Genomic DNA, 57,671 nt, shown 5'->3' with positions numbered 1-57,671 from the left:
GGGCGTTTCGTGGTACCGGCCCTGTTCGCGGCGCTGTTCGCCGCCCCGCTGTGGTTCATGGTGGTCGGCTCGCTGCGCCCCACCGGCCTGCCCCCGCCCCGTACGCTCGAGGTCCTCCCGCCGGAGCCGACGCTCGCCGCGTACGCCCGGCTGCCCGAGCTGATCCCGCTCTTCCGCTACCTGGCGAACTCCGCGCTGGTGGTGGCGCTGGCCGTGCCGCTGACCGTGGCCGTCGCCTCGCTCACCGGCTTCGGGCTGCGGCTGCTCACCCCGACCGCCCGCCGGCGGGTGGTGCTCGGCCTGCTCGCGGTGCTGCTGGTGCCGGTCACCGCGGTGTGGGCCACCCGCTTCGAGCTGTTCCGGCTGGCCGGCGTGGTCGACACGTACCTGCCGCTGCTGGCCCCGGCGGCGCTGGCCGGCAGCCCGTTCCTGGTGCTGCTCTACGCCTGGAGCTTCGGCGGGGTGCCGGACAGCCAACTGTGGGCGGCCCGGCTGGAGGGGGCGGGCTGGCTGACGGTGTGGCGGCGGGTGGCGCTGCCCCAGGTCCGCCCGGCCACCCTGGCGGTGGCGGTGCTCGCCTTCACCTTCCACTGGGCCAACTTCATCGACCCGCTGCTGTACCTGCATAGCGGCGACCGCTACACCTACCCGCTCGGCCTGCAGTTCCTGCGCCTGCTCAACCCCACCGACTGGCCGCTGCTGATGGCCGGCAGCGTGGTGGCCACGCTGCCGTGCGTGCTGGTGTTCCTGCTGGCGCAGCGGGTGCTGTTGAACGACGATCCACTGGCCGCACTGAGATCTGGAGGACGCAGGTGACGAACACCGGGGCACGACGGTGGCTGGGCCTGGTCATGGCCGCCCTGCTGGTCGGCTACGCCGCCGCCGGCTGCGGCGGCGACGACCGCGCCGGGGACGCGTCGGGCATCACGGTGGTGCTCTTCGGCGACGCCGAGGAGATCGCCGGCTACCGCACCATGGTCACCGCCTTCGAGCAGGCCACCCCCGACGTCGACGTCAACCTCTCCCCGGTGGCCGGCCAGGACGAGCTGATGGCCCGGCTGACCACCGCGTTCGCCGGCGGCAAGCCGCCGGACGTGTTCCTGCTCAACTACCGCCGCTACGGCCAGTTCGCCGCCCAGGGGGCGATCGAGCCGGCGCAGTCCTACCTGGAGCGCAGCACCGTGCTCAAGGAGAGCGACTTCAGCCCGCGGGCGCTGGACGCCTTCCGGTACGACGGCAAGGCGCTGACCTGCCTGCCGCAGAACCTCTCCTCGCTGGTCGTCTACTACAACGCCGACCTGTTCGCCGCCGCCGGCGTACCACTGCCGAAGGCCGGCTGGACCTGGGACGACTTCCTCGCCACCGCCCGCGCGCTGACCCGGGACGGCCGCTACGGGCTGGGCGTGGAACCGTCCGTGCCCCGGCTCGCGCCGTTCGTCTGGTCCAACCGCGGTGAGCTCGTCGACGACCCGGCCCGCCCGACCGCGCTGACGCTGCGCGCCGACCCGGCCACCCGGGCGGCCGTCGACTGGTTCCTCGACCTGCAACTGAAGCACCGGGTGGTGCCCCCGGACGCCGAGGAGCAGAGCGAGTCCAGCGAGGCCCGGTTCCTGCGCGGCACGCTCGGCATGTACCTCAACAGCCGGGTGGCCGTGCCGACGCTGCGCACCATCGAGGGCTTCACCTGGGACGTGGCGCCGCTGCCGGTCGCCCCGGGCGGGGTACCCGCGTCGATCCTGCACAGCGACGCGTACTGCATGAGCGCCGGGCTGCCCGAGCACGGCGACGCCTGGCGGTTCATCGAGTTCGCGATGGGCCCGCAGGGGCAGCGGATCCTCGCCGAGTCCGGCCGCACCGTCCCGTCCCGGCTCGACGTGGCCAACTCCCCCGTCTTCCTCGACCCGGCCGCGCCGCCGAAGTCGGCGCGGGTCTACCTCGACGCCGAGCCGCACCTGCGGGCCACCCCGCGCACCGCCACCTGGTCGCGGGTGGAGAAGGAGACCGGCACCCTGCTGGAGGAGCTGTTCTACGGCCGGATCGACCGGGAGGAGGGGCTGCGCCGGCTGGAGGAGCAGAGCCGGCAACTGTTCGCCCTGCCGGTCGGAGGGGGCTGATGGGCGGCCGCGGCGCGATCCGGCTGGAGGAACTGACCAGGTCGTACGGGCGGACCAAGGCCCTCGACGGCATCGACCTGGAGGTACGCGCCGGTGAGCTGCTCACCCTGGTCGGGCCGTCCGGCTCGGGGAAGTCGACGGTGCTGCGGCTGATCGCCGGCCTGGACCGGCCGGACGGCGGCCGGGTGCTGGTCGACGGCGAGGACGTCGCGCGGGTGCCGCCGCACCGGCGGGCCGTGGCGATGGTCTTCCAGGACTACGCGCTCTACCCGCACCTGACAGTGCTCGGCAACCTGACCTTCGGGCTGCGGGTGCGCCGGGTCCCCCGCGCCGAGGCCGACCGGCGGGCCCGGGCGGCGGCCGACCGGCTGGGCATCGCCGACCTGCTCGACCGCCACCCGGACGAGATGTCCGGCGGGCAGCGGCAGCGGGTCGCGCTGGCCCGCGCCCTGCTCCGCGAGCCCAGCGTCTACCTGCTCGACGAGCCGCTGGCCAGCCTGGACGCGCCGCTGCGCTTCGCCACCCGGGCCGACCTGCTGGCCCTGCACCGGGACCTGGGCACCACCACCGTCCACGTCACCCACGACCAGGCCGAGGCGATGACCCTCGGCGACCGGGTGGCGGTGCTGGACCGCGGCCGGGTCCGCCAGGTCGGGCCGCCGCAGCAGGTCTACGACGAACCGGCGGACACCTTCGTCGCCGCCTTCCTGGGCAGCCCGCCGATGAACCTGGTGCCCGGCGGCGGGCTGCTCGGCGGCGCCGCCGGGCTGACCCTCGGCGTACGGCCGGAGGACCTGGCGCTCGACCCGGACGGGCCGGTCGAGGCCACCGTCGACGCGGTGGAGGCGCTGGGCAGCGAGGCGGTGCTGCTCACCCGGTGCGCCGACGGCACCCGGTTGACCGTCCGCACCGGACCGCGCCCCGGCGTACGCGCGGGCGACCGGGTCCGGCTGCGTCCCGACCCGGACCGGATCCACCGGTTCGACGCCGAGACGGGCCGGCGCCGGTGACCGGCGGCCGGACCCGCCGGCCGCTGACCGGCTGGGCGTTCCTCGCCCCGTACGCGGTGGCGGTCGCGCTGCTGGTCGCGCTGCCCGCCCTGCTCAACGTCGGGTACGCGTTCACCGACCACACCGGGCTCACCCGGGATCCGCGGTTCGTGGGCCTGGCCAACGTCCGTCGGCTGCTCGACGACCCGTTCCTGCTGGACAGCCTGCGGGCCTCGCTGCTGCACGTGGCGATGGCGGTGCCGGTGCGGCTGGTCGCCGCGGTGGGGCTGGCGCTGCTGCTCGCCGCGCCCCGCCCGGGCGGGCGCTGGTTCCGGGTCGCGGTCTACCTGCCGACCGTGGTGCCGGACGTGGCGCTGGCGGTGCTCTTCCTCTGGGTGCTCAACCCGCTGTACGGCCCGCTGAACCAACTGCTGGGCCTGTTCGGCCATCCCGGCTTCACCTGGCTCGCCGAGCCGGGCACCGCCCGGCTGGCGGTGGTGCTGATGCTGGCCTTCCCGATCGGCGAGGGCTTCGTCGTCGTGCTGGCCGCCCGCCGGCTGCTCGACGGCCGGCTCTACGAGGCGGCGGCGCTGGAGGGCTGCGGGCCGGTCGGGCAGCTGCGCCGGCTCACGCTGCCGATGCTGGCCCCGGTGCTGGTGCTGCTCGCGGTCCGGGACACCATCCTCACCCTCCAGGTGAACTTCGTCCCCGCGTACGTGCTGACCGACGGCCGGCCCGCCAACGCCACGCTCTACCTGCCGGTCTACATCTTCGACCAGGCCTTCGAGTTCTCCGGCTTCGCCTACGGAGCGCTCATCTCGATGGTGCTGATGGCGGTCACCGGCGTCATCATCACCGCCCTGCTGCTGATGGTCCGGCGCTGGCGGGTGCTGCGGTGAGGTGGCATCCTGCTGCGGTGAGACTCCGGGCCCTCGCGGTCGCCGCCACGGTTCCGCTGCTCGTCGCCTGCGGCGGGACGGACGCCCCGCAGGCGACCGGGCGGGGCCCCGGGATGCTGGCGAACCTGCCCAGCTGCGACCGGGTGCCGCTGGACACCGAGCCGGAGGTCGACGCACGGGTCACCGGCCTGGTGCTGCCCGACGACGCACGGGTCACCTCGGTGGTGGAGCAGGGGGCCCTGACCACGGTGGAGGCCACCGTCCGGATGACCCCGCTGGACGTACGCGCCCACTACGAGGGCCGCGCCGACATCGAACTCCTGCGCGTCGAGGACGAGGTCTTCGAGACCGAGGTGCTGACCCGGGCGCAGCAGCGGCGGATGTACCTGCGGGCCGCCGCGCTCTGCGCCGACGGCACCACGCTGACCGCGGTGGTGGGGCCGGACTCGGAGGAGGCGGGGCTGCCGGAGTTCCAGAGCGGGTAGGTAGCCTCGGCTGCCATGAGTTGGCTGCCCGACGACTTCGTCCATCCCCTCCGCGTACCCGTGCCCGACACCGCGCTTCACCTGCGGCCGATTCGGGAGGCGGACGCCGCGCTCGACTACCCGGCCGTGATGGGCTCCCGGGAGCGCCTGTGGGAGATCTTCGGTCCGGCCTGGGGTTGGCCCGCGGAGACGATGACCTACGACGAGAACCGCATCGACCTGTTGCGGCACGAGAAGGAGATCGCCGCGCACCAGTCGTTCAACTATGCGCTGCTGGACGAGGAGGAGCCGGCCATCCTCGGCTGCGTCTACATCGACCCGCCGGAGCGCACCGGCTCCGACGGCGAAATCTCCTGGTGGGTGGTCGACGACCTGGTCGGCGGCGAGGTGGAGCACGCGCTCGACACCCTGGTACCGCGGTGGATCGCTGCCGACTGGCCGTTCCGGCAGCCCCGTTACCTGGGCCGCGACATCACCTGGCAGGACTGGCTCGCGCTGCCGCCCGCCTCCTGACGAGCGCCGTGGCACGGCCACGGGCATGGCGGCCCGGCTCGACAGGTGTCCTAAGCCGACGGCTGGAATCCCAACAGTTGCCTGGTGACGTGGCTCACCGCGCCCTCTAGCGTGCGACAGACGACTGATACCGGTCGTACCCGCACGTGGACAGGGAGATGCCGTATGAGTCCCAGCCTCGTCCGAGGTAGACGCGTCCTGCCGGTGGCGGCGGTCCTCGCCCTGCTGACCGCGGCCGCCTTGACCACCTCCGCACCGTCGGCGAGCGGCGAGCGGTCGCTGGCCACCAGCACCCCCACCGGCCCGATGGAGCTGCCCGCCGAGTGGATGACCGCGCAGCGGCTCAGCGACGGCAGCACCGACCTGTCCGCCGCCAAGTACGCCCGGGCCCGGGGCGAGGCGAACCAGCTCGCCGCACACACCCGCAACGTCTACCGGCACCTCGCCGAGCAGGAGTGGAACTTCTTCGGCCCGAGCAACATCGGCGGCCGGGTGGTGGACATCGCCGTCGACCCGCAGGTGCCCGACCAGGTCTTCATCGCCGCCGCGTCCGGCGGCGTCTGGCGCTCCGGCGACGCGGGGGCGACCTTCGAGCCCGCCTGGCCGGACACCTGGCAGCAGAGCATGGGCGCGGTCGCGATGACCACCGACGGGGTGCTCTTCGCCGGGACCGGCGAGGCCCAGCCGGGTGGCGGCTCGATCACCTTCGGCGGCGACGGGATCTACCGCTCCCGGGACCGCGGCAGGACCTGGCAGCACGTCGGCCTGGCGGACAGCCACGCCATCGCCCGGTTCGCCATCGACCCGAGTGACCAGGACCGGATCTTCGCCGCGGCCGCCGGCAACCTCTTCGTCCCCGGCGGCGAGCGGGGCGTCTACCTCTCCGACGACGGCGGCGACAGCTGGCGGCAGGTGCTCGCCCCGCCGAACCCGACCACCGGCGCCACCGAGGTGCTGATCGACCCGAGCAACCCGTCCCGGGTGTACGCGGCGATGTGGGACCACCTGCGCGAGCCACACCAGCGCACCTACGGCGGCCCCGGCTCCAGCCTGTGGCGCTCCGACGACGGCGGCCAGACCTGGCAGCGGCTGACCAACGGCCTGCCCACCGACGCCGACCAGGGCCGCTGGGGCCTCGCCCTGGCGCCGAGCAACCCCGACCGGCTGTACGCGTACGTCGGCACCGCGCTGGGCCCGTTCCGCGCCTTCTACCGCTCCGACGACGGCGGTGACTCCTGGACGCAGACCCCGGTCAACGCCAACCAGGCGTCCCAGTCCACCTTCAGCTGGTGGTTCGGCAAGCTGTGGGTCGACCCCGCCAACGCCGAGCACGTCTTCCTCGCCGGGGTGAACCTGCGCCGCTCCACCGACGGCGGGCAGAGCTTCGGCAACGTCGGCGGTGTGCACGCCGACCAGCACGTGATGCGCTGGGACCCGAAGGTCCCGGGCCGGGCCTACCTGGGCAACGACGGCGGCTTCTACCGCTCGGAGAGCAACGGGGTCAGCAACTGGGTCAAGTCGACCTACGAGCCGTACACCCAGTTCTACACGGTGGACGTGGCGCAGACCGACCCGGCGCTCAAGGTCGGCGGCGCCCAGGACAACGGCTGCAACCGCGGCTACAACGGCCCGGGCGGCCCGTGGAACGCCATCGGCTGCGGCGACGGCCTCCAGGTGATCATCCACCCGGAGAACCCGAACATCGTCTTCGGCTGCAGCCAGTACGGCTCCTGCTACCGCTCGGCGACCGCCGGCGGCAGCCCGCGCCAGTCGATCGGCGCGGGTCAGACCACCTCCGACCGGCGCAACTGGCTCACCCCGCTGCAGTTCGACCCGAGCGACCCGGACGTCATGTACTACGCCGGAAACGTCGTCAACCGGTCCACCGACAACGGCCGCACCTGGACGGCGATCAGCCCCGACCTCACCGGCGGCGGCCCGAACGACCCGAACGGCTACCCGTGGGGCACCATCACCACGATCGCGGCGGCGCCCACCGACGGCAACAAGCTGTACGTCGGCACCGACGACGGCAAGCTGTGGTGGACCGACAACCTCGGGCAGAGCTGGAACGAGGTCGACCCGGGTCAGCTGCCCGGCACCTGGGTGACCCGGGTGGCGGTGCACCCGACGGACGCGAACATCGCCTACGCCACGTTCTCGGCGTTCCGCTCCGGCAGCGACCGCCCGCACGTGATGGTGACCCGCGACGGCGGCCGTACCTGGACCGACATCGGCCGGGGGCTACCCGACGCGCCGGTCAACTCGGTGGTGCCGACCTCCGACGGGCTGCTGCTGGTCGGCACGGACGTCGGGGTGTTCGTCTCGACGTGGAACGGCGGCGGGTGGGCCGCGCTCGGCGCGGACCTGCCGGAGGCGGCCGTGATGTACCTGCGCTACCACGAGCCGACCCGGCAGCTGACCGCGGCGACGTTCGGCCGGGGCATCTACGACCTCACCGTGCCGCGCTGCCCCGCGGCGTCGACCAAGCTGCCGCTGCGGGACCCGGGCGTCGGCGTGGTCGGCGCGCTGGCCTCGTGCCGGGCGGGTTGATCCGCTAGCCGCGAGCGGGGGTGTGGACAGCGTCGTCCACACCCCCGCTCGCGGCTGCGCGCCGGTTGCCGTGCGCCGCCGGGCTACCGGGTGGCAGCGGGCGGGCGGTGCGGCCCCCACCGGCCACGCACGATGGTGACCAGCACGCCCAGCGCCACCAGTTGGAGGGCGGCGGTCACGGCGACCAGCAGCGGCACCGACGTCTCGTACAGCCCGCCGGCCAGCGCGCCACCGGCCGCGGCGGCGACCCCGACGACGGCGCCGAACACCCCGTACGCGGTGGCCCGCCGGCCCGGCCCGACCAGGTCCGCCACTGTCGCCTTGAGCGTCGACTCCTGCACGCCCAGCACCGCGCCCCAGAGCACCACGCCCGCCACCGCCATCCCGACGGTGGCCGAGAAGGCCAGCGCGGGCACGAGCGCGGCCACCACCGGCAGGACCACCAGCACGACCGCGCCGTACCGGTCGTACGCCCAGCCGGTGGCCACCGCGGCCAACGCGTCGACGACCATCGCCGCGGCGTACAACACGGGCACCGCCGAGGCGGGGAGCAGTCCCGCCGCGACGAGGTGGAAGGAGAGCACGCCGAACGTGGCGAACCCGGTCATGGTGAGCCCCGCGAACCCGGCGTACGCCCAGAACCGGCCCGGCAGCCGGGCGACCTCGGTGGCGCCCGGCACCCGCCGCGACGTCCGCTCCCCCGGCCCGGCAGGCGTGGCGGGCTCGTAGCGGACCGGCCGGGGGACCTGGACCCGCAACCACCCCACCAGCGCCAGGGCGAGTGCCCCGGGCACCGCGAGGACGAGCAGCGCGGGGCGGTAGTCGTCCCCGGTGGCCGCCAGCACACTGGCCACCGCGAGCGGCCCCACCAGCGCGCCGGCCTGGTCCAGCGCCTCGTGCACGGCGAACCCGCGACCGCGCCCGGTCACCGCCGCGGCGTGCGACAGCAGGGTGTCCTTCGCGGGCTGCCGGACGGCCTTGCCGACCCGCTCGGCGACGATCAGCGCGCACGCCACCCAGAGCACCGAGGTCAACCCGAGCAGCGGCACGCTGACGACGGTGAGCCCGTACCCGGCGATGGCCCACGCCCAGAACCGCCCGGTCCGGTCCGCCAGCGGCCCGGACACCAGCCGGAGCACCAGCGCGGCCGCCTCGCCGACGCCGGTGACCACGCCCACCACGAGGGCGCTGGCGCCCAGGTGGGCGAGGAACGGCCCGGTGATGGAGCGGGCGCCCTCGTAGACGACGTCGGCCAGCATCGCCACCACGCCGAACCAGATCACGAATCGCCACGCCGACAGCCGCCCGGCCGGGCCGGCCGGCCCGGCCGGCCCGGCGCCGGCCGGGCGTCCCGGACCCTGTGCCATGCCTCTGAGTCTCCGACCTGCCGACCGCCGCCACGGCGCCTTCGCCCGGCGCCGGCCGCCGGGTCGCACAAATCGGTGTTAACGGACGACGGCCCCGGTTCTTGACTACCGTAGGTGCCGAGCCGATCAGCGGAGAGCTGCCCAGCCGTGTGGCCGGACGGCCCAGGCGTGCTGGGCCGGCGCGGACACCCGAGGGCTGGAGGCGGTACCTATGACCATGGAAGCGGAGCGCGTACTGCGCGAGGAGGAGGTCGGCCAGCTGGCCGAGCTCGCCGCCCAGCTGCGGGTGGACGCGATCAGGTGCAGCACGAAGGCCGGGTCCGGGCACCCGACGTCGAGCCTGTCCGCCGCGGACCTGCTCGCCGTGCTGATCTCCCGGCACCTGCGCTACGACTGGGCGGATCCGGGCAACCGCGGCAACGACCACCTGATCTTTTCCAAGGGTCACGCCTCGCCGCTGCTGTACGCGGTCTTCAAGGCCGTCGGCGCGATCACCGACCAGGAACTGGTCGACACCTACCGGCAGTTCGGCTCACGGCTGGAGGGCCACCCCACGCCGGCGCTGCCCTGGGTCGACGTCGCCACCGGTTCGCTCGGCCAGGGGCTGCCGGTCGGGGTCGGCATCGCGCTGGCCGGCCAGCACCTCGACCGGCTGCCGGTGCACGTCTGGGTGCTCTGCGGGGACAGCGAGACGGCCGAGGGCTCGATCTGGGAGGCGCTGGACAAGGCCGGCCACTACGGGCTGCGCAACCTGACCGCGATCGTCGACGTGAACCGGTTCGGGCAGCGCGGTGAGACCGAGCTGGAATGGGACCTGGACACCTACCGGCGCCGGGTCGAGGCGTTCGGCTGCCGGGCGATCGTCATCGACGGCCACGACCTGGTCGCCATCGACGACGCGCTGGGCCGGGCCCGGCAGGCGACCGGCCCCACCGTGGTGCTCGCCCGCACGCTCAAGGGCAAGGGGGTGGCCGACATCGAGGACCAGCCGGGTTGGCACGGCAAGCCGATCAAGCCGGAGCAGGCCGAGCAGGCGGTCGAGGCCCTCGGCGGGGTACGCCAGATCCGGGTCACCGGGCCGCGACCCGAACCGGTCACCCCCGCCCCCGCCCCCGACCGCCGGCCGCCCGAGCTGCCGCGGTACGACAAGGGGGCGAAGGTCGCCACCCGCAACGCCTACGGGGACGCGCTGCGCGCGCTGGGCTCCCGGGCGGACGTGGTCGCCCTGGACGGCGAGGTCAGCGACTCCACCCGGTCCGACCGATTCGCCGAGGCCCACCCCGACCGGTTCTTCGAGATGTTCATCTCCGAACAGCAGATGGTCGCGGCGGCGGTCGGGCTCCAGGTGCGCGGCTACCGGCCCTTCGCCTCGACCTTCGCGGCGTTCCTCTCCCGCGCGTACGACTTCATCCGGATGGCCGCCATCTCCCGCGCCGACATCGCGCTGTGCGGCTCGCACGCCGGGGTGGAGATCGGGGCGGACGGCCCCTCGCAGATGGGGCTGGAGGACCTGGCCGCCATGCGCGCCATCCACGGCTCGACAGTGCTCTACCCGAGCGACGCCGTGTCCTGCGCCGCACTCGTCGCGCAGATGGTCAACTGCACGGGGATCACCTACCTGCGCACCACCCGGGGCGGGCACCCGGTGCTCTACGACAACGACGAGACCTTCCCGATCGGCGGCAGCAAGCTGCTGCGCGGCGGCGGGCACGACCACGTCGCACTGATCGGCGCCGGGGTGACCGCGCACAACTGCCTCGCCGCCGCGGACCAGCTGGCCGGCGAGGGGATCGAGGCCCGGGTCATCGACCTGTACTCGGTCAAGCCGCTGGACTCCGAGCGGCTGCTCGACGCCGCCCGGGACACCGGCGGCCGGCTGGTGGTCGTCGAGGACCACTACCCGGAGGGTGGCCTCGGCTCGGCCGTGCTGGAGGCGCTGGCCGACCTCGCCGTACCGGCGCAGGTGTGCCGGCTGGCGGTCCGCGGAATGCCCACCTCCGGGACCCCCACCGAGCTGATGGACCAGGCCGGTATCGGCGTGAGCGCCATCGTCACCGCCACCCGCGCCCTGCTCGCCCGGACCAGCTGACCCTCCCCCACCGGACCGACGGCCGGTGGATTCCTGGTCGGCCGGCGGGCAGCGGTAGCGTGACGGGGGACACGATCACCACCCGCCGCCGACGCGGTGTCGGCGGCAGGTGATGTGGTGACGCTGGCGACATGGACGGCGGACCGGGGGGAATGAGTCATGCAGACCCGCACTGATCTCATCGAGGATCTGATGGGGCGGTTCCCGCACGTGCCGCGGGAAGCGGTGATCAAGGAAGACCTGCTGCGCGGGGGCATGGCGTTCGACGACTCGGCGCTGACCGACAACGAGGGCGGCGAGGTCAAGCCGAAGTCGTACTTCATCTTCTCCTTCGATCACCGGACCCTGCCCGAGCTGGGCACCGCGGCGCTGCGCCGGCCGCCGGAGGAGATCGTGCTCAGCGGCGGCCCGTACGGGCTGCGCCGCACGGTCGTCTCGGTGCGGGTCAACCCCGACTCGCCGTACCGGGTCAAGGACAGCGGTGACGGGGTGCTGCGGCTGTTCCTGGACGACCGCCCGATCGCCGACGTCGGCCTGCCGCCGATGCCGGAGTACTACCGCCACACGCTGGCCAACGGCAAGTCGGTGATGGAGGTGGCCCCGACCATCCAGTGGGGCTACCTGATCTACCTGACCGTGTTCCGGGTCTGCCAGTACTTCGGCGCCAAGGAGGAGTGCCAGTACTGCGACATCAACCACAACTGGCGCCAGCACAAGGCGGCCAAACGCCCGTACACCGGGGTGAAGCCGGTCGACGAGGTGCTGGAGGCGATGGAGATCATCGACCGGTACGACACGCTCGGCGCCTCGCGGGCGTACACGCTGACCGGCGGTAGCGTCACCTCCACCGTCGAGGGGCTCGGCGAGGCCGACTTCTACGGCCGGTACGCCAAGGCGATCGAGGAGCGGTTCCCCGGCCGGTGGATCGGCAAGGTGGTCGCCCAGGCGCTGCCGAAGGCGGACGTGCAGCGCTTCCACGACTACGGCATCCGCATCTACCACCCCAACTACGAGGTCTGGGACAAGCGGCTGTTCGAGCTGTACTGCCCCGGCAAGGAGCGGTACGTCGGCCGCGAGGAGTGGCACCGCCGGATCCTCGACTCGGCCGAGGTCTTCGGCCCCCGCAACGTGATCCCCAACTTCGTCGCGGGCGTCGAGATGGCCGCGCCGTTCGGCTTCACCAGCGTCGACGAGGCGATCGCCTCGACCGCCGAGGGGCTGGAGTTCTTCATGTCCCGCGGCATCACGCCGCGGTTCACCACCTGGTGCCCGGAGCCAACCACCCCGCTGGGCCGCACCAACCCGCAGGGCGCCCCGCTGGAGTACCACATCCGGCTGCTGGAGGTGTACCGGGCGACGATGGAGGCGCACGGCCTGTCCAGCCCGCCCGGGTACGGCCCGGCCGGCCCCGGCAACGCGGTCTTCTCGGTCAGTTCGTTCATGGACAGCCTGCCCGCCGAGCCCGACCAGGCCGCCCAGCCGGCGTAGGCCGGCCGGCCGGTCCCCGCCCAGCCGGGTAGCTTCGCGGCGACCCGGGCGGCCGGCGGGGTCCGGCGCCGCCGCGACCCGGGCGGGTGACGGTGACCGCCGCCCGCCCGGGCCAGGATGTTCAGCGGGTGAGCTTGTACAGCTCGCCGCCCCGGGCGTAGTACATGACGCCGGTGGCGTCCATGGTCCACACGTCGGTGATGCCGGTGACCAGCTTCTCCACCGCCAGCGTCGTCGGGTCCACACAGGCGACGGTGGTCGAGAAGTTGCCGCAGACCGCGCCGTCCGGCGCGACCGCCAGGTGGTCGCTGCGCCAGACGTGGTCGACGTTCCAGTCGAAGGGCTCCACCTCGACGGTGTTGACCACCGTCCGGCTCGCCGGGTCGAACTCGAAGAGCGTGCCGACGGTCGACCCCCAGACCCGGCCGTCCGGCGCGACGATCAGTCGGGTGATCGCCTTGGCGCCCGAGATCGCCGGGCCCTCCCAGACCTTCGTCGCGGTCGCCGGATCCCAGAGGAAGAGCTTCGCCTCGGTCTGGGTCGGCGCGATGCCCAGGCCGCCCCAGATCCCGGTGCCGCCGAGCACCAGGTTCCCGACCGTGGCCAGCGCGGTCACGCTCTGCTGCGGTACGACGTCGCGGTGCACCTCCTTGGCCCCGGTGACCGGGTCGACCAGGGCGAGCGCCCCGCCGAGCTGGCCGTACTCGGGGATGGTGCCGAACGCGATCCGGTCGCCGACGCCGGTGATGGCGAACGGCCGGTCCTGGTGGTCGGTGCGCAGCGTGGCGAACTGGCGCGGGTTGGTGCCGCGCAGGATCGGCTTGGTCGGGTCCAGCTCGAACAGGTTCGCCCCGGGGTAGACGCCGGCGTAGATCTTGCCTTGGTAGGAGAGCAGGCCCTCGGCCTGGCCCAGCGCGCTGGCGTTCTCGGCGAAGGCGCCGGTGGCCGGGTCGTAGGAGGTGATCCCACCGCTGGGGTAGGCGCTGGACCAGATCCTGCCGTCCGGGCCGGCTTCGAGCGTCTGCAACTGGGCGGGCAGGCCCGGGACCGGCACGGTCACCACCTTCTTCGCCCCGGTCATCGGGTTGAAGTAGTACATCTTGCCGCTGAGGTCGATGGTGACGAGGGTGCGGCCGCGCCACTCGGGTCCACCGAGGTGGGTCCAGCCGAACCCGCGGGACGTGCCGTACCCGGTGAAGGCGGTCGGGGTGAGCGTCCGGGTCTTCAGGTTGTACGCCATCAGCCGGGCCGAGGTCGAGGCGAAGTAGACGTTGCCGTCGTCGTCCGGGGTGGAGAAGTCCAGCCCGCGGCCGTTGCCCAGCTCGGCGATCCACTCGCCGGTGGTCAGGTCGTGCACGAGCACCCGGTTGCTGTTGGTCACCCGGGCGAAGAGCGTCTTCTGGTGGACGTCGAGGTCGTAGACGAACTGCTCGGCGCGGTACTGCTCGGGCAGCGGGATCTCCCGCCGGGCCCCGGACTCGACGTCGATCTCGACCACCCGGGCGACCGTGCCCAGACCGGTGTAGATCTTGCCGTTGGCCACGCTGATGCTGCGCACGTACTGCTCACCGGGCCAGACCTGGCCGTAGTCGCGCACCGCTCCGGTGCGGTGGTCGACGGAGTAGACCTTGCCGGTGGGGAAGGTGCCGACGAAGACCCGCTTCCCGTCGTTCGCCAGACGCCAGGTCGCCGTCTCCCCCGGCGCCGGCGACCCCAGGTCCTCCACGTGGTCGGCGCCGGGGCGGTAGCGGAACAGCTTGCTGTCGGCCCCGATGTACGCGGTGCCGTCCGGGGTGACGGTGCCGCCCCACGAGCCGCCCGCGCCGGGCAGCGGCAGGGTCCGGACCACCGTCGCGGTGCGGGTGTCGATGACGTTGAGCGCGCCGGTGGTGCCACGCGCCACGGCGTACGCGTAGTCGCCGGCCGGGGTGGAGCCGAAGGTGGCACCGTAGATGGCCAGGTTGTGGTGCGGTACGCCGACCAGGGTCTCGGTCGCCGCGTCGGCGAGCGCGGGGGTGGCGGGTACGGCTGTGGCGGCGACCAGGGTCGCCAGGATCGCGATCGGCGCCAGGCGGCGCCGTCCAGTGAACGGCATAGGCATCCCTTCTCCGATTACGGTCGCCACCGTAAATCTGGATACATCGAAGGTCAACCGTGTAGGGCGAGCCGAAACCTCGCCTGGCTCCCCGGCAGGGGTTGCCCCACTGGGCCGGGGAGGTTACGGCTGCAGCCCTTATCGGCTAGCGATTCCTCGCGGAGCCGGCGGCAGCGGCGATGGCGGATGGTCAGCGGGTGGGCTGCCGACCCTGGTCCCGGCCAGGTGCCCGGCGCTTCTCCGGGTCGGCCGGGGTGCGGCGCAGGCGGAGCAGAGCGGCGCCGGCGGACAGGGCGAGCAGCACCAGAGCGACCGCCGCGACCGTCCCCGGGCCGAGCTCGGCCAGCCAACCGCTGATCGTGGTCTGGATCGCGCCGGCCGCGTCGATGACCGGGTCGTCCACACCGCCGGCGCCGGCGAAGAGTCGGATCTCGTACCAGCCGTACCAGGCCACGTAGCAGCCGGTGAGCACGAGGAGCAGGCCTGCGAGGCGGCCGAGCAGCGGTGCGGCGCGGCGGGTGCGGCGTACCAGGGACTCCCGGGCCAGCGCGACGGCCAGCGCGGCGATCCCGACCGCGAGTCCCATGCCCAGCGCGTACGCCAGGAACAGGCCGACGCCGGAGAGGGCGGACCCGGCGCGGAAGCCGGCGACCACGACGGCCAGGAACGGGCCGATGGTGCAGCCGAGCGAGGCGATGGCGTAGGCCGCGCCGAACAGCGCCATCGAGGTGAACCGCCGTCGGACCGCCGGCCCGGTGGCCAGTCGGGGCGCGAAGGTGGGCAACTGCCGGCCGGCCAGCAGCCAGCCCCCGGCGGCCACCAGGGCGAGCCCGATCAGTATCGACACCCACGGCAGCCGCCGGGCCACGGCGTCCGCCGCCGGCGCGGCGAGCAGTCCGAACGTGCCGAACACCGCGACGAAACCGACGGTCATCGCGCCGGTGAGCGCGAGCGCCCGGCCGATCGGGGCGAACGGTGCCCGGGCCGCCGCCGGACCGTCGCCCAGGACCAGCACCGACAGGTACGCGGGCAGGAGCGCGAACCCGCACGGATTCACCGCGGCCAGCAGGCCGGCACCCAGCGCGAGACCGTACGGGGCGTCCGGCATGCTCAGCTCAGCCCGCTGACCCGGTTGCGCAGTTCCGGCTGCGACAGTGGACCCGAGTACACGACGGTGCCGGCGGAGTCCAGCAGCACATAGTGTTCCTGACTGGTGACCTTGAACCGGCGCCACACCTGGCCGTCGTCGTCGGAAAGATTGGGAAAGCCGTCGATGCCGGTGTCCCGGGCGAACCGCCGCATCGCCTCGTCGCCACTACCCAGCCCGGCGACACCGATCAGGTTGACCCGCGCCGCATTGTCCCGCTGCACGGCGGCCACCTCACCGGCCACCCCTCGGCACCGGCTGCACCACGCGGCCCAGAACCACAGCACCGCCGGCTTGCCGGCGAGGCTACTGCCCGCGAACGTCCCACCGTCGATCGTCCGCGCGCTGAACGAGATCGTCTCCGGAAGCGCACCCGCGGTCGCGCCGGGGCTCGGCGCCGCCGCGGTCGACGGTGCCGCGTCGACCGACGTGGCGGTCGCGCCGCTCGGGGCGACGGGCCGCTCCTCGGCACCGCCGCAGGCTGTGAGAGCGAGGACGGCGGCGGTGAGCAGCGTCGCGATCGGGACAGTGGCGGCACGGGCACCGGGCATGATCGGATGGTAGTCGGCCCATCCGCTCCACCGTCCTTACCGACCGGTTACGGAACGGAGCCGGACGCGCGGCCGGGCCGGGCGCGGAGCAGGTCGCCTCCGCACCCGGCCCGGAGTTCGCTACAGCTCCCTGACCCGGACGTTGCGGATCTCGATCAGGTCGTTCGTGCCGTGGTTCTGCAACCCGACGAACCCGCTGAGGAACTGGCGCAGGTCGGTCGGCGGGTCGCCCTGGCGGGACGACGCCTTGCCCGGCGTGTTGTCGAACTCGTTGATCACGACCCCGTTGCGGGTGATCGTGTAGTGCTGCCCGACCACCCGGATCTCGTAGTCGTTCCACTGGCCCTTCGGCGTCACCCCGGCCTGGTCCAGCCCGACCGGGTCGAAGTTGTAGATCGACCCGGTCTTCTGCGGCTCACCGGTGGGCCCGTCGTAGATCTGGATCTCGTGACCGCAGTAGATCGCCACCCACGCCTGGGAACTGCGGGCCGAGCCGACCGTGCCGCAACTGTCGGCCGGTCGTTCCTCCAGCGGCGTGCGCGGGTCCGGGAACCGGACGAACGCGCCGCTGTTGGCGTACGTGGTGCCGGTGGACACGTCCCGGAACTGCAACCGCAGCGAGAAGTCGGCGAACTCCTGCTTGGCGTACCAGAGCATGCCGAGCCCGCCGGAGCTGCGGATCGAGCCGTCCGGCTGGAGCGTGAACGATCCGCCGGGCGCCTGCCGCCAGTCGGCCAACGACTGCGCGCTGCCGTCGAAGATCGGCTGGTAGCCGGGGACCTTGCCGATCGGCGACTGCGCCGCGGCCCGGTTCAGCGTGGCCGCCTCGCGGTTGTCGAGGACGCCGGCCTTGCGCAGGTCGCCCACCACAGCGGCGACGTGGCTGACGAACTGGCCGTGGTTGGCCCAGTTGCGCTCGTCGTCGATCAGGTCGTTGACCGTGCAGTCGCCGCCCACCCCGTGGTTGGCCACCCCGGTGTCGGTGTCGAGCATCCGCACCGTGGTGCGGGTGTCCGGCGCCGCGCACCCGACCACCACCTGGACCTTGCCGGTGGCCACCTCGCCGTCGGCGTAGGTCACCTTGACCGTCGCCTGGTAGGTGCCGTAGTCGGCGTACGTGTGGGTGGGGTTGGCCTCGCGGGACGGCGCGCTGCCGTCACCGAAGTTCCATTCCCAGGCCACGCCGCCGGCCTTGGCGCTGGAGAAGGCGATGGTCTTCGGGTTGCTCTGCGCGACCGCCCGCGCGGTCGCGTGGTTCGGGTTCGGCGTCGCCGGCCCGCCCTGGTAGGCGACCCGGATCAGCTTCTGGTTGGCGTGCAGGCTGAAGAAGCCGCCGGCGTAGTCGAGCAGGTACAGCGCGCCGTCCGGACCGAACTTCGCGTCCATCCAGGACTGGAGCTGGGTGCCGCCGCTGCCCGAGCGGATGATGCTGCGCAGGTCCTCGGCGAACGCCGGCGGTCCGTGGCTGTCGACCTTGCTCTTGTCGACGGTCACCGCGACCCGGTTGTTGGCGTTGGACTGGTCACCGATGAACCACTTGTCGTCCCAGTACTCCGGCCACGCCACGCCGCTGTCGACGTCGACGTTCTCCCGCTGGTACGTCGGGCCGTCCATGATGGCCTGCCCGCCGCCCTTGAGGTACGGCTGGGTGAAGGTCTCGTCGCCGACCTGGTACGTCGGCAGCCCGCTGCCGTCGGTGCGCTTCGGGAAGACCGGGCCGCCACCCTGGGGCGAGTACCAGATCATGTTGTCCCGGGCCGGCGGGATGTTCACCAGACCGGTGTTGCGCGGCGAGGTGTTCTTCAGGTTGTCGCAGTCGTACCAGCCGGTGAGCACGGTGGCGTCGGTGTTGCTGCGGTCCCGGTAGGGCTGCCGGTTGCCCATGCAGTACGGCCAGCCCTGGTTGCCGGCGGAGGTGATGATGGTGGCCGTCTCGTACTTCGCCGGGCCCAGCTCCGGGCTCGGGGCGCCGGCGTCCGGGCCGACCCAGGCGGCGGTCAGCCAGTCGTTGACCGGGTCCCAGGCGATCCGGGCGATGTTCCGCACGCCCATCACGTAGATCTCCGGGCGGGTCTTGCCGCCGCCCTCCTCGTTGCCGGTGAACAGGTTGCCCGGCGGGATGGTGTATGTGCCGTCGGGCTCCGGGTGGATCCGGAGGATCTTGCCGTTCAGGTCGTTGGTGTTGCCGGAGGTACGGCGGGCGTCCTGGAACGACACGCCCTGGTACTCCTGCGTCCAGTTGTTGCCGGAGTAGCCGTTCGAGCCACCGGAGGAGTTGCTGTCACCGGTGCCGATGTAGAGGTTGCCGGACTCGTCGAAGGTCATGCCGCCACCGGCGTGGCAGCAGCTGTGGATCTGCGTGTCCCAGTGCAGCAGGTCCTTGCGGGTGCTCTGGTCGATGGCCTGCTTGGCGGCGTCGTAGGTGAACCGGGACACCGTCCGCTGACCGATCCGCTTGACCCGGTCGATCGACTCGTGCGGCATCCAGTAGACGTACACCCAGCCGTTCTGCGCGAACTTCGGGTCCAGCGTGATGCCGACCAGACCCTCCTCGTTCTTGACCAGTTCGCTGCCGCTGCCCCGGTTGCCCATCACAGCCAGCGTGGTGAGCAGCTTGACCTGCTTGGTCTTCGGGTCCCACTGGTGGATGGTGCCGCAGCCGAGGCCGACCTTCGGGTCGTCCCAGCTGACCACCGGCCCGGACGGGCAGGCCGCCTTGCCGATGTAGAACAGCGTGCCGTCCGGCGCGATGGTCAGGCCGTGCGGCTCGCCGATCTGGTCGAGCTGGCCCGGCTGGTTGGTGGCGGTCAGCCGCTCGATCCGGTAGTTCGACGCGATGGTCGCCTGGCAGTCGCCGCGGACCAGGCCGGCGGTCCACCGGATGGCGCCGAGCAGGTGGCTGCGGAACTGCTTGTCGGTGGTGTAGCTGGCCTCGGTGCGGCCCATGCCGGTGTAGAAGGACCGGCCGCCGTCGTAGTCCTGGCACCAGGAGATCGGGTGGAAGGCGCCGTTGCCGCTCAGGCCCGGGTTGTAGGTGCCCTCCTCGACCTGGGCGACGGTGTGCACCCGGCCGACCGGGCTCGGGTCCCAGTTGATCCACTGGTCGGACCGCTTCATGGTCAGCGGCAGGCCCTCGTTGGCCGGGTGCTGCCGGTCGGTGAGGTCGACCACGGCCTCCTGCACCGTGCTGTCCGGCGGCGGGCCGGCGTCCGGGCCGATCAGCCACAGCTCGGCCAGTTGCACCAGCGGCTCGCCACTGTTCGCGGTGACGTTGAGCCGGTAGTGCTGGTAGGCCTTGTCGTTGGTGAAGCTGAACTGCCGGGTCTGGAACCGCTGCGGGAAGGTCTCGTTGCTGCGGGTGTCCAGGTCGGTCCAGGAGTTGCCGTCCTCGGAGCCCTGCAGGGTCCAGTTCTTCGGGTCCCGGCCGGGGAAGTCGTTGGCCGAGGTGAGCGCGTACCGGCTGACCACCACCGGCTTGGCCAGCTTCACCGCGAGCCAGCCGGTCGGGTTGAAGGTCAGCCACTTGGTGCCGGTCGAGCCGTCGATCGCCTTCGCGGCCGTCTCGTTCGGCGGGTTCTCGGCGCTCGCCGTGGCGCTGACCGGCTTCTCGGCGTTCGGCAGGCCGGCCGCCGGCCGGGTGCCGATCAGCCCGGTGAACCAGGCCGAGCTGGGCTGGGCGCGGGCCGCGTCGTGCACGCCGAGGAAGCCGCCACCGCCCTTGATGTACGCCTGGAACGCCGCCTCCTGGGCGTCGTTCAGGGCGACCCCGTTGGCGGACAGGAACACCACGGCCCGGTACCGGGCCAGGTTGCCGACGGTGAACACGCCCGGGTCGGCGGAGGCGTCGACGGCGAAGCCGTGCTCGCCGCCCAGGTCCCGGATCGCGTCGACGGCCTTGCCGACCGGGTCGTCCTGCTGGTCGACCGGGCCGTGGAAGACCAGCAGCTTCACTGCCGCGGCCTCGGCTGCGGCGGCCTGCACGGGTGCCGGGGCGGCGGCCTGCGCGGGCAGGGCCAGCAGCCCGAGCGCCAGCACGGCGCTCGCGGCGAGCGCGCCGGTGCGCCGTACGACCCGGCGGGTGGGTGGTGGGGAGGCTGTGACGTCGACGGGTGGGCATCCGACCCATCTGGACAGCCGGGAGCGGTGCTGAGCCATCTCGACTCCTTCACAGGTGAGGTGTGGCGGAGGTGCGTTGTCCGAGCGGTTCGAGCAGGAGGCGGTGCGGTCGGGGTTGGCGGGCGCGGACCACGGCGGTGGCACGCTCCGGTGGCGGCTGCCGGTCCGTTCAGCTCCGGACGGACCGGCAGCCACCGGCCCTCGTCGGCGGCGCGGCGGCCGCCGGCGTCACTTGTGCTGGTGCTGCCCGGCGGCGGTGTCCGCGCCGGTGGTGGCGCCGGCCGCGGTGCCGCCGGCCGGGTGGGAGTGGTCGTGGCCGGGCGGCATGTTCCCGTTCTCGTCCAGGACGTGCAGCATCGTCGACATGCCGCCGTCGGAGTGGAACTGCATGTGGCAGTGCAGCATCCAGTGGCCCGGGCCCACCGAGTCGCCGGCGGTCACCGTGACGCCGAACGAGTCGCCGGGGCCGAGCGGCTTGTTGTCGATGGCCTGGACGAGATCGGCGAAGGGTTCCCCGTTGGGCAGCACCCCGGTGCGGTTGTCCGCCCAGGCGTGCCCGTGCAGGTGGAAGGTGTGCATGTCGTTGCCGATGCCGACGACGATGAACTCCACCTTCTCGCCCTTGCGGGCGACCAGGCAGGTCGGTCCCGGCTGCGGTTGCTGCGCGTCGCAGGTGTCGGCGGCGGCGCCCCGGCGCAGGTTGATGCTCTGCCGGTCACCGAAGACCACTGTGTAGGTGCGGTCGGGCTTCGGGTCGCCGGGCCGGCGGACCACCAGCCCGCCGAAGAGCCCCGCGCCCAGGCCCTGGGTGCCGTGCGGGCCACCCACCACGTGGTCGTGGTACCACCAGTGGCCGGCCGTGCCCGGCGCGCCGGTCTTCTTGTTGCGCTGCTGGGCGAACCAGGTGTACGTGCGCGACTCGCCGGGCGGGACGAACGAGCCGGACTGCACAGTGCCGTCGGAGAGCTGGGTGTACTTGACCCCGTGCACGTGCAGCGAGACGCCGAGCGGGTGCGCCGGGTCGGTCCGTAGCTGCTCCAGGGTGGCCGCGGGCACCTGGTTGTGCACCGTGATGGCGAGGCACTCGCCCTCGGTCATCTCGATGGTGGGGCCCGGGTAGGAGGCGGTCTGCGGGGTGAGGCCGTAGCCGAGTCGGACCTGGGTGCCGTCCTTGGGCAGCTCCACCGCGTACAGCTGCATGGTGCGGTCCGGCTTGGCGCAGCCCTCCGGCCGCTCGGCGAAGAACGACCCGGTGCGGGCGGCCGCCAGGCCGCCAGCACCGACCAGGGTGAGCAGCACGGTGGCCGCCACCACCAGCAGCCGGCGGGTGCTGGAGCGGGGGCGGCGCGGCTCGCCGCCCCGGTCGTCGCCGGTCACGCCGCCGTCAACCGGCGGTGGCGGTTCGTCTTCGACCAGCCGCCAGGCGCTCACCGTTCACCCCGCAGGTCGACGATCCGCTGGTAGCTGCGCTCGGCGGCGCCCAGCGAGCCGGGCGGGTTCGGCTGGGCGTTCGGCGCGGTGTCCTGCTCCCACAGGTAGGTGAACCGGCCACCGCCGTCGAGTTCGGTGAAGAACTCGGCGAACGGGATGGTGCCGGCGCCGAACTCCACGTCCAGGTAGGAGTTGCCCTGCTGCGGGTCGGGCAGCGGGACGCCGTCCTTGACGTGGAACAGCGGGAATCGGTGCGGGTGGGCCTTGACGTAGTCCACCGGGCGGAACCCCGGGTACTTGCGGGCGCCGCCGTACGCCCACAGGATGTCCAGCTCCAGGAACACGTACCGGGGGTCGGTGAGTTCCAGGAACAGGTCGTACAGCCGCACGTCGGGCCGGTCGAGCGCGAAGCTGAACTCGATGGTGTGGTTGTGCTGGTAGAGCTTGATGCCACGGGCCGCGGCGGCGGCGCCCCAGGTGTTGAACTCGGCGGCGGCGGCCTGGTAGCCGGCGATGGTGCGGTTGCCGGTGGGCGCCGACGCGGTGCCGATGGCCGGCATGCCGAGCGTCTCGGCGACGTCCAGCTCCCACTCCAGGTTGTTCCGGAAGTCACCCAGCCCGCGGTGGCTGCCGGCCGCCTTCAGCCCGTTGTCGTCGAGCAGCTGGCGGATCTGCGCCGGCGTGATCGGGCCGACCGCGCCCTGGCTGTAGCCGGCGAACTCCACCTCCCGGTAGCCGATCCGGGACAGCTCCTCGAACACGGCAGCGAAGCCGAACTGCGCGATCTTGTCGCGGACGCTGTAGAGCTGGATGCCCAGGTGCCCGCGCGGCACCAGGTGCCCGTTCGAGGCGCCGCCGGCTGCCGCGGCGGGCAGCGCGCCGGCGAGGCTGGCGGCGCCGACCGCGACGGTGGAGCCGGCGAGGCCCCGCAGCAGCGCCCGGCGGTCGATCCTGTGTTTCGCCATGGTTGGTTCCCTTCGCTCGTCAGCAGCAGCTGGTCGAGGTGGCAGAGGACGGCGCGCCGCCGGGGCAGCACGGGGACAGCGGCGCGATCCGTACGTCGCGGAAGCTCACGACGTCGCCGGTGCCGTGGTTCTGCAGGCCGATGTAGCCGCTGGCGTGCTGACGCCCGGCGCCGCCGGGGTCGTCGGCCCGGGGCGGGCTGAACACCGCGTCCGGGGTGTTGACGTATTCGTTGATCAGCTCGCCGTTGCGGAACACCGAGTAGTGCTGGCCCACCACCCGGATCTCGTAGTCGTTCCAGGTGCCCTTCGGGGTGACCCGCGCGCCGTCCAGGTCGACCCGGTCGAAGCCGTACACCGAGCCGCTCTTGTACTGGTCACCGTCGGGCCGGTCGTAGATCTGCAGCTCGTGGCCGTACTTGATGGCCACCCACTCGGGCCGGGACTCGGCGGGGTGCCCGTGCACGTTCGGGAAGCGGACGAAGACCCCGCTGTTGGCCCGGCCGGTGCCCGGCGCGTCGTCCCGCCACCGCAGCTTCAGCGAGAAGTCGCCGTACTCCGCGGTGGGCAGCCAGAGCATGCCCAGGCCGGGAACGGCGCGGCTGGTGATCGACCCGTCGGCGTTGCGGGTGAACCCACCCGCCCCGACGTGCTCCCACCGGTTGAACGAGGCCGCCGAGGAGTCCAGCAGCGGGCGGTAGCCGCTCTTCTGGTCCGGCTTGCCGACACCGGAGCGGGCGGCGGCGCTGACCAGGCGGCCGTGCTCCTTGTGGTCGATCACGCCCAGGTGGTGCAGGTGCTCGGCGATCTCGGTGACGTGCTTGACGAACTGGCCGTGGTTCGGCCACTCGCGCTCGTCCTCGATGGCGTTGTTGATCGTGCAGGCGCCCTCGACGACCCGGTTCGGCACGCCGCTGTCCACGGTGCCGAGCCAGACCGTCGGCCGGGTGTCCGGCACCGGGCAGCCCGGCTCCCCGCTGGCCACGACGGTGAAGGTCACCGACGCGGTGCCCGAGGTGTTGCCGGCCTTGTCGGTGGCCCGGTAGCTGACGGTGTGCGCGCCGGGCCGGTTCACCGTCACCGGCGCGGTGTAGCGGGCGTACGGCTGTCCGTCGAGGGAGTACTCGATCCGGTCGACGCCGGAGCCGGCGTCGGCGGCGGTGAGGATCACCGTGGCGCTGCCCAGGTAGGCGCCGTCGTCGTCGAGCTGGCCGGAGAGCGCGGCCGTGACGGTCGGCGGGGTGGTGTCCGGCGCCGGCGGGTCGACCACGGTGAAGGACACCGACTGCGGCGTCGAGGTGTTGCCCGCCTTGTCGGTGGCCCGGTAGCTCAGCGTGTGCGCGCCGACCTGGTTGACCGTCACCGGCGCGGTGTAGGTCGCGTACGGCTGCCCGTCGAGGGAGTACTCGATCCGGTCGACGCCGGTGCCGGCGTCGGTGGCCGACACGGTGACGGTGGCGGAGCCGACGTACGCCCCGGCGTCGTCCCGCTGGCCGCTCACCGTGGCGGTCGCCGTGGGGGGCGTGGTGTCCGGCGCCGGCGGCCGCACCACCGTGAACGACACCGACTGCGGCGTCGAGGTGTTGCCCGCCTTGTCGGTGGCCCGGTAGCTGACCGTGTGCTGCCCCGGCTCGCCGACCGTGACCGGCGCGGAGTACGCGGCGTAGGCGGCCCCGTCGAGCGAGTACTCGATCCGGTCGACGCCCGACTCGCTGTCGGTGGCCGACAGGGTCACCGTCGCCGACCCCACGTACGCCCCGGAGTCGTCCCGCTGCCCGGTCACCGCCGCGGTCACCGCCGGCGGCGTGGTGTCCGGCGCCGGCGGCCGCACCACGGTGAACGACACCGACTGCGCCGCCGAGGTGTTGCCGGCCTTGTCGGTGGCCCGGTAGCTCAGCGTGTGCTGGCCGAGTTGGTCGACAGTCACCGGCGCCGAGTAGGCGGCGTACGGCTGCCCGTCGAGGGAGTACTCGATCCGGTCGACGCCGGAGTCCTCGTCGGTGGCGGACAGGGTGACCGTCGCCGACTCCAGGTACGCCCCGGTGTCGTCCCGCTCCCCCGCCACCGCTGCGGTGACGGTCGGCGGGGTGGTGTCCGGTGTCGGCGGCTCGACCACGGTGAACGACACCGACTGCGCCGCCGAGGTGTTCCCCGACCTGTCTGTCGCCCGGTAGCTCACCGTGTGCTGGCCGACCCCGTCGACCGTCACCGGCGCCGAGTACGCCACGTACGCCCCGCCGTCCAGCGAGTACTCCACCCGGGCGACGCCCGACTCGGTGTCGGTGGCCGACAGCGTCACCGTCGCCGCGCCCACGTACGCCCCGGCGTCGTCCCGCTGCCCGGTCACCGCGGCCGTCACGGTCGGCGGCGTGGTGTCCGGGGCGGGCGGCTCCACCACGGTGAACGACACCGACTGCGGCGTGGAGGTGTTGCCCGCCTGGTCGGTGGCCCGGTAGCTGAGCGTGTGCTGGCCCGGCTGGTTGACCGTCACCGCCGCGGTGTAGGTGCCGTAGGTGCCGCCGTCGAGGGAGTACTCGACCCGGTCGACGCCGGAGCCCTCATCGGTGGCGGAGAGCGTCACGGTCGCCGCCCCCAGGTAGGCGCCGTTGTCGTCCCGCTCGCCCGACACCGTCGCGGACGCGGTCGGCGGGGTGGTGTCCGAGCTGCCGCCGGTGACGACCAGGAGGCCGGCCATCCCGCCGTGGCCCGGGATCGCGCAGAAGTACCGGTAGGTGCCGGGCGAGAGCACCACGTCCACGGTCCACCGGCCACCGTTGGCGTCCGTCGGGTCGGCCAGGATGTTCACGTCGACGTCGCTGTTGTACGCCGGGTTGGTGGTGTCGAAGGTCAGGGTGTGCTGCATGCCGGTGGTGTTGCCGGTAGCGGCACTGTTCTCGAACACCAGCGTCGCCGGCCCGGCCACGGCGGTGGTGGGCGCCGACAGGTACGACAGGAAGTTGTCGCCGGCGGTCCAGGTGAGCACCTGGGCCTGCAGCTGGCGCGGCGCCTCGCTGCCGGCGGTCGACCGTCCCGCGTCCAGCGGGCGCGCGGTCGCCGGCGCGGCGGCCAGCCCGGCGGTCAGCGTCAGCAGGACCGCCGTGGCGACCGCGGTGATCGATCTGCGGAGCCGGCCCCGGGGGCGCCGGCCGGGCGGTGAGTACCCGTTCATGGATGCCTCTCTCACGGTCCAAGAACTCTTCTGATCGACGTATGTCGTTGCGCTGCCGGTCCGCGCGCCCCCTCCCCGGGCCGCACGAGATCCCCGGCCGTGACCCGATGTCACGGTCGTCCTGAGTTGTGTGGGGGTCTGCCTGGGTCAGCGGGCGAGCCGGATCGCCCGCGGCGCCAGACACGGTTCCGCGTCGGAGCTGACGGGGTGTGGGTCGAGAAGGGACGGGCATCGGTCAAGCCACGGCGCTTGCGCGCCGGGGCGCCTGCGTGGGGCGCCGACCCGGGGTGCCATCCCTGGTCCTAGCCGTGGCCGCCGGACGTGTTGCGCCGCCCTCGGCCTCGATCGAGAGTCACCGTGCCGTCGGTTCATCTCGCTGGAACATATCGATGTGTCCCAACACTACTAACTTGCCATCGACGTGTCCAGACCTTTCGCTGACGTCGTCGGTACTTTTCTCCAGACAGACGAAAGTGCGTAGCGTGTCAACCCACGACGGCGTTACATGCCCCGTCCGTCCTTCGCGGACCGGCCGTCCGGCGACCGTGGATCGAGGGCGGAACGACATCGGCCGGCGGCACCCGAGGGTGCCGCCGGCCGATCGGGATACAGCTGTCGTGGTGCGCCGGTCAGGACCGGGCGGGACGGGCCCGACGCCGTGGCCGAGCCGGGGGCCGGGGTCGGGCTCGGCTCAGCACCAGCCGTTGACCGGGCCGTTCACGCCGGTCCACAGGTACGCGTCGGAGACCCAGCTGCCGTCGGTGAGCCGGTCCCACAGGGCGGTGGCGCCGTACCGACCGGTGTGCGTGGTGCCGTTCGCCGAGCAGGAGATGCTCACCGTGGCGCCGTCGGCGACCGACCCCAGTACGGCGTAGCCGGTGCCCGGGCCGGCCCGGCGGGTCAACGTGCCGCCGCCGTTGGCGTCCACCACCGCCTGGGTGAGGCCCAGGGCGCCGTAGTTGTAGAGCGAACCGCCGGCGCCGACCCACGCCGAGCCGTGCCGCGCCCCGCCCTGGTAGGCCGCCGCGCCGTTGCCGAACACCCACTTGCCGATGTCGTGCCCGGCGATCGGCACGTACGCCCCGTTCTGCCGCAGTCCGAAGTGGACGTGCCGGCCGTAGGCGGCCCCGCCGCAGGTGACGTCGGTGCCGGTGTAACCGAGGTACGCCCCCTGGCCGACCGCCGCGCCGTTGACCGAGATGCTGCTCCACAGGTGGTAGTAGTCGGTGGAGTAACCCCGGTCGTGGATCACCCGGATCCAGCCCTGGCACATGGTGTACGCGGTGCCGGCCCGCGCGGCCCGGACCACCTGGTCGCCTCCGGCGAGGTCGACCGAGCTGTACGGCGACTCGCTGCCGCCCCAGCCGTGCGGGCCGCCGCCGAGCGTCCAGGTCTGCCCGACGGCGAACGGCAGGGCCATCCCGGTGCGGTAGTCGCCACCGGCGTACATCGGGCTCGGCGCGGTGCCGAAGACGGCCTTCTCCGCGGCGCTGACCAGCGGCGACTCGGCGGCCAACGCGGCGAAGCCGGGCTCGCCGTCGAACGCCACCCGCCAGGCGCCGGCCCTGCCGTGGGCCACGAAGACCGCGCCGACCGGGTGCGCGTCCTCGGTCCGCGGGGCGACCGCGACGGCCGTGCCGAACGCCCAGCGGCCGTCCCGCCGGGTGACCGTGATCCGGGTGTCGGGCCGGTCGGCGACCACCGCCCCGGCCACCCGGGCCTGCCCCAGCAGCTTCGCGGTCACCGCCGCCTCGACCGTGCCGCCGGCCGGTGCCGCCACGGCGGTGTGCACAGTGGCGGTCAGGACCAGGCCCGCCGTGGCCAGCGTCGCGGTGGCGACGCCGGCCCATCGTCGTGGGTTCATCATTGCCAACCCCTTTTCATAGAAGGTTGTCGCTGCACGATGAGCCGACGATAGGTAACCGATCGAAGGATGTCTACGTCATGCGTCGGGTGCGGTGAAGGTATGTTTCGGCTACCGGCCGGCTCACCGTCCCGCCGGGCGTCGCCCCCTGGTCGAGACGCCCGACCCGGTCGACTGCCCGAAGGTGGGGCCGTCCTGGGCGCCGTACCGCTGGTGGCGCTGCCGCACCGGGCCGGCTGGACCCGGCCTTCCCGGCGGAGGGTCAGCCGGGCGGGCGACCGGATCGGACCGTCGGCGAGCGGCGGTCGACCCGGCCGGCGCGCAGCAGCCAGCGCCAGCGCGGAAGCTCCGCGGCCACCGTCGCCAGGGCCAGCGCCGCCACGGCGATCGCGACGCCGCGCGGCCACGCCACCCACGCCGACCAGACGGCCGCGACCAGTTGCAGCAGCACCAGGGCGATGGTGACCACGCCGGGCACCGGAACCAGCACGTGGGGCTTGTCGCCAGGGGTCGCGAAGACGGTCGGCAGCCCCACGAGCACCACCACCGCGGCGATCGCCAGCGGCACCGAGTGCCCGGCGAGCGCCCACGGCGTCGCCACCCAGGCGATCAGCTCGGTGCCGAAGCGCAACGCGGAGGCCAGCCCGGGACGGTTCGGCGAGCTCAACTCGGTCACCGGGCGAGTATGGCCGCCGCCCGCCACCGCAATCCACCCGAGCACCGGGACGCCCGCTCGGCTCCCGGTCACGCCGTGCGGTCGCCCGAACCGCTCCGGCCGCGGGCACGTGCCCGCGGCCGGAGCGGGCGGCGTCAGAGGGTACGGGCGAGCCGGTCGGCGAGGATCCTGGTGAACCGCGACGGGTCGGCCAGTTCCCCACCCTCGGCGAGCAGCGCGATGCCGTAGAGCAGCTCGGCCGTCTCCTTCAGCGACTCCTCGGTGCCGCCCTGCTCGTGCGCCTTGCGCAGGCCGGCGACCAGCGGGTGCCCCGGGTTGAGTTCGAGGATGCGCTTCACCGCCGGCACCTCGTGCCCCATCGCCCGGTACATCTTCTCCAGCGTCGGGGTGATGTCGTGGGCGTCGCCGACCACGCAGGCCGGCGAGGTGGTCAGCCGGGACGACAGGCGTACCTCCTTGACGCTGTCGGCCAGCGCCTCGCCCATCCAGGTGAGCAGGTCGGCGTAGTCCTGGCGCTGCCGCTCCCGCTCCGCCTCGGCCTCCTTCTTCTCCTCCTCGGTGTCCAGGTCCACCTGGCCCTTGGCGATGGAGCGCAGGGTGCGGCCGTCGTACTGGCCGACCCGCTCGACCCAGACCTCGTCGACCGGGTCGGTGAGCAGCAGCACCTCGTAGCCCTTGGCCCGGAACGCCTCCATGTGCGGCGAGTTCTCGATCATGCTGCGCGACTCGCCGGTGGCGTAGTAGATGTCGCTCTGACCGTCCTTCATCCGGGCGACGTAGCCGGCGAGGTCGGTCAGCTCGGCCGGGTCGTTGGTGGAGGCGACCGACAGGATCTCCAGGAGGGTCTCCTGGTTCTCCAGGTCGTCGATCAGGCCCTCCTTGACCACGGCGCCGAACTCGCTCCAGAAGGTCCGGTAGCGCTCGGCGTGGTTGGCCTTCAGGTCCTTGACCGTGGCGAGGATCTTCCGCACCAGCCGGCGCCGGACGACCTGGATCTGCCGGTCCTGCTGGAGGATCTCCCGGGAGATGTTCAGCGACAGGTCGTGCGCGTCCACCACGCCCTTGACGAAGCGCAGGTAGTTCGGGGTGAGCGCCTCGCAGTCGTCCATGATGAAGACGCGCTTGACGTAGAGCTGCACGCCGCGGCGGCCCTGCGGGGAGAACAGGTCCAGCGGCGCGTGGGAGGGGATGAAGAGCAGGGCCTCGTACTCGAAGGTCCCCTCACCCTTCATGTGCACGATCTCCAGCGGGTCGGCCCAGTCGTGGCTGACGTGCTTGTAGAACTCGTGGTACTCGGCGTCGTCGACCTCGTCGCGGGACCGCGCCCAGAGCGCCTTCATCGAGTTGAGCGTCTGCACCTCGCTGGTGGTGTCGCCCTCGGCGCCGGTCCGCTCCACGGTCATCCGGATCGGCCAGGCGATGAAGTCCGAGTACCGCTTGACGATCTCCCGGATCGTCCACTCGGCGGTGTAGTCGTGCAGGTTGTCGTCGGCGTCCGCGGGCTTGAGGTGCAGGGTGACCGAGGTGCCCTGCGGCGCGGAGTCCACCGGCTCCACGGTGTAGGTACCCTCGCCGGTGGACTCCCAGCGGGTGCCCCCGGACTCGCCCGCCTTGCGGGTGGTCAGCCGCACCCGGTCGGCGACCATGAAGGCGGCGTAGAAGCCGACCCCGAACTGCCCGATCAGTTCCTGCTTGGCGCCCGCGTCCGCCGACTCGCGCAGCTTGCGCAGCAGCTCCGCGGTGCCGGACTTGGCGATCGTGCCGATCACCTCGATCACCTCGTCACGGGACATGCCGATGCCGTTGTCCCGGACGGTCAGCGTCCGCGCCGCCTTGTCGACCTCGATCTCGATGTGCAGGTCGTCGGTGTCGACGACGAGGTCCTTGTCGACCAGCGCCGCCAGGCGCAGCTTGTCCAGCGCGTCGGAGGCGTTCGAGATCAGCTCCCGCAGGAAGACGTCCTTGTTCGAGTAGATCGAGTGGACCATCAGCTGGAGCAGCTGACGCGCCTCGGCCTGGAACTCCAACGTTTCGGCCCGGTCGGTCACACCGTGTCCTTTCTTCTCGCGCCCATGGGGGTTCGCGGAAAGGATACGAGCCGTCGCCGATCGCACCCGCCGGGTAGTCCGGGGACCGACACCCGCACCGGGGACGCCGGCCCACGGCAGGACACGTATTGACAACTGTCGACGTCAGCGCGACCCTGACGAGAGAGCGCTCTCTCACTCGCCCCGGGCACAGCACACACCACCACTTCTGGCCAGGGAGCTCCGATGCCTTTTCGGCGGCGGCGGAGGGGTTAGCATCTGTTGGTCCGTTGGTCGTCACTAGCGCTCATAGGTGGGCTGTAGTGGCGTGGTGAACTTGAAGGGGTGGGCGGCGGCCACGGGATTTCGTACGCGACTGCGAGGCGGCGCTACGAGTCGGGGACGCTGCCCGTTCCTGCGAATCGGCTTGGTCGCCTGATCATCGTTGGGGAGCCTGTCATTGGTGCCGCTGCCGGTTCGGGACACACTGTGGTGTACGCGAGGGTGTCGTCGGCGAATCAGGAGCCGGACTTGGACCGGCAGGTCGCCCGGGTGGCGGTGTGGGCCACGGGCCAGAAGCTTGCCGTGGACCGGGTGGTGACCGAGGTCGGCTCGGCACTCGATGGGCATCGCCTGAAGTTTCTTGCCCTGCTGCGCGACCAGGCCGTGTCAACCATCGTGGTCGAGCACCGGGACCGGTTCGCTTGTTTCGGTGCCGAGTATGTCGAGGCGGCCCTGGTTGTGCAGGGTCGACGGTTGCTGGTGGTCGATCCGGCCGAGGTGGACGATGACCTGGTCGGTGACGTCACCGAGATCCTGATGTCGCTGTGCGCCCGCCTGTATGGGCGGCGTGCCGCGGTGGACTGCGCGCGCCGTGCCGTCGAGGCGGCCACCAAGGACGGGTCGGCGTGAAGACGGTCCAGGCGTACCGGTTCGCCCTCGATCTCACTGCGGGCCAGGAACGCGACGTATACGCGCACGCCGGGGCCGCGCGGGTCGCGCACAACTGGGCGCTGGCGCGAGTCAAGGCGGTCATGGATCAGCGGGCCGCCGAGCGCACCTACGGCCTCTCGGATGACCAGCTCACCCCCACCGTGTCGTGGACGCTGCCCGCCCTGCGGAAGGCGTGGAACGCCAGCAAGGAACAGGTCGCGCCGTGGTGGCGGGAGTGCTCGAAGGAGGCGTTCAACACCGGCTTGGACGCGTTGGCCCGCGCGTTGAGGAACTGGGTCGATTCCCGCAACGGCAAGCGCGCCGGGCGGCCGGTCGGGTTCCCGCGGTTCAAGTCCCGCCGCCGCAGCACTCCGTCCGTGCGGTTCACCACCGGCGTGATCCGGGTCGAGCCCGGTCGGATGCATGTGGTGCTGCCCCGGTTGGGCCGGTTGAAGCTGCATGAGTCGGCCCGCAAGCTCGCGCGCCGTCTGGACAACGGCACCGCCCGGATCATGTCCGCGACCGTGCGACGCGACGGCGGCAGGTGGCACGTGGCGTTCTGCGTCGAGGTCGAACGCGCCGAGCGGACCCCGGCCCGGCCGGACGCCGTGGTCGGCGTGGACGTCGGGATCAAGCACCTCGCAGTGCTGTCCACCGGCGAGCTGGTCGACAACCCGCGTCACCTGCTCGTCGCACAGGCCCAGCTCCGGGCGTTGAGCCGAACGCTGTCGCGAAAGATCGGTCCGGACCGGCGGACCGGACGCCGAGCGTCGAACCGGTGGCAGCGTGCCGCGAGCTGGCTCGGCCGCGCGCACGCCCGGGTGGCGAACCTGCGCCGCGACGGCCTGCACAAACTCACCACCCGACTCGCCCGCGAGTACGGCACGGTCGTGGTGGAAGACCTCAACGTGGCCGGCATGCTCGCCAACCGGCGGCTGGCCCGCCATATCGCCGACGCCGGGTTCGCGGAGATCCGCCGCCAGCTTGCCTACAAGACCGAATGGAACGGCGGTCGGCTGCTGGTAGCCGACCGCTGGTATCCGTCCTCGAAGACCTGCTCAGGCTGCGGCGCGGCGAAAGCCAAGCTGGCCCTTTCTGAGCGCGAGTATCACTGCCAGGCGTGCGGTCTGGTCATCGACCGGGACCGCAACGCCGCCCTGAACCTGGCCGCCCTGACGGCTGAGTTCGACACCGCCGGGAGTGGCCCGGTGGCAGCACGTGGAGCCGACCAGAAGACCCGCGTACGCGGGCAGGTGGCTGTGAAGCGTGAACCCGGCACGGCACTCGCCGGTCAGACCGGGACCGTCCCACCGCAAGGCGGGGCTACCAACCGTGTGCTCACCAGAGCGCACTAAAAGGTAACGGTTGCGGATCGTCGCCGGCAACGCCCGGGCGACCGGACCGAACGACAGCATCGCCCGCTGGTCCTGCCTGCACGCCGGGCACGTGCCGCCCTCGAAGAACTTCGTCACCTGCCCGGCCGGCACGATGCTGGAGTCGTACCTGGACTTCCCACAGTGCTGGAACGGCCGCGACCTGGACTCCCCCGACCACAAGAGCCACCTGGCGTACCCGGTGAACCAGGCCTGCCCGGCGACCCACCCGGTGCCGGTGCCGAAGCTGCGGCAGGTGCTGCGGTACCCGGTCAACGGTGATCCGGCGCGGCTCCGGCTCGCCTCCGGACCGGGCTACACCATGCACGGCGACTTCTTCAACGCGTGGCCGGTCGAGGAGATGGCCCGCCGGGTCCGGGACTGCATCCGCCCGGTGATCAAGTGCGGGGCGGACGGCCGACCACTCTGACCCACCGTCCAGCCCCGTGGGGAGCGGGCCCGACGGCACCCCGGGTCCGCTCCCCGCCCTGCGGGGAGGAGGCTGGATGCGCCCGGCCGTACCGTCCCTCCTCGTCGCTGTGGCGCTGCTCGTCGCGGGCTGCGCCGGCGACGCCGGACCCTCCGCGGCGGCACCGCGCCCGGCCGCGCCCGGCGGCGGCGCCGCAACGTCCTCCGGCGCCGTCGCGTCAGCCGGCACCACACCGGGCGGCACCGCGCCAGGCGGGCAGCACGCCGGGCGGCGCGGCGGGTGCGTTCAACCCGACCGACGTCGCCTGGCTCCAGCTGCACGTGGCGATGACCGACCGGATGCTCCCGGTGCTCGACGTGGTGCCGGCCGGGACCGGCGACCCGGCCTGGTGACTGCTGGCCGCGCGGCTCGGCACCGCCCACCGCGCCGACCTGGCCCGGTCCCGCCAACTGCTGGCCGACTCGGGCGCGCCGACGACCAACCCGCACGAGGGCCACGACATGCCCGGCATGGTCACCGCCGACGAACTCGCGACGCTCCGGGCCGCCACCGGTGTGCCGTTGCACCGGCTGCTCGCCCGCCACCTGCGCGCGTACCTGACGCAGCTGGCCCGGCTCGCCGCCGCCGAGCACCGCGCGGGCAGCCACCCGGCGACCACCGCCCTCGCCGCCGCGATCGCCCGGCAGAGCCGCTCCGAGCTCGCTCACCTCGACCGGCTCGACCACCCGGCCAGCCCCGGCCCGGCACGGTAGCGACAGCGCTGACGACAACCCGGCCCGGCAGGCGCCGGGCACGCCGGGCGCAACCCGCCCTGATGGTCGAACCGGCGGGCCGAGCACCGCCGCCGGCGCCAGCCGGCTGGCCGTGCTCAGGCGGCGAAACGGGCGGCCAGGTCGACGGTACGGCGGGCCGCCGCCACCATCGCCCGGTCGGCGAACCGGCCGTCCGGCAGCACCACGGTTCCGGAATCCCGGGTCTGCGCCTCGGCCACCGCGGCGAGTAGTTCCTCGGCCCGGGCCACCTCCCGCTCCGCCGGCCGGAACGCCTCGGCGATCACCGGGAGCTGGCGCGGGTGGATGGCCGCTCGACCGAGGAAGCCGAGCCGCCGGCCCCGGGCGCAGGAGGCGGCCAGACCGTCGGCGTCGGCCACGTTCGGGTACACCGACATCGCCGGCGGCGGCAGGCCGGCCGCGCGGGCCGCCACCACGATCCGGCCGCGCGGCCAGGTCAGCCCGTCCTCGTCGGTGACGCCCAGGTCGGAGCGGAGGTCGGCCTCGCCGAGCCCGATCGAGGCCACCGCGGGATGGGCCGTGGCGATGGCGTACGCGGACTCCACGCCGGCGGCCGACTCGACCAGCGGGTGCAGCGGCACGGCCACCCGGGCCGCGAGCGCGGTCACCGTGGCGGCCGACTCCACCTTGGGCAGCCGCAGTCCGGCCAGCCCCGGCCGCTCCGCGACGGCGGCCAGGTCGGCGTCGACGTCCGGGCCGGTCAGCTCGTTGACCCGGACCTGCACCGGCACCGGGTGCTCCCCGGCGAGGAACTCTGCCACCGCGTGCCGGGCGTACGCCTTGCGGCCGGCGACCACCGCGTCCTCCAGGTCGAGGATGACCGCGTCGGCGCCCGAGGCGACCGCCTTGGCGAACCGGTCCGGCCGGTCGCCGGGCACATAGAGCCAGGTGAGCAGCATTAGATCACCCCCTGCGCGCGCAGCTCGGCCAGCTCGGCGTCACCCAGGCCGAGGGCCCGCAGCACCGCGTCGGTGTCCTGGCCGTGCCGCCGCCCGGCGTGCCGGATCTCCCCCGGCGTGCCGGAGAGCCGGAACGGCACGTTCTGCATCCGCACCTCGCCCAACTCCTCGTCGGGCACCGTGCGGACGGTGCCCAGCGCCGCGTACTGCGGGTCGGCGAGGATGTCCCGAACGTCGTAGACCGGGGCCACCGCCGCCTGCGCCGCCTCGAATGCGGCCACCACCTCGTCCCGGTCCCGCTTCGCGACCCAGGCGCCCACGGCCGCGTCCAGTTCGTCGGCGTGCGCGGCCCGGCCGCTGCCGGTGGCGAACCACGGCTCGTCCACCAGCTCGGGGCGGCCGACCAGGCGCAGCACCCGCTCGGCGATGCTCTGCGCGCTGGTGGAGACGGCCACCCAGCGCCCGTCGGCGCAGCGGTACGTGTTGCGCGGGGCGTTGTTGTTGGACCGGTTGCCCAGCCGCGGCTGGACGTAGCCGAGCTGGTCGTACCAGGTGATCTGCGGGCCGAGCATCGCCATGATCGGCTCGATGATGGCCAGGTCGACCACCTGCCCGGCGCCGGTGAGGTCCCGGCCGCGCAGCGCCAGCATCACCGCGTAGGCGGCGGCCAGCGCGGTCACCGAGTCGGCCAGTCCGAACGGCGGCAGGGTCGGCGGCCCGTCCGGTTCGCCGGTGGCGGCGGCGAAGCCGCTCATCGCCTCGGCCAGGGTGCCGAAGCCGGGTCGCCGGGCGTACGGGCCGACCTGGCCGAAACCGCTGATCCGGGCGATCACCAGCCGGGGGTTGACCGCGTGCAGCTCGGCCGGGCCGAGGCCCCACCGCTCCAGGGTGCCGGGGCGGAAGTTCTCCACCAGCACGTCGGCGTCGGCGAGCAGCCGGCGCAGCAGTTCGGCGCCGCGCGGGTCGGCGAGGTTCAGGGTGACCGTGCGCTTGTTGCGCCCGAGCACCTTCCACCAGAGCCCGACGCCGTCCTTGGCCGGGCCGTGCCCGCGCGACGGGTCGGGCTTGGCCGGGTGCTCCACCTTGACCACGTCGGCGCCGAAGTCGCCGAGGAACGCCGCGGCGAGCGGCCCGGCGAAGAGGGTGGCCAGGTCGACCACCTTCACCCCGGCGAGCGGTCCGCTCCGGTCCGGTCCGGCGGCGCTGGTCACGGCGTTCCCTTCGTCGGGTCGACGGTGGCCAGGAAGACGTCCCCGTTGCCGAGCGCCCCGCCCGGCACCGCCCCGGCGGTGAGGCCGCTGACCAGCAGCCGGCCGTCGGCGCCGAGGGTGGCGTAGACGTTCTCCTCGCCGAAGGCGTCGGCGGCGTCGTCGCGGGCCGTGCCGTACTGGGCGGCGCCGAGCTGCCGGCCGCGCGAGTCCAGCCGCAGGGTCAGCACGTCCGCGCCGCCGACCGGCACGCCGAGGCCGCTGCCGGTGAAGCCGACCACGGCCACCGCCCCGTCGGGCAGCGCCACCACGTCGGCGCCACCGTCGGCGCCGGGTCCGCCGGTCACCGTCCGCCACCGCTGCCGGCCGGCCGCCGTGTACGCCACGGTCAGCACGTCGGTGCCGCCGGCGGTGGCCTCGCCGCCGACCGAGCCGGTGGCCACCACCGTGCCGGTCGAGCTGACCGCGACCCCGCCGAGCAGGTCGTCGCCCGCCCCACCGACCGACGTCGCCCAGCTGCGGGTGCCGGTGTGATCGAACCGGGCCAGCCAGCCGTCGGTGCCGCCGAGCGCGGTGGTGCCGGGCAGGCCGGCCGTGGTGCTGCCGGCCACGTACACGCCGTCGGCGTCGGCCGCCACCGCGTACGCCTTGTCCTCGCCGGCGCCGCCGACCTGGCGGCTCCAGGCGACCGATCCGTCCGGGGCGATCCGGGCCAGCACCGCGTCCTTGTCGCCGGCCGAAGCCGACCCGTCGAACGAGCCGCTGGTGTAGCCGGCGACGTAGGCGCCGCCGTCCGGGGCGGCGGCGACGGCGTAGAACCGGTCCGCCTTGGCCGGGTCGCCGGTCTGGGTCAGCCAGGCCCGCTGCCCGGTGGCGGTCAGCCGGGTCACGAACCCGTCGTCGGCGGGGCTGCCGGGGTGCCGGCCGTCGAGGTCGCCGCGGGTGTAGCCGGCCGCGACCACGCCGCCGTCGGCGAGCGGCACCACCCCGTAGAGCCGGTCGTTGGCCGGGGTGCCGAACTGGGTCGTCCACCGGGTGCCGGTGCCGTCGAGGCGGCTCACCACGGCGTCCAGCCCGCCCGCGTACGGCTGGCCGGCGACCGGGCCGGAGGCCGCGTACCCGAGGGTGGTGGCGCCGTCCGGGTGGGCGGCGACGCCGCCGGCCCAGTCGGTGCCCGGGCTGCCGTACGCCGGGCCGGGCAGCCCGGCCGGCGGGGTGACGCTCAGCGTGCCGGCGAGGTGCTTCAGCCCGGCCACGAAGGCCGGCCGCCAGACGTCCCAGTCGTGCCCTCCGTCGAGCACCCGGAACTCGGCGGCCACCCCGTCGGCGCGGCGCACCGTGTTGTAGAGGGTGGCCGCCTCGTAGTCCAGGTCGTGCACGGCGTCCGCCGGGTCCGGGTTGGCCCACTCGTCGTCGCCGACCGCGACGTACATCCGCACCGGGGACTCCGGGTCCAGCCCGGGCAGCAGCGCCGGGTAGTTCAGCCGCTGGTAGACCTCGTCGGAGAAGCGCTGCTCGCCGGAGCCGAAGGCGCCGAACTCGCGGGCCGACGAGTCGGCCGGCGGCAGCGGCCGGTACACCGCCGGGCTGAGCACCAGCGCGTTGGCGAACAGGTCGGGGTGGGCCAGCGCGTAGCGCAGCGCGCCCGCGCCGCCCATCGAGTAGCCGCCGACCAGCCGGGCGCCCCGGTGCGCGGCGGTGCGGTAGGTGGCGTCGACGTGCGTCACCAGGTTCCGGGTGAGGGCGGTCTCCACCGGCCGGCCCGGGTCGTCCGCGCCGGTGTACGCGGAGTCGACGTACCAGTTGCCCCGGCTGCTCCACGGCGCGTCGGGCAGCACGGCGATCACCGGCGGCACCTCCCCGTCGGCGATCAGCCGGTCCAGGTCGGCCTTCACCCGGGTCCACGCCGCCATGGTGTCGCCCCGGCCGTGCAGCAGGTACAGCACCGGGTAGCGGATGTCGCCGGCGGCGTCGTAGCCGTGCGGGAGGTAGACGGTGTAGTCGATGTCGCCGCCCAGCGCCGGTGACGGCGCCGTGGCGGTGGTCAGCGTGCCCGCGCGGAGCCGCTCCGCGGCGGCCGGCGCCGCGCCGGCCAGCCCGAGCGCGAGGAGCACGGCGGCCACGCCGCCGCCGATCCGCCAGCGTCTGCTCATCAGGTCACTCCTGTCCGGTCGAGAGGTCCGCGGCGCAGCGGAAGCCGACCTGCTCGGAGCGGGTCAGCCCGGCGCCGGTCAGCAGCAGCTTCACCGACACGTCCGGCGGCTGCGGGCCGCCGTCGAAGTACCAGTCCGAGCCCTCCGCGCGGTACGCGGCGCCGCCCTTGACGATGACGAACCGGGTCCGCCCGTCGGAGTGCTCGCTCTCGGTCAGGTTCCACACCAGCGGCTCCCGGCGGCGCAGCAGTCCCGCCTTGGCGGCCACCTGCCACTCGTCCTCGGTGGGCAGCCGCAGCCCGGCCCAGGCCGCGTACGCCCGGGCGTCGGCCAGGTCGACCCCGGTGACCGGGGCGTCGGCCGGCCCCTGCCCGGCGGTGAACCGCTCGGGGCGCGCCGGCCGGTAGCCGGTGGCGCGCAGGAACTCGGCGTACTGGCCGTGGGTGACCTCGTCGGTGGCGATGGCGAACCGGCCGAGCTGGACGTTGCGGCGCAGCGTGCCGGTGTGGTGCAGCCGCGGCGGCAGCGGCTTCCACTCGTCCACGTACGGGGTTTCCCCGTACAGCCCGGTCTCCCGCACCCGGTAGCGCACCAGCAGCTCCCGCCGGCCACCGTCAACGGCGACCATGCCCTCGGGCAGCTCGGCGCGCGGCGCCCACGGCGTGCGGGTCCGCACCGCGGCCCGGGCCGGGAAGGACGGGTCGCCGGCCGGGGCGGGGTGGGCCGGCACGGGCGCGTCGGTGGCGACCACCGCGGCGATCGCGCCGCCCGGCAGCGGGCCACCCACCGCCACCCGACCGTCCGGGGTCGGGGTGGCGGTCAGGTCGGCGCCGGTGACCAGGTCGACGAAGCGCCGGCCGGGACGCGGCTCGGTGACCAGCCACGGCCCGTCGTGGTCGCCGCCGCGGTTGGCCACCGTCCACAGCGGTACGCCCTGGTGCGTCCAGCGGGACGCGTACACCTGGCCGGTGCCCGGGTGGTCGGCGAGCGGGACCCAGTCCTCGGCGCGCAACCACGCGGCGTGGCTGGCCTGCACCCGGCGCATCGCCCGCAGCACCGCCCGGTCGCGGTCGTTCCAGCCGACCCAGACCCCGAAGACGCTCTCCCACACCAGCACCCCGACGCCGTTGAGCCAGGCGGAGTGCAGCTCGTCGAGGTGGTCGCGGTGCCAGCGGCGGGTGTGGTGCAGCACGTGCCGCCGCTCGAACCACTTGGCCCGCAGCACCCCGGGCACCGGCGAGTCGGCGAACCACTGCGCCCAGGACATCGCGTGGTCGGCGATCCGGGCCAGCGGCACCCGGCTCTCCCCTTCCAGCACCATCCCGGGCCGGACGGCGTCCAGCTCGCGGCGCAGCTCGTCGGCGCCCTCCTTGAGGGTGTCCAGGAAGATCCCGTCGACGCCGAGCTTGCCGGCCAGCGCCGCGACCTCCTGCGCGTCGGTGCCGCCCTCCCGCCGGGTGCCGGTGTCCCAGGGGTTGTAGTCGACGAACACCCGCACCCCGCGGGCCTGGAAGGCGCGCACCACCTCGGGCAGCTCGGGCACGTCGCGGTACCAGTCGAACTGGTTGCGCTCGTCCAGCCCGATGACCGGGTACGCGTGCCAGAGCACCACGCCGTCGAAGCCGCCGAAGTCCCGGTCGGCCGCGTCGAGGAAGTCCTCGACGGTGAACACGCCGCGCTCGTGGTCGTAGAGCGTCTCGTCCCAGAGCCAGGCCAGGCACACGCTGAAGCAGTCGAGCGGGATCTCGTCGTAGTGCGCGCCGGTGTAGCCGAGCCGCGCCCGCGCGTCGGCGCGCCAGCGGGTGAGCTGGTCACGCCAGGTCGGCCAGTCCGCCGGGTCGTCCGGGGCGGCGAAGATCTTCGCCTCGTCCAGCGTGGTCAGGTCGGCGTCCCCGGCGAGCGGCACCTCGGTGGGCCGGTCGATCGGGCGCGGCACGTACGGGTTGAAACTCACGGGATCCCCCGGTATGTCGCGGTGTACAGAGCCTCGATGGCGGCCCGCTCGGGCAGCGCGGTCGACGCGCCGGGGCGCTGGGCGCAGGCGGCACCGGCGGCGCACGCCCAGCGCAGGATCGCGGTGACCGCGTCGGCGTCGACCGCGCCACCGCGTTCGGCCCAGCCGACGGCCAGCGCCCCGGTGAACGCGTCACCGGCGGCGGTGGTGTCCACCGCGTCGATGCGCGGCGCCGGAATCTCCAGCCGCACCCCGCCCCGGTCGGCGTACGCGGCGCCCCGCGCGCCGAGGGTCAGCACCACCCGCGGCACCAGCTCCAGCAGGGCGTCCAGCAGCGCCGGCGGCTCGTCGGCGAAGACCCCGGCGACGACCGCCGCCTCGTGTTCGTTGACCACCAGCACGTCGACCAGGTCGAGCAGCTCCGCCGGCAGCGGCGCGGCCGGCGCGGCGTTGAGCACCACGGTGGTGCCCTCGGCGCGGGCCAGCCCGGCGGCCGCGATCACGGTCGGCAGCGGCACCTCCAACTGGAGCAGCAGCACGTCGGCGGTGGCGATGGCGGCCCGGTCGTCGTCGTCCAGGTCGGTGAGTTCGCCGTTGGCGCCGGGGGCGACCACTATGAAGTTCTCCGCGTCGCGGTCGACCGCGATCAGCGCGACCCCGGACGGGCCGGGGACGGTGCGCAGGCCACGCACGTCCACGCCCGCCGCGACCAGGCTCGCCCGCAGCTGCGCGCCGAACTCGTCGTCGCCGACCGCACCGACGAAGCCGCAGGCCGCGCCGGCCCGGGCGGCGGCGACCGCCTGGTTGGCGCCCTTGCCGCCGGGCACGGTGCGGAAGTTCTCGCCGAGCACCGTCTCGCCGGGGCGGGGCAGCTGCGGCGCGGTCACCACCAGGTCGAGGTTGGTGCTGCCCACCACGACCACCTCGGCGGTCATCGCACACCTCCCGCCGCGCCCGTAGCCGAGCCGACGCCCGAACCCGGGACGACGCCCGAAGCCGGGCCAGCGGCCGAACCCGGATCGGCGGGCGCGGCCGGGGGCGGTCCGGCGAGCGCGGCGGTCCGGGTGGCCAGCTCGTCGAAGCCGATCCCGTCGAAACCGGCGATGCTGCTGGCCAGCCGGTTGCGCAGCGGGGCCACCCAGCGCTCCGGCAGCCCGGACGCCCCGGCGAGCGCACCGGTGACCGCGCCGACCGTGGCGCCGGTCGAGTCGGTGTCCCAACCCCCGCTGACCACCGCGCAGATGGACCGCTCCAGATCCCCCCGCCCGTACGCCAGCGCCGCCGCGACCAGCGCGGCGTTGTTACGGACGTGCACCCAGTGCAGGTGGCCGTGCCGGGCGTACAGCTCGTCCAGCACCGTCTCCCAGTCGTCGGTGGACGCGCCCAGCGTCCGCGCCTCGCGCACGGTCGCGGCGAACCGGCTGCCCGGCGGCAGCACCGCCTCGCCGGCGTCGAGCACCTCGTCCACGCCGGTGGCGACCGTCGCGGCGGCCGCCATCGCCGCCACCCAGACCGCCCCGTACGCGCCGGCGCGGACGTGGCTGACCGTGGCGTCGCGCCAGGCCAGCTCGGCGGCCCGGTCGGGGCGGCCGGGGTTGACCCAGCCGTACACGTCGGTGCGGATCTGCGCGCCGATCCACTCCCGGAACGGGTTGTGCCGCCGCGCGGTCGCCGGCGGCGCCAGCCCGAGCAGCAGGTTGCGGTAGGCGACCCGCTCGGCGGTGAAGACCCGCCCGCCGGGCAGCCAGTCCAGCCACGCCTGCGCCACGTCGGCGCTGGTGAAGTCCCGCCCGTGGGTCTCCAGCACGCGCAGCGCGAGCAGCGCGAAGTTCAGGTCGTCGTCCTCGGGCATGCCGGCGATGTTCTCGGCCAGGCTGGTCGGCGCGCTGCGCCGGTTCCACGGCCAGCGGGCGGCCACCTCGGCGGGCAGCCCGCGCGCGGTGAACCAGTCGCGCAGCGGCCACCGGCCGGTGGCGACGAGGATCTCCCGGATCCCGTGGCGGGGGATCTTCTCCACCGGCTTGCCGAGCAGGCAGCCCGCCGCCCGGCCCAGCCAGGCGCCGTGCAGCCGGTCGTACGCCACCGTGGTCGGCAGCGACCAGGTCGCCGGCCAGGTCGCCCGCAGGGCCGCCAGGTCGTCCGGCTCGTCGGCGGCGGCCGGGGCGGGCAGCGCGTCGGCGGCGTCCAGCAGCTCGACGGCGAGCGCCCGCAGCGCCGGTGACGCCGGGGCCGGCGAGGCCCCGCTGACCGGCGGGGTGAGGTCCCCGCCGGCCGCCGCCCACCGCTCGGCGAGCGGGCCGACGTCGCGGCCCTCGTCCCGGCTGGCCGCCAGTTCGTGCGGCAGCAGGTCCTCCGGCTGCACCCAGGTGATCCTCACCGGGTCGGCTCCCCACCCTGCGCTGACTCGCCGGTCAGCCCGGCGAAGCGTTCGGCCCGCTGGGTGAACCGGGCACGGTCGCGCTCGAAGACCTGGGTGGCCACCGCCGCGAGGACGCGGGCCGGCTCCACCAGGTCGGTCCGGGAGGCGGTGCCGACCGCGTCGGACCACTCGGCCGGCACCGCCGCCGCGCCGCCGAGCGCACCGGCGATCGCGCCGGCCATGGTGGCGGTGGAGTCGGCGTCCCGGCCGTAGTTCACCGCGCCGAGCACCGCCGGGCGGAACTCGCCGCCGGCCACCACCAGCATGCCGATGGCCACCGGAAGTTCCTCGATGGCGTGCAGCCGGCTGGGCCGGCGGGCGCCGAGCCCCGGGCTGCGGTACTCCTCCCCCACCGTGTCGTAGGGCGCCACCGCGGCCCGCAGCGCGGGGATCGCGGCCTTCCAGTCGTGGTGGCCCCGGGCCTCCTTGACGACCGCGTCGATCGCCGACCGGGTGCCGTCGCGGGCCAGGTCCAGGGCCGCGGTGACCACGTCCTCGACGCCCGCGCCGGGGGCCGCGGCGGCGGCGACCGCGGCGGCGAAGACCGCCGCGGCCTCCCGCCCGTAGCTGTGCTGGTGCGCCCCGGCGATCTCCACCGCCTCGGCGTACGCCCCGGCCGGGTCGCCCGCGTTGACGATCCCGACCGGGGCCATGTACATGGCCGCGCCGCAGTTGACGATGTTGCCGACGCCCGCCTCGCGCGGATCGGCGTGCGCGTGGTGCAGGCGGGTGACCAGCCACCGCTCGGCGGCCGCGAGCCGGTGGAAGGTCACCCCCTCGCGCTCCAGGTCCGGGATGTACACCACCCGCTCGATCAGGTCGGGGACGAGCAGCTCCACCACGTCGTACGCGTCGAGGTGGTCCCGCTTGGCCGCGTACGCCCGCACCAGCGCGTGGGTCATCAACGTGTCGTCGGTGATGTGCCCGTCGCCCTTGTGGTACGGCGCCAGTGGCCGCGCGGTGGCCCAGTCGGCGTGGTACGGGGGCACGATGCCCTCCACCCAGCCGCCGAAGCGGGCCCGGATCTGCTCCGGTAGTGCCGTCTCGGTGGCCCCGCCGAGGGCATCGCCCACGGCGGCGCCGACCAGACATCCGACCGACTTGTCGAGCAAGAGTGCCATCGTTACCTCAGAACCTGCTTGCCCCCGTCGACCAGCTGCGTGCCGAGCTGGTCCAGGGTGATCTTGTTGGCGAAGTACTGCTGCAGGGCCGGGGTGGCGTACTTGGTCTTCCACTCCGGGTACCCGTCGGCCATCTGGAACGGCGCGACGGTCAGGTCGGCCGCGCTGTCCGCGGCGACGTCCCAGCCCTGCTTGCCGCCGGTCAGCTTGACCAGCTCCTCGTTGGCCTGCTTGCCGGTGGGCACCAGCCAGTCACCCTTGGCCAGCGCGGCCATGTTGGTCGGGTTGAGGAAGTACTCCAGGAACTGCGCGGCCTGCTTCTTGGCCTTGGAGTCCTCGGCGATGGACAGCGTCTGCGGGTTCGCGGCCTGCTTGCTGGACAGCCCCTTGACCGGCGGCAGGGTCACCCACTCGAAGCCGGCCGGCGCCTGCTCGACCATCTGCTGACGCAGCGACACCGAGCCGGGCAGCATGGCGTACTTGCCGCCGAAGAAGCCGGGCAGGGTGTCCGCGCCGCTCATCCCGAGCGCCTCCGGGGAGGCCGACTTCGTCGTGTAGATCATGTCGTGGATCCGCTTCGGGACCTCCTTCTCCGCGTCGCCGACCTTGACCTCGGTCTTGCCGCCGTCGGTGTAGAAGAACTTCCCGTCGAAGTTGAGCGCCAGGTTCAGCACCCGGTTGGTCGGCGACTTCAGCGCCCACGCCACGCCGTACTGGCCGGGCTTGGTGAGCTTCTGCGCGTTGGCCTGGAACTCGTCCCAGGTCCAGCCACCGTCGGCCGGCGGTACCGCGACGCCGGCGGCGTCGAGCAGCTTCTTGTTGGCGATGACGACCTGCGACTCCAGCAGGAACGGCACGCCGGTGACCTTGCCGTCGTAGGTGACGGTGTCCCAGACGCCCTGGTCGATCTGGCCCTTCAGGTCGTCGGAGATCAGCCCGGACAGGTCGGTCAGGTAGCCCTGCTTGCTGAACTCACCGATCGCCGACGCCTCGTAGTGCACGATGTCCGGCGCGTCGCCGCCCTCGAACGAGGTGACCAGCTGGTCGTGGATCGAGTTCCAGTCACCCTGGACGTACTCGACCTGGATGTCCGGGTGCTCGGCGTTCCACTTGGCGACCAGGTCCTTGTTGGCCTGCAGCGACTCCTTCTGCCAGGCCAGGCTGAGGAAGCGCAGCTTGACCGGGCCGGATGTGGTCTCGTCGTCGCCGCCGTCGCCGCACGCGGTGAGCGCGCCGACGCCGACGACCGCGACCGCGGCGGCCGCGGCCAGTCGACGGAATCTGCTACGGAGCATGGGGGAATACCTCCTCGGTGGTGGATGGGGGTGGGTCAGCCCTTGACCGCGCCGGCGAGCGACCCGGACGAGAGCCGGCGTTGCATGAACGCGAAGAAGATCAGGCTGGGCAGGGTGGCCAGCAGCGAACCGGCCGCCAGCGGGCCCAGGCGGGCGGTGCCCTCGATGCCGACGAACCGGGCCAGCGCCACCGGCAGGGTGGCCAGCTCGGGCGTCTTGACCAGCACCAGGGCGAAGAAGAACTCGTTCCAGGCGGAGATGAACGAGAACAGCGCGGTGGCCACCACGCCGGGGGCGAGCAGCGGCAAGACCACCCGGCGCAGCACCTGCACCCGGCTGGCGCCGTCGACGGAGGCCGCCTCCTCCAGTTCGCGGGGGATGTTGCGGACGAAGCCCTGCAGCATCCAGAGCGCGAACGGCAGCGCCCACACCACGTAGATCAGCACCAGGCCGGCGTGCGTGTTGGCCAGCCCGACCTGCCGCAGCACCAGGAAGATCGGGATGATCAGCAGGACGAACGGGAAGAGCTGGGAGAGCAGCACCCAGCCCAGGGCCACGGTGCCGAGCTTCGAGCGGAACCGGGCCAGGGCGTACGAGGCGGGCAGCGCGACCAGCACGGTGAGCACCGACGAGGCGAGCGAGACCTGGAGGCTGTTCAGCGCCGCCCGGCCCAGCTCCTGCTCGGTGAAGGCCTGCACGAAGTTCTGCACCGTCGGGTTGTTCGGGATCAGCGTCGGGTGCAGCTGCACCAGTTCCCGGGGCGGCTTGAACGCCGTCGAGACCAGCCAGACCAGCGGGAACCCGAGGAAGATCAGGTAACCGGCGAGCGCCAGGTACTGCAGCGTCCGCCCGGTACGGCTCGACTTTCCGATCACGTCAGTTCGCCTCCCTCAGCCGGCGACGCAGGTAGACGGCGAGCAGCGCCACGATGATCACGACCATCACGTTGCCGAGCGCGGCGGCGTAGCCGTAGTTGCCGTAGCGGAACGCCTCCTCGTACGCGAAGAGCATCGGCAGCATCGTCTTGCCGCCCGGCCCGCCCGCGGTGAGCACGTAGACCAGCCCGAACGAGTTGAAGTTCCAGATGAAGTCCAGCGAGGTGATCGCCACGATCACCGGGGTCAGCGCGGGCAGTGTGACGTGCCGGAACCGGTGCCAGGCGCTGGCCCCGTCCACCGCGGCCGCCTCGTGCAGTTCGCGGGCCACTCCCTGCAGGCCGGCCAGCAGCACCACGGTGGTCTGCGGCATGCCCGCCCAGACGCCGACCAGGATCACGGCGGGCAGCGCGGTGCTGAAGTCGCCGAGCCAGTTGGTGCGCAGGCCGTCCGCGCCGACCCGGTGGAAGAACTCGTTCAGCAGGCCGGCGTCCGGGTGGTAGACCAGCTTCCACAGGATGCCGACCACGACCGGGGGCATCGCCCACGGCACCACGGCCAGCACCCGGGCCACGCCCCGGAAGCGCAACTGCTGGTTCAGCAGCAGCGCCAGGCCGAGGGCGAGCAGGAACTGCAGCACGGTCACCCCGAACGCCCAGAGCAGACCGATCTTGAACGAGTTCCAGAACAGCTCGTCGCCGAGCAGTTCGCGGTAGTTCGCCAGCCCGGTGAAGCTGACCTCGACGTTGCGCCCGGCCCGGGCGTCGGTGAAGCCCAGGTACATGCCGCGCAGCAGGGGGAAGACCGACAGCACCAGGATCGGCAGCAGCGACGGGAGCAGCAGCAGGTAGATCATGGTGCGGTCGGAGCGGGACCGGCCGCCCCGACCGGGCTTTCCGGCCCGGTCGACGTCCGGCCGCTCGGCCAACGTGGTCACCGGTTCACCTCCTCGTTCGCTACCGCGGGACTGGCTGGCTCACTGCCCGCCGGCACCGCCGCAGCGGCGGCCCGAGGGCCCGGCACGGCGGCCCGGCTGGAGGCGCGGACCGCGAGGCTGGGCGGCACCTGCTCGCGTCGGGGCGGCAGCGCCGGGTCGGCGATCCGGGAGAGCAGCAGCTCGGCGGCCCGGCGACCGCGTTCGGCCGAGCCGAGCGAGACGCTGGACAGCTGCGGGAACATCATCTGGGCCAGCTCGGTGTCGTCCATGCCGACCACTGCCACGTCCTCGGGCACCCGGCGCCCGGCGGCCAGCAGCGCGTGCAGCGCGCCGACCGCGATCAGGTCGTTGGCGCAGATCAGCGCGTCCGGGTGGGCCCGGGCGAGCAGCCGCTCGGCGGCGGCGCGGCCGGCCGCGTACTGGAAGTCGCCGACCTCGACCAGGCGCTCGTCGAGGTCGATGTCGTGCTCGGCCAGGGCGGCCCGGAAACCGGCGTCGCGGGCGGCGCCGGGGACGGTGTCCAGCGGGCCGTTGACGAACCCGATCCGGCGGCGGCCGGTGGCGACCAGGTGCTCCACCGCCAGCGCGACGCCCCGCCGCGAGTCGGTACGCACGTTGTCCACCGGCGCGTCGGCGCCGAGCTGGCCGATCACCACCACCGGCACCGGGCTGTCCACCAGGGCGGCGAGATGGTCGTCGGTGACCCGGATCGGCGAGAGGATCATGCCGTCGACGTAGCGGTTGGCCAGCCGCCGCAGCAGCGCTGTCTCGTTGTCGATCCGCCCGCCGGTGGCGTGCACCAGCAGTTGCCGCCCGGACGCGGCGACCACCGCCTCGATGGCCCGCATCATCGCCACGTACACCGGGTTGCCGATGTCCTCGACGGCGAGCGCGAGCAGGCCGGTGCGCTGGGACTGCAGGGAGCGGGCGATGGCGTTGGGCACGTAGCCGACCTCGGCGGCCGCGGCCCGCACCTTGCGGATGGTCTCCGGGCTGCCGCCGACGCCGTTGAGCACGCGCGAGGCGGAGGCGATGGAGACGCCGGCGCGGGCGGCGACCGTGTGGACGGTGGGCCGGCCGTCGGTCGACTCCTGTAAACGTTTACGACCCACGCCCGGCACCTCCACCTGTTTGCTGTAAACGTTTCCGGGAGTCTGCGCCGTGCTGCGCGCCAAGGTCAAGGGCTCGTTACGAAAACGTTTCCAACCGGGTGCCACGACAGCACCGACCGGCAGGTCGGCGCGGTGGGGGTGTCGACGCGGCGCCGACCGCCACCCCGCAACCTGGGATTCGGGGCTGGCGGATGCCGCCCGGTGGCACGGGGCTCAGGAGCCCCGGTTGCGCTCCTGGGCGAGCCGCTCGTCGAGCCGGCCCAACTCGTAGATGGCGTTCAAATTGGTGGGCAGCCGGGTCACGTTGTCCTCGACCGGCCCGGGCTCGGGCTCCGGTCCAGCGGCCGGCGCGGCGGGCACGGCGGCTGCGGCTGGCGCGACCCGGGGTCGGCCGCGACGCAGCAGCAACACCACCGGCACCGCCAGGGCACCGATCGCCATGCCGAGCACCATCCACTGGAGCCGGTCGTCGTCGGCCGGCACGGCGGGGCCCGCCAGCGGTGCCGGATCGTCGACCGTGGCGCTGCGCCCGTCCGGCCCGGGTAGCACGCCCTCCCGGCCACCCGGCCCCTGGCCGGCCCGCCCGGGCACCGGCACGCCGGGCGCCCCGGGGGCCGGCGCGGCGGCCGACGACGACGGGACGGCCGGCGCGGGCGTCGGCACGGCGGGGGCGGAGCCGCTCGGGGCGGGCGAGCCGCTCGGCGGCGGCGTGGTGCCACCGTCACCGCCGCCCAGCAGGCCGTCGACGACGTCACCGACGCCGCCGAGCAGCCCACCGACCAACCCGCCGGAACTCGACGACGACGGCGCGGGCGTCGGCGCGGGGGCCAGGGCGAGGGTCAGGGCGAGCGCGGCGACGGCAGGCATGGTTCACCTCGGAAGGGGTCGATATGTGAGCACCGTACCGCACTCCGCGTGTCCGTCGGGTGACGGCCCACAGCCGCCGGCCGGCGCGCACGGTCACGGGGGACGCCGCCGGCGGCGTCCCCCGTGGCGGGCGGAGCGATCAGGACGGCAGGCCGCCGACCTGGGTGTTGATCCACGACCGGATGGACGGCAGGTCGCCCTAGATCGAGGGGCCGGTGGCGCAGACCGAGTTGTTGTTGCCGGACCGGCTGGTGGCGCCGATCAGGTTCCACACCCCGTTGATCCGGCGCACCTGCGGACCGCCGGAGTCGCCGTAGCAGGCGCCGGAGTTGCCGTTGGTGTTGTTCGTGCAGATCTCGTACGGGCCGTTGATGCCGATGCAGCGGCTGTCCGACACGATCGAGGTGTCCAGCTCGTTCGCCACCGTCGGGGCGCCGCCGCAGCCGCGGGTCGGGCAGGTCTGGCCCCAGCCGATGATCCGGGTGGCCGTGCCGACCGCACCCGAGGTGGTCGGGATGGGCGCCGGCGCGTAGCTGACCGAGCTGGCCAGTTGCAGCAGCTTGACGTCGATCGTCGGGTGGTTGACCGCCCGGGCCACCCGGACCACCGTCCCGCCGCTGGTGCGGTTGACGCTGCCCACCCGCACCGAGGAGGGTGTCGAGCAGTGCCGGGCGGTGACCGCCCAGTTGGCCTTGATCAGGGTGCCGGTGCAGCCGGAGACGTAGACCATCCACGGGTAGTTCTCGGTGGCCGGCCGGCCGCCGACCACCAGCGGCGCCACGTCACCGTCGGCGTCCGCGCCGTCGGTCCAGGTGTACGTCCCGGCGACGGTGGCCGTCGACGCGGCCAGACCGCCGGCGAAGAGCTGGTTGACCCGGCTGGCCTCGGCCGAGCTGGGGTAGGCGTTGCGGCAGGAGACCGGGGCGCTGCTGCCGGACATCAGGTCGGAGCAGAGGCCGGTACGCCGGTCCGGCAGGCCGAGGATGTGGCCCAGCTCGTGGCTGGCGATGCGGGTGCGGTCGTAGCCCTGGTTGACCGCCGTCCAGCCCATCCAGATCCGGCCCGAACCCAGGCCGGTGACCTGCGCCCGGGGCCAGCCGCTGTCGACGTAGATGGTGACGTTGCCCGGCGTACGGGGCACCAGCTGGACGTTGCTGACCCGGCTGTTCCAGATCTGCGCGGCCTGGTCGAAGTTGGTGCGGAACTCACCGGCCCGGCTCGCGTCGTAGTAGACGGTGCGGGCCGCGGCGGACGCGGTCGTGCCGCTGGCCACCTGGACCCCGGCCGCGGCCAGCACGGCCGTCAGCACGGCGCCCGCGGCGCGCAGCAGTTGTCGTCGGAACATCACGCACTCCCTGTGTTCACGGCGGCAGCACCGCCGAACATCGATGTACGTGAATGTTAGATGGACCGCCGTCGATGTCCGCCATAACGGAACCGTCATACCGAGCGGCGCGCGACCCCCACCCAGGGCGGCCCCGCCGGCCCGGTCAGGGCAACGGATCGGGCAGCATGGCCAGGGTCGCCGGCAGCTGCGAGTGCAGCGGCGTGGGCAGCGCGTCGCGGGTGAACCAGCCCAGCCGGTCGAACTTGTGCGGCTCGCCGATCGCCACCGTCGCCGGGTCGACCCGGACCGCGAAGACCACCGCCACCCAGTGCGACGGCGGGTCGGCCCGCAGCACGTTGCGCACCCCGAGCAGGGTGACCGCCAACGGTGTCGTCGAATACTCCTCGGCGACCTCCCGGCCGACCGCCGCCTCGAACGTCTCGCCGAACTCCAGCGCGCCCGCGCCGGTGTCCCAGGTGCCCGGTTCGTCGCGCGCCCCGGCCGCGCGCCGGGCCAGCAGCAGCCGGCCCGCGCCGTCGTGGCAGACGAACACGCAGGAGACCTGCGGCGTACGCCCGGTCATGGTCGTTCTCCCGTCCGAGGTCACGGTGCGGCGGCAACCAGCGCCTCGGCCGCGGTCGTCCGGGCGTAGAGCACGAAACGGCCGGCGCGGTGGGCGCCCACCAGACCCGCCGCGCGCAGCGCACCGAGGTGTGCCGACACCGTACCCGGGGTCAACCCGCACCGGTCGGCCAGTTCCGTGGTCGAGGTCGGCACCGCCAACTCGTGCAGCAGCGCGGCCCGGGTCCGGCCGAGCACCCGGGCCAGCCCGCGACCGTGCGGACCCGCGTCCCGCTCCCAGAGCGTGGCGACCGCGCGGGCCGGGTAGCGCAGCACCGGCTGGCCCGGCGAGCCGAAGTTGGACCAGACCCGTGGACCGCAGAAGACCGACGGCACCAGCAGCAGCCCCCGCCCGTCGAGCCGCACCGCGCCGGAGACCACCAGGTGGTCGACGTGCAGCGTGTCGCCCTCCAGGCGGACGTACGGGTCGAGGTGGTTGAGCAGGCCGGCCACCCCGTCGCCTGCCATCCGCTGCGCGCCGAGCAGCACCTCCCGCTCCAGCAGCGTGCGCATCCGCGGCCAGTACGGCCCGATCGCCGCGTCGGCGTACGCCCGCACCGCCTCGGCCAGCCGGGCCAGCCCGGCGGGCGGGTCGTCGGACAGCTCCACCAGCCGCCCCGACCGCGGCGCGGCGCCCAGCTCGGCCCGGACGGCTTCGGCCGGGGTGGCGGCGAGGGTGGCCAGCTCCACGTCGAGCGTCGGCTGGGAGGTCGACGGGGGCGGGCAGAGGAAGCTCGGCACCACCCCGGTCAGCACCGGCACCAGGTCGGCGAGGAGCCGCCAGTCCACCCCGGCCAGTCGCGGCCGGGCCCGCTCGGCCCAGGGCAGGTGCTCCGGGAACCGGTGCGGTTGCCGGATGACCCGGACGCTGGCGACCGCCTCCCACAGCGGCGACACCGCGAACCGGGTGGTCGCCAGGTCGCGCGCGGCCAACCCGACCAGCATCATCGGCGCCTCCGTCGGCAGGGCGGAGCCGGCCAGCGGCCCCGTGGATTTGGCGAGGACCAAATCTATCGCCCACGGCGCGGGTCGTCGGCACGGTGATGGGCATGCTCACCGCTCCTCCCGCACCGTCCGCCGGCCGGCACCGGACCGGCCGCTGGCCCCGCTCGTTCCGGCTGCTCTACGCCGCCGCGCTCGTCCACGACCTCGGCTTCCACGTCGGCCAGTTGGCCGTACCCGTGCTCGCCGTCGCGCTGCTGGCGGCCACCCCCGGCCAGGTGGGGCTGCTCGGCGCGCTGAGCACCGCCGCGTTCCTGCTGATCGGCCTGCCGGCCGGCGTCTGGGTCGACCGGTTGCCCCGGCGCACCGTGCTGGTCAGCGCGGACCTGGCCCGGGCCGCGCTGGTGGGTTCCGTGCCGGTGGCCTGGTGGGCCGGCTGGCTGAGCATCGAGCAGCTCTACCTGGTGGTCCTGCTGACCGGCGTCGGCACGGTCTTCGCCGACGTCGCCGCGCAGAGCTACCTGCCCGAGCTGGTCGGCCGGGAACGCCTGGTCGCGGCGAACTCGCTGCTGATGGGCACCAGCGCGACCCTGCAGATCGCCGGACGCGGGCTCGGCGGGCTGGCCGTGCAGGCGCTCACCGCCCCGGTCGCGATCGTGGTGGACGCGGTCGCCTTCGCGCTCTCCGCGGTGATCCTGCGACGGATCCCGGCCGGCCCGCCCCGCGAAGCCTCCCGGCAGCCGGCCGGCGGCTTCGGCCGGCAGCTCGGCGCGGGCGTCCGGCACGTGTTCGGCAACCCGCTGCTGCGCCCGCTCGCCGTCTCGACGGCGGGCATCAACCTGACCATGCAGCTGACCACCACGATGCTCCCGGTGGTGTTCCTCCGCGAGCTGGGCCTGGGTGCCGCCGCCCTCGGCCTGTTCCTCGGCGCGGGCGGGGTCGGCGCACTGCTCGGCGCGCTCACCGCCCGACCGCTGGCCGAGCGGATCGGCCACGGCCGGGCGCTGTGGCTGCCCGGCCTGCTCGTCGCCCCGCTCGGCGGGCTGGTCCCGCTGATCGACGGCGGGGCGATGCTCTGGCTGGCCGGCGTCGGGTGGCTGGCCCTGGCCTGGCGGACCGGGGTGGGCAACGTCATCGGGGTGAGCCTGCGCCAGGGCAGCACCCCGGACCGGCTGCTCGGGCGGATGAACGCGACCTTCCGGTTCCTGCTCACCGGGGCGCTGACCGTCGGCGCGGTCGTCGCCGGCCTGCTCGGCCAGTACGCCGACGTGCGCACCTCGCTGGTCGTCGGCGCCGTCGCCAACGGCCTGACCTGGCTGCCGGTCTACGGCTCGCCGCTGCGCACGCTGCGCCGGCCGCCGGAGTCCGACCCGAACGCCTGACCCGGCACCTGTTACCCCGGCGTTACGCCACGGCGAAGTCGTTGTGGCGGACCGGACCGACGGTGGACGCCGAGGCCACCGGCGACGAGGCCGACCGAGGTGGCTCGAACGGGAACGACCCGGAGGGGGAAGACGATGAGGATCAGGAGCGCGCTCACGGCGCTGGTGGTCGTGCTCGGCGGGCTGGTCGCCGGCGCGGGCACCGGCACCGCGGCGACCACCACCACCGCGGCGGCGACCGGGTCGCCGTACTGCGGGATCACCTGGGGCAGCGGGGCGAAGTCGGCCGGCACGCTGAGCACCGCCCCGCTGGTCGAGGTACGCACCGGCCGGCACGACTGCTACGACCGGGTGGTGTTCGAGTTCGCCGGTGCGGTGACCGGCTACACGGTCACCTACGGCGAGACCTGGACCGAGGGCGAGGGGCTGCCGCTGTCGCCGTACACCGCCGGGGACGAGCTGCTGCGGGTCTCCCTGCAGGCCCCGGCGTACGACGACGAGCACCTGGCCACCGTGCCGTACCGGGTCGGCGAGCACGCGGCGAACGTGCTGCGCTACCGGACCCTGCGGGACGTGGTCTTCGGGGGCAGCTTCGAGGGCTACACCACGTTCGCCGTCGGCGTGCGGGCCCGGCTGCCGTTCCGGGTGTTCGTGCTCAGCGGCCCCGGCACGCACAGCCGGATCGTGCTCGACGTCGCCCACCAGTGGCAGCAGTGAGCAAGCCGCACGGTGGAGGGCCCGGCGCCGCCCGGGCCCTCCACACCGTCCGTTGTGGCAGGTCGGCGGCGCCTCGCGGCGGGACTAGTCTCGGATGATGGAGGGCCACGTACTGGTGGTCGAGGACGACGCCTCCATCCGGGAGGTCACCGCCCTGGGGCTGCGCCGTGCCGGTTTCCGGGTCAGCACCGCCGTCGACGGCCGGGAGGCACTCGCGGCGTGGCGGGCCCGGCCGGTCGACCTGATCGTGCTCGACGTCATGCTCCCCGGCCTGGACGGCTTCGAGGTGTGCCGGGAGATCCGGCGCACCAGCCAGGTGCCCGTGCTGATGCTGACCGCCCGCACCGACACCATCGACGTGGTGGTCGGCCTGGAGTCCGGCGCCGACGACTACCTGCGCAAGCCGTTCGACCTGCCGGAGCTGGTGGCCCGGGTCCGCTCGGTGCTGCGCCGGGCCACCGCGCCGGCCGCGCCCGAGGTGTTCACCGTCGGCGGGCTGGAGATCGACCCGGCCAGCTTCATCGCCCGCAAGGACGGCCGGGACCTGCCGCTGACCGCCACCGAGTTCCGGCTGCTGCTGGAGCTGGCCCGCCGGCCGGGGCAGGTCTTCACCCGGGAGCTGCTGCTGGAACGGGTGTGGAACCACAGCTACCTCGGCGACAGCCGGCTGGTCGACGTGGCGGTGCAGCGGCTGCGGGCCAAGGTCGAGGACGACCCGGCCCACCCCCGACTGGTCCGCACCGTGCGCGGCGCCGGCTACAAACTCTCCACGGCGTGAGGGAGGAGGCAGCGATGGCCAGCGACGCCGTCGCACCGGGCCGCCTGCGGCGCCGCCTGATGATCGCGTTCGTACTGGTCGCCGGGGTCTCCGCCGGCGTGCTCGCGAGCGGCTCCTACCTGCTGCTGCGGCAGGCCCGCCTGGACGGGTCGCTGCACCAGGCCGCCGCCGACGCCCGCTACCAACTGGTGCTCGCCGGGCAGTTCCTGCCGCTGACCGACCAGCGCCGCGCCGACCTGCTGACCAGCTTCGAGAGCAGCGGCCGGCACGTGGTGCTGGTGGCCGGCGAGGCGCAGCCGTCCAACCCGGCGTACGCGCCGACGCTCGGGACGCAGCTGCGGGCCACCGTCGCGGCCGGCCAGCTCGGCTACGAACGTTCCGCGCCCGACACCCGACCCCGGCTGCTGGTGGTCGGCGGCCGGATCCCCGGCTCCACCGCCGAGCTGTACGTGGTCACCGTCGAGGACGCGGTCGTCGCCGACCTCGACCAGCTCCGCACCGCGCTGCTGGCCGGCTGGGTGCTGGTGGTGCTGCTCGCCGCCGGGGTGGGGCACGGCCTGGCCCGCCGCACCCTGGAACCGGTGGGCCGGGCCAGCCGCGCCGCCCGGGCCATCACCGAGGGGCTGCTCGCCACCCGGCTGCCGGTACGCGGCCGCGACGAGTTCAGCGCCTGGGCCGCCTCGTTCAACGAGATGGCCGAGGCGCTGGAGTCGAAGATCGAGGCGCTGTCCCGCGCCCAGGCCCGGGAGCGGCGGTTCACCGCCGACGTCGCGCACGAACTGCGTACCCCGGTGACCGCCCTGGTGGCCGCAGCCTCGCTGCTGCGCGACCACCTGGACCAGCTGCCGGGCGACGCCCGGCGCGCGGCCGAACTGCTGGTCACCGACGTGGTCCGGCTACGCCGGCTGGTGGAGGACCTGATGGAGATCTCCCGCCTCGACGCCGGCCAGGAGCCGGTCGCCGTCCGCCCGGTCGACCCGCCCGCCCTGCTCGACGCGATCGTGGCCGCACGCGGCTGGCGGGACCGGGTCACCGTCGACGCCGAACCGGCCGAGCTGCGCACCGACCCGCGACGGCTGGAACGGGTGCTGGCCAACCTGATCGCCAACGCGGTCGAGCACGGCGGCGGCGAGATCCGGGCCGCCGTCCGGCCGGACGGGCCGCTGGTCGTCTTCGAGGTCACCGACCAGGGGCCGGGCATCCCCGCCGAGCATCTGCCCCGGCTCTTCGACCGGTTCTACAAGGTCGACCCGGCCCGCTCCGGCCGGGGCAGCGGACTCGGGCTGGCCATCGCCCGGGAGAACGCCCGGCTGCTCGGCGGCCGGCTGTCCGTACACAGTGAACCCGGCCGCGGCACCCGGTTCCGGCTGGAACTGCCCGCCGCCGACCCGGTACCGCCCCGCGACCCCGCCGACGCCGGCACGCGGCCGGCGCCGCAGCCCGGAGGATCTCAATGACCGTTTCAAGCGGTAGCGGTGGCTGGTGTCGGCGCGGTCCAGGGTTTGTTGTCGCGCAGCATGGCCCACAGCACGTCGACCAGGCGCCGAGCGAGGGCGATCATGGCTTTGGTGTGACGTTGCCGTTCGGCGCGTTTGCGCTGGTAGAACGTCCGGGATGGTCCTTCGCGTTTCAGGCTGGAAAACGCTGCCATGTAGAAGACGTGGCGCAGCCGGCGGTGGTAGCGGCGGGGCCGGTGCAGCACACCGCTGCGTTTGCCGGAGTCGTTCGGGACGGGGGCCAGGCCGGCGTAGGTAGCCAGCCGGGCTGCACTACCGAACGCGGCCAGGTCACCGCCAGTGGCGGTGATGAACTCCGCGCCCAGGATCGGACCCATGCCTGGCATGCTCTCGATGACGGCTGCCTGTGGGTGCTGCCTGAACCGGGCCGTGATGTCCTTGTCGATGTCCTTGATCTCACGGTCGAGGTCAAGCAGCTTGCGGGCCTGGCGGCGCACGAGCTCGGCGGTGATCGTCTCGCCGGGCAGGGCCAGGGTCTGGGCCGCCGCCGCCTCGGTTGCCTTGGCGACCATGCCGGTAGCGGTGTTGCGCCGTACGCCCTTGCTGATCATGTAAGCGACCAGGGTCTCGGTGCCGGCCTCGCGGACCGCCGCCGGGGTGCAGTACCCGGCGACCAGGGTCAGCGCAGCGCGGGTGGAGTAGTCGAGGGCTTGTTCCAACCGGGGAAAGATCGCGGTCAGCAGGTCACGCAGCCGGTTGACACCGCGTACCCAGTCGGCCATCAGGTCGGTGCGGTGCCCGACCAGCCGCGACAGCTGCACAACGAGGTCATTGGGCGTGCGCAGCTGGGTCAGGTCCCGGCGCAGCCGGGCCGTCTCAGCGATCACCCGCGCATCACGGGCGTCGGTCTTGGCCTCGCCGGCGAACGCACCGCTCATCCGGTTGACGACTTGACCAGGCACGTAGATCACCTGTCGTTCGGTGGCGACCAGCACCGCCAGCAACAACACGGCAGCAGCCGAGGTCAGATCCACCGCCCACCGCACCTCACCAGCAGTGCCCTCAGCACGCTCGACCAGAGCCTCGATCGCGGCCTGATCGTTGCGGACATTCACCGACCACAGCAGACGACCGTCACGGTCGACGGCCGCGGCATGGTGCGTCTGTTTGCCTGCGTCGATACCCACCCAGGCGACCGGCACCCTGCTCACGCAGCTGTTCCTCCTGTTCAAGGCCGGACTCCCCACGGACGCACCTGCCGACATACCCCTAGAAAGCGATCACGTCGCACACGTCTCAATCAGCGGCTTGGGCGTCCAGCGCAGTGGGGCGGCCTTCCTCCGAGAGCCATCCAGTCGGCAGTACCCGATCAGCCATACCTCACCGCTCTGGGCATCCAGGGCAACCCATCCCCAGACCGCTACGACCCTAGGGGTACCGCGATGACCCGCCCCCCGACCCGGCACCCGGCCGGCCAGCAGCGCGGTGCGGAGCTGGTCGAGGTCGGCGACGACCGCGTCCTCGACGGTGACCACGTACAGCTCG

At 73.5% G+C, this 57,671-nt stretch carries 44 protein-coding genes (1 of these 44 running past the window's edge); 17 read left to right on the top strand and 27 right to left on the bottom strand.

The genetic code is table 11. The features are described 5' to 3' along the window. The 7 genes from DLJ47_RS14490 to DLJ47_RS14460 all read left to right on the top strand — a co-directional run. Positions 1-816, top strand: partial view of a carbohydrate ABC transporter permease gene (locus DLJ47_RS14490; RefSeq protein WP_158289817.1) — the 3' portion only. It extends 39 nt beyond the left edge of the window; the window shows 816 of its 855 coding nt (coding positions 40-855); its start codon lies beyond the left edge, outside the window; its stop codon occupies positions 814-816. Next, positions 813-2,114 carry an ABC transporter substrate-binding protein gene (locus tag DLJ47_RS14485; protein ID WP_233257832.1) on the top strand — a complete coding sequence of 434 codons (1,302 nt, stop codon included), beginning with the start codon at positions 813-815 and terminating at the stop codon, positions 2,112-2,114. Before DLJ47_RS14490 ends, DLJ47_RS14485 begins: the two co-directional genes overlap by 4 nt. Further along, positions 2,114-3,124, top strand: a complete 1,011-nt coding sequence (locus DLJ47_RS14480) for an ABC transporter ATP-binding protein (protein ID WP_109900545.1) — start codon at positions 2,114-2,116, stop codon at positions 3,122-3,124. The genes DLJ47_RS14485 and DLJ47_RS14480 overlap by 1 nt, the downstream gene beginning before the upstream one ends. Next, positions 3,121-4,002, top strand: a complete 882-nt coding sequence (locus DLJ47_RS14475) for a carbohydrate ABC transporter permease (protein ID WP_109900544.1) — start codon at positions 3,121-3,123, stop codon at positions 4,000-4,002. Before DLJ47_RS14480 ends, DLJ47_RS14475 begins: the two co-directional genes overlap by 4 nt. Positions 4,003-4,019: 17 nt before the next feature. Further along, positions 4,020-4,487, top strand: coding sequence for a hypothetical protein (locus DLJ47_RS14470; RefSeq protein WP_109900543.1), 468 nt, complete (start codon positions 4,020-4,022; stop codon positions 4,485-4,487). Between the two features lie 15 nt (positions 4,488-4,502). Beyond that, positions 4,503-5,000 carry a GNAT family N-acetyltransferase gene (locus DLJ47_RS14465; RefSeq protein WP_109900542.1) on the top strand — a complete coding sequence of 166 codons (498 nt, stop codon included), beginning with the start codon at positions 4,503-4,505 and terminating at the stop codon, positions 4,998-5,000. Positions 5,001-5,165: 165 nt separating this feature from the next. After that, entirely contained in the window at positions 5,166-7,553 is a 2,388-nt protein-coding gene (locus DLJ47_RS14460; protein ID WP_109900541.1) for a WD40/YVTN/BNR-like repeat-containing protein, read from the top strand. A gap of 83 nt (positions 7,554-7,636) precedes the next feature. On the opposite strand, the gene DLJ47_RS14455 is transcribed toward DLJ47_RS14460, so the two are convergent. Further along, complete coding sequence (locus tag DLJ47_RS14455) at positions 7,637-8,920, bottom strand: MFS transporter (RefSeq protein ID WP_109900540.1); 1,284 nt, start codon at positions 8,918-8,920, stop codon at positions 7,637-7,639. Positions 8,921-9,131: 211 nt separating this feature from the next. On the opposite strand from DLJ47_RS14455, the gene DLJ47_RS14450 reads away from it, so the two are divergent. After that, positions 9,132-11,009 (top strand): transketolase, encoded by a 1,878-nt coding sequence (locus DLJ47_RS14450; protein WP_109900539.1) that lies wholly within the window; start codon positions 9,132-9,134, stop codon positions 11,007-11,009. 159 nt (positions 11,010-11,168) lie between these two features. Beyond that, on the top strand, positions 11,169-12,497 hold the full coding sequence (locus DLJ47_RS14445; RefSeq protein ID WP_109900538.1) for a radical SAM protein: 1,329 nt from the start codon (positions 11,169-11,171) through the stop codon (positions 12,495-12,497). Between the two features lie 121 nt (positions 12,498-12,618). On the opposite strand, the gene DLJ47_RS14440 is transcribed toward DLJ47_RS14445, so the two are convergent. The 10 genes from DLJ47_RS14440 to htpG all read right to left on the bottom strand — a co-directional run bounded on the left by DLJ47_RS14440 (position 12,619) and on the right by htpG (position 30,556). Further along, entirely contained in the window at positions 12,619-14,592 is a 1,974-nt protein-coding gene (locus DLJ47_RS14440) for a hypothetical protein (RefSeq protein ID WP_109900537.1), read from the bottom strand. Between the two features lie 190 nt (positions 14,593-14,782). Next, positions 14,783-15,700, bottom strand: a complete 918-nt coding sequence (locus tag DLJ47_RS14435) for a cytochrome c biogenesis CcdA family protein (RefSeq protein ID WP_109900536.1) — start codon at positions 15,698-15,700, stop codon at positions 14,783-14,785. Between the two features lie 2 nt (positions 15,701-15,702). After that, complete coding sequence (locus DLJ47_RS14430; RefSeq protein ID WP_109900535.1) at positions 15,703-16,290, bottom strand: redoxin domain-containing protein; 588 nt, start codon at positions 16,288-16,290, stop codon at positions 15,703-15,705. Between the two features lie 120 nt (positions 16,291-16,410). Further along, positions 16,411-20,445, bottom strand: coding sequence for a ThuA domain-containing protein (locus DLJ47_RS14425; RefSeq protein ID WP_109900534.1), 4,035 nt, complete (start codon positions 20,443-20,445; stop codon positions 16,411-16,413). Between the two features lie 189 nt (positions 20,446-20,634). Next, on the bottom strand, positions 20,635-21,837 hold the full coding sequence (locus tag DLJ47_RS14420) for a multicopper oxidase domain-containing protein (protein WP_199235849.1): 1,203 nt from the start codon (positions 21,835-21,837) through the stop codon (positions 20,635-20,637). Beyond that, entirely contained in the window at positions 21,834-22,802 is a 969-nt protein-coding gene (locus DLJ47_RS14415; protein WP_109900533.1) for a sugar phosphate isomerase/epimerase family protein, read from the bottom strand. The genes DLJ47_RS14420 and DLJ47_RS14415 overlap by 4 nt, the downstream gene beginning before the upstream one ends. 19 nt (positions 22,803-22,821) lie before the next feature. Then, positions 22,822-25,968: an OmpL47-type beta-barrel domain-containing protein gene (locus tag DLJ47_RS14410; RefSeq protein ID WP_109900532.1), complete on the bottom strand. Its 3,147-nt coding sequence runs from the start codon at positions 25,966-25,968 to the stop codon at positions 22,822-22,824. A gap of 691 nt (positions 25,969-26,659) precedes the next feature. Beyond that, positions 26,660-27,832, bottom strand: coding sequence for a peptidoglycan DD-metalloendopeptidase family protein (locus tag DLJ47_RS14405; RefSeq protein WP_109900561.1), 1,173 nt, complete (start codon positions 27,830-27,832; stop codon positions 26,660-26,662). Between the two features lie 262 nt (positions 27,833-28,094). Then, complete coding sequence (locus tag DLJ47_RS14400) at positions 28,095-28,508, bottom strand: hypothetical protein (RefSeq protein WP_109900531.1); 414 nt, start codon at positions 28,506-28,508, stop codon at positions 28,095-28,097. Positions 28,509-28,642: 134 nt separating this feature from the next. Then, positions 28,643-30,556, bottom strand: coding sequence for a molecular chaperone HtpG (gene htpG, locus DLJ47_RS14395; RefSeq protein WP_109900530.1), 1,914 nt, complete (start codon positions 30,554-30,556; stop codon positions 28,643-28,645). A 324-nt stretch (positions 30,557-30,880) separates the two neighbouring features. Between htpG and DLJ47_RS14390 the strand changes: the two genes are divergently transcribed. The 4 genes from DLJ47_RS14390 to DLJ47_RS14375 all read left to right on the top strand — a co-directional run bounded on the left by DLJ47_RS14390 (position 30,881) and on the right by DLJ47_RS14375 (position 34,023). After that, positions 30,881-31,447: an IS607 family transposase gene (locus tag DLJ47_RS14390; protein ID WP_396836055.1), complete on the top strand. Its 567-nt coding sequence runs from the start codon at positions 30,881-30,883 to the stop codon at positions 31,445-31,447. Then, positions 31,444-32,823, top strand: coding sequence for an IS607 family element RNA-guided endonuclease TnpB (tnpB, locus tag DLJ47_RS14385; protein ID WP_109900529.1), 1,380 nt, complete (start codon positions 31,444-31,446; stop codon positions 32,821-32,823). The genes DLJ47_RS14390 and tnpB overlap by 4 nt, the downstream gene beginning before the upstream one ends. A 10-nt stretch (positions 32,824-32,833) precedes the next feature. After that, entirely contained in the window at positions 32,834-33,271 is a 438-nt protein-coding gene (locus DLJ47_RS14380; protein ID WP_233257831.1) for a DUF1996 domain-containing protein, read from the top strand. A 392-nt stretch (positions 33,272-33,663) separates the two neighbouring features. Then, positions 33,664-34,023, top strand: a complete 360-nt coding sequence (locus DLJ47_RS14375; protein ID WP_109900528.1) for a DUF305 domain-containing protein — start codon at positions 33,664-33,666, stop codon at positions 34,021-34,023. 116 nt (positions 34,024-34,139) lie between these two features. Here the strand turns inward: DLJ47_RS14375 and DLJ47_RS14370 are convergent, their stop codons facing one another. From DLJ47_RS14370 to DLJ47_RS14300, 15 genes are all read right to left on the bottom strand, one after another. Next, positions 34,140-34,961, bottom strand: coding sequence for an HpcH/HpaI aldolase/citrate lyase family protein (locus DLJ47_RS14370; RefSeq protein WP_109900527.1), 822 nt, complete (start codon positions 34,959-34,961; stop codon positions 34,140-34,142). After that, positions 34,961-36,172, bottom strand: a complete 1,212-nt coding sequence (locus DLJ47_RS14365) for a CaiB/BaiF CoA transferase family protein (RefSeq protein WP_109900526.1) — start codon at positions 36,170-36,172, stop codon at positions 34,961-34,963. The genes DLJ47_RS14370 and DLJ47_RS14365 overlap by 1 nt, the downstream gene beginning before the upstream one ends. Next, positions 36,169-38,322: an alpha/beta hydrolase-fold protein gene (locus DLJ47_RS14360; protein ID WP_109900525.1), complete on the bottom strand. Its 2,154-nt coding sequence runs from the start codon at positions 38,320-38,322 to the stop codon at positions 36,169-36,171. The genes DLJ47_RS14365 and DLJ47_RS14360 overlap by 4 nt, the downstream gene beginning before the upstream one ends. A 4-nt stretch (positions 38,323-38,326) precedes the next feature. Continuing rightward, positions 38,327-40,276 (bottom strand): SUMF1/EgtB/PvdO family nonheme iron enzyme, encoded by a 1,950-nt coding sequence (locus tag DLJ47_RS36870; protein ID WP_109900524.1) that lies wholly within the window; start codon positions 40,274-40,276, stop codon positions 38,327-38,329. Beyond that, entirely contained in the window at positions 40,273-41,211 is a 939-nt protein-coding gene (locus tag DLJ47_RS14350) for a ribokinase (protein ID WP_109900523.1), read from the bottom strand. The genes DLJ47_RS36870 and DLJ47_RS14350 overlap by 4 nt, the downstream gene beginning before the upstream one ends. Then, positions 41,208-42,653 carry an ADP-ribosylglycohydrolase family protein gene (locus tag DLJ47_RS14345; protein WP_109900522.1) on the bottom strand — a complete coding sequence of 482 codons (1,446 nt, stop codon included), beginning with the start codon at positions 42,651-42,653 and terminating at the stop codon, positions 41,208-41,210. The genes DLJ47_RS14350 and DLJ47_RS14345 overlap by 4 nt, the downstream gene beginning before the upstream one ends. Further along, on the bottom strand, positions 42,650-43,816 hold the full coding sequence (locus DLJ47_RS14340; RefSeq protein WP_109900521.1) for an ADP-ribosylglycohydrolase family protein: 1,167 nt from the start codon (positions 43,814-43,816) through the stop codon (positions 42,650-42,652). The genes DLJ47_RS14345 and DLJ47_RS14340 overlap by 4 nt, the downstream gene beginning before the upstream one ends. A gap of 2 nt (positions 43,817-43,818) precedes the next feature. Beyond that, entirely contained in the window at positions 43,819-45,111 is a 1,293-nt protein-coding gene (locus DLJ47_RS14335) for an ABC transporter substrate-binding protein (RefSeq protein WP_109900520.1), read from the bottom strand. Positions 45,112-45,146: 35 nt separating this feature from the next. Beyond that, positions 45,147-45,986, bottom strand: a complete 840-nt coding sequence (locus DLJ47_RS14330; RefSeq protein ID WP_199235848.1) for a carbohydrate ABC transporter permease — start codon at positions 45,984-45,986, stop codon at positions 45,147-45,149. Position 45,987: 1 nt separating this feature from the next. Further along, positions 45,988-46,923 carry a carbohydrate ABC transporter permease gene (locus DLJ47_RS14325; RefSeq protein WP_233257830.1) on the bottom strand — a complete coding sequence of 312 codons (936 nt, stop codon included), beginning with the start codon at positions 46,921-46,923 and terminating at the stop codon, positions 45,988-45,990. Then, positions 46,920-48,035 (bottom strand): LacI family DNA-binding transcriptional regulator, encoded by a 1,116-nt coding sequence (locus DLJ47_RS14320; RefSeq protein WP_109900558.1) that lies wholly within the window; start codon positions 48,033-48,035, stop codon positions 46,920-46,922. The genes DLJ47_RS14325 and DLJ47_RS14320 overlap by 4 nt, the downstream gene beginning before the upstream one ends. Before the next feature lie 213 nt (positions 48,036-48,248). Beyond that, positions 48,249-48,902: a hypothetical protein gene (locus tag DLJ47_RS14315; RefSeq protein ID WP_109900519.1), complete on the bottom strand. Its 654-nt coding sequence runs from the start codon at positions 48,900-48,902 to the stop codon at positions 48,249-48,251. 199 nt (positions 48,903-49,101) lie between these two features. Continuing rightward, positions 49,102-50,247, bottom strand: coding sequence for a snapalysin family zinc-dependent metalloprotease (locus DLJ47_RS14310; protein WP_109900518.1), 1,146 nt, complete (start codon positions 50,245-50,247; stop codon positions 49,102-49,104). 145 nt (positions 50,248-50,392) lie between these two features. Then, entirely contained in the window at positions 50,393-50,812 is a 420-nt protein-coding gene (locus DLJ47_RS14305; protein WP_109900517.1) for an NUDIX domain-containing protein, read from the bottom strand. 20 nt (positions 50,813-50,832) lie between these two features. Continuing rightward, positions 50,833-51,798, bottom strand: coding sequence for an ArsR/SmtB family transcription factor (locus DLJ47_RS14300; protein WP_109900557.1), 966 nt, complete (start codon positions 51,796-51,798; stop codon positions 50,833-50,835). A 101-nt stretch (positions 51,799-51,899) separates the two neighbouring features. Here DLJ47_RS14300 and DLJ47_RS14295 point away from each other — a divergent pair, with 101 nt between their 5' ends. The 4 genes from DLJ47_RS14295 (at position 51,900) to DLJ47_RS14280 (ending at position 56,126) form a co-directional block, all read left to right on the top strand. After that, on the top strand, positions 51,900-53,174 hold the full coding sequence (locus DLJ47_RS14295; RefSeq protein WP_109900556.1) for an MFS transporter: 1,275 nt from the start codon (positions 51,900-51,902) through the stop codon (positions 53,172-53,174). Between the two features lie 135 nt (positions 53,175-53,309). After that, positions 53,310-53,891, top strand: a complete 582-nt coding sequence (locus DLJ47_RS14290) for an AMIN-like domain-containing (lipo)protein (RefSeq protein ID WP_109900516.1) — start codon at positions 53,310-53,312, stop codon at positions 53,889-53,891. A gap of 97 nt (positions 53,892-53,988) precedes the next feature. Then, complete coding sequence (locus tag DLJ47_RS14285; protein ID WP_109900555.1) at positions 53,989-54,669, top strand: response regulator transcription factor; 681 nt, start codon at positions 53,989-53,991, stop codon at positions 54,667-54,669. A gap of 14 nt (positions 54,670-54,683) precedes the next feature. Next, positions 54,684-56,126: a sensor histidine kinase gene (locus DLJ47_RS14280; RefSeq protein ID WP_109900515.1), complete on the top strand. Its 1,443-nt coding sequence runs from the start codon at positions 54,684-54,686 to the stop codon at positions 56,124-56,126. Positions 56,127-56,131: 5 nt separating this feature from the next. Here DLJ47_RS14280 and DLJ47_RS14275 read toward each other — a convergent pair whose 3' ends face one another. Continuing rightward, positions 56,132-57,337 (bottom strand): IS110 family transposase, encoded by a 1,206-nt coding sequence (locus tag DLJ47_RS14275; protein WP_109900514.1) that lies wholly within the window; start codon positions 57,335-57,337, stop codon positions 56,132-56,134. Between the last annotated feature and the right edge of the window lie 334 nt (positions 57,338-57,671).

This window comes from Micromonospora sp. S4605, from assembly GCF_003176715.1.
Taxonomy (GTDB): domain Bacteria; phylum Actinomycetota; class Actinomycetes; order Mycobacteriales; family Micromonosporaceae; genus Micromonospora; species Micromonospora echinaurantiaca.
Note: the sequence above shows the minus strand (reverse complement) of the source record. Positions and strands in the feature narration are given on the sequence as shown.

What these genes read in the sequence shown, in the direction of transcription:
- DLJ47_RS14480 (WP_109900545.1), top strand. Translation starts at nt 2,114, where the DNA reads ATGGGCGGCCGCGGCGCGATCCGGCTGGAGGAACTGACCAGGTCGTAC.
- DLJ47_RS14465 (WP_109900542.1), top strand. Translation starts at nt 4,503, where the DNA reads ATGAGTTGGCTGCCCGACGACTTCGTCCATCCCCTCCGCGTACCCGTG.
- DLJ47_RS14460 (WP_109900541.1), top strand. Translation starts at nt 5,166, where the DNA reads ATGAGTCCCAGCCTCGTCCGAGGTAGACGCGTCCTGCCGGTGGCGGCG.
- DLJ47_RS14455 (WP_109900540.1), bottom strand. Translation starts at nt 8,920, where the DNA reads ATGGCACAGGGTCCGGGACGCCCGGCCGGCGCCGGGCCGGCCGGGCCG.
- DLJ47_RS14450 (WP_109900539.1), top strand. Translation starts at nt 9,132, where the DNA reads ATGACCATGGAAGCGGAGCGCGTACTGCGCGAGGAGGAGGTCGGCCAG.
- DLJ47_RS14445 (WP_109900538.1), top strand. Translation starts at nt 11,169, where the DNA reads ATGCAGACCCGCACTGATCTCATCGAGGATCTGATGGGGCGGTTCCCG.
- DLJ47_RS14440 (WP_109900537.1), bottom strand. Translation starts at nt 14,592, where the DNA reads ATGCCGTTCACTGGACGGCGCCGCCTGGCGCCGATCGCGATCCTGGCG.
- DLJ47_RS14435 (WP_109900536.1), bottom strand. Translation starts at nt 15,700, where the DNA reads ATGCCGGACGCCCCGTACGGTCTCGCGCTGGGTGCCGGCCTGCTGGCC.
- DLJ47_RS14430 (WP_109900535.1), bottom strand. Translation starts at nt 16,290, where the DNA reads ATGCCCGGTGCCCGTGCCGCCACTGTCCCGATCGCGACGCTGCTCACC.
- DLJ47_RS14425 (WP_109900534.1), bottom strand. Translation starts at nt 20,445, where the DNA reads ATGGCTCAGCACCGCTCCCGGCTGTCCAGATGGGTCGGATGCCCACCC.
- DLJ47_RS14415 (WP_109900533.1), bottom strand. Translation starts at nt 22,802, where the DNA reads ATGGCGAAACACAGGATCGACCGCCGGGCGCTGCTGCGGGGCCTCGCC.
- DLJ47_RS14410 (WP_109900532.1), bottom strand. Translation starts at nt 25,968, where the DNA reads ATGAACGGGTACTCACCGCCCGGCCGGCGCCCCCGGGGCCGGCTCCGC.
- DLJ47_RS14405 (WP_109900561.1), bottom strand. Translation starts at nt 27,832, where the DNA reads ATGAACCCACGACGATGGGCCGGCGTCGCCACCGCGACGCTGGCCACG.
- DLJ47_RS14370 (WP_109900527.1), bottom strand. Translation starts at nt 34,961, where the DNA reads ATGCTGCTCACCTGGCTCTATGTGCCCGGCGACCGGCCGGACCGGTTC.
- DLJ47_RS14360 (WP_109900525.1), bottom strand. Translation starts at nt 38,322, where the DNA reads ATGAGCAGACGCTGGCGGATCGGCGGCGGCGTGGCCGCCGTGCTCCTC.
- DLJ47_RS14350 (WP_109900523.1), bottom strand. Translation starts at nt 41,211, where the DNA reads ATGACCGCCGAGGTGGTCGTGGTGGGCAGCACCAACCTCGACCTGGTG.
- DLJ47_RS14340 (WP_109900521.1), bottom strand. Translation starts at nt 43,816, where the DNA reads ATGGCACTCTTGCTCGACAAGTCGGTCGGATGTCTGGTCGGCGCCGCC.
- DLJ47_RS14335 (WP_109900520.1), bottom strand. Translation starts at nt 45,111, where the DNA reads ATGCTCCGTAGCAGATTCCGTCGACTGGCCGCGGCCGCCGCGGTCGCG.
- DLJ47_RS14315 (WP_109900519.1), bottom strand. Translation starts at nt 48,902, where the DNA reads ATGCCTGCCGTCGCCGCGCTCGCCCTGACCCTCGCCCTGGCCCCCGCG.
- DLJ47_RS14310 (WP_109900518.1), bottom strand. Translation starts at nt 50,247, where the DNA reads ATGTTCCGACGACAACTGCTGCGCGCCGCGGGCGCCGTGCTGACGGCC.
- DLJ47_RS14305 (WP_109900517.1), bottom strand. Translation starts at nt 50,812, where the DNA reads ATGACCGGGCGTACGCCGCAGGTCTCCTGCGTGTTCGTCTGCCACGAC.
- DLJ47_RS14300 (WP_109900557.1), bottom strand. Translation starts at nt 51,798, where the DNA reads ATGATGCTGGTCGGGTTGGCCGCGCGCGACCTGGCGACCACCCGGTTC.
- DLJ47_RS14295 (WP_109900556.1), top strand. Translation starts at nt 51,900, where the DNA reads ATGCTCACCGCTCCTCCCGCACCGTCCGCCGGCCGGCACCGGACCGGC.
- DLJ47_RS14290 (WP_109900516.1), top strand. Translation starts at nt 53,310, where the DNA reads ATGAGGATCAGGAGCGCGCTCACGGCGCTGGTGGTCGTGCTCGGCGGG.
- DLJ47_RS14285 (WP_109900555.1), top strand. Translation starts at nt 53,989, where the DNA reads ATGGAGGGCCACGTACTGGTGGTCGAGGACGACGCCTCCATCCGGGAG.
- DLJ47_RS14280 (WP_109900515.1), top strand. Translation starts at nt 54,684, where the DNA reads ATGGCCAGCGACGCCGTCGCACCGGGCCGCCTGCGGCGCCGCCTGATG.